This is a genomic window from Marinobacter sp. P4B1 (genome assembly GCF_001447135.1).
Classification (GTDB): Bacteria; Pseudomonadota; Gammaproteobacteria; order Pseudomonadales; family Oleiphilaceae; genus Marinobacter; species Marinobacter vinifirmus.
In genome coordinates, this window is sequence record NZ_LLXM01000002.1 from 114162 (window position 1) to 169901 (window position 55740).

Annotated in this window: 58 protein-coding genes and 1 tRNA gene (2 of these 59 running past the window's edge); 26 read left to right on the plus strand and 33 right to left on the minus strand. The window is 60.7% G+C overall.

The features are described from left to right. Positions 1 to 716, minus strand: partial view of an ATP-binding protein gene (locus tag AQ621_RS01370; RefSeq protein ID WP_058339951.1) — the 5' portion only. 2047 nt of this gene lie to the left of the window's left edge; the window shows 716 of its 2763 coding nt (coding positions 1-716); its start codon is at positions 714 to 716; its stop codon lies beyond the left edge, outside the window. Between the two features lie 93 nt (positions 717 to 809). Here AQ621_RS01370 and AQ621_RS01375 point away from each other — a divergent pair, with 93 nt between their 5' ends. Continuing rightward, on the plus strand, positions 810 to 1043 hold the full coding sequence (locus AQ621_RS01375; protein WP_022987559.1) for a DUF2789 domain-containing protein: 234 nt from the start codon (positions 810 to 812) through the stop codon (positions 1041 to 1043). Positions 1044 to 1052: 9 nt separating this feature from the next. Here the strand turns inward: AQ621_RS01375 and xerC are convergent, their stop codons facing one another. Genes xerC through lptM form a run of 5 tightly spaced genes read right to left on the minus strand, consistent with a single transcriptional unit; the run spans position 1053 to position 5173 of the window. Continuing rightward, complete coding sequence (gene xerC, locus AQ621_RS01380; protein ID WP_173637023.1) at positions 1053 to 2018, minus strand: tyrosine recombinase XerC; 966 nt, start codon at positions 2016 to 2018, stop codon at positions 1053 to 1055. Positions 2019 to 2020: 2 nt separating this feature from the next. Then, positions 2021 to 2773, minus strand: coding sequence for a DUF484 family protein (locus AQ621_RS01385; protein WP_058339952.1), 753 nt, complete (start codon positions 2771 to 2773; stop codon positions 2021 to 2023). Between the two features lie 17 nt (positions 2774 to 2790). Then, positions 2791 to 3705 carry a diaminopimelate epimerase gene (dapF, locus tag AQ621_RS01390; protein ID WP_058340016.1) on the minus strand — a complete coding sequence of 305 codons (915 nt, stop codon included), beginning with the start codon at positions 3703 to 3705 and terminating at the stop codon, positions 2791 to 2793. A gap of 14 nt (positions 3706 to 3719) precedes the next feature. Next, a complete protein-coding gene (gene lysA, locus AQ621_RS01395) occupies positions 3720 to 4970 on the minus strand; it encodes a diaminopimelate decarboxylase (RefSeq protein ID WP_058339953.1) in 1251 nt (416 codons plus the stop codon). A 38-nt stretch (positions 4971 to 5008) separates the two neighbouring features. Beyond that, positions 5009 to 5173 (minus strand): LPS translocon maturation chaperone LptM, encoded by a 165-nt coding sequence (gene lptM, locus AQ621_RS01400; RefSeq protein ID WP_145840232.1) that lies wholly within the window; start codon positions 5171 to 5173, stop codon positions 5009 to 5011. A 197-nt stretch (positions 5174 to 5370) separates the two neighbouring features. Here lptM and AQ621_RS01405 point away from each other — a divergent pair, with 197 nt between their 5' ends. After that, entirely contained in the window at positions 5371 to 7815 is a 2445-nt protein-coding gene (locus AQ621_RS01405) for an EAL domain-containing protein (RefSeq protein ID WP_058339955.1), read from the plus strand. Positions 7816 to 7866: 51 nt separating this feature from the next. Here AQ621_RS01405 and argH read toward each other — a convergent pair whose 3' ends face one another. Continuing rightward, positions 7867 to 9276, minus strand: a complete 1410-nt coding sequence (gene argH, locus AQ621_RS01410; RefSeq protein WP_058339956.1) for an argininosuccinate lyase — start codon at positions 9274 to 9276, stop codon at positions 7867 to 7869. 59 nt (positions 9277 to 9335) lie between these two features. Between argH and AQ621_RS01415 the strand changes: the two genes are divergently transcribed. The 6 genes from AQ621_RS01415 to AQ621_RS01440 all read left to right on the plus strand — a co-directional run bounded on the left by AQ621_RS01415 (position 9336) and on the right by AQ621_RS01440 (position 15376). Then, on the plus strand, positions 9336 to 10448 hold the full coding sequence (locus AQ621_RS01415; protein WP_227508195.1) for a sensor histidine kinase: 1113 nt from the start codon (positions 9336 to 9338) through the stop codon (positions 10446 to 10448). Positions 10449 to 10452: 4 nt separating this feature from the next. After that, positions 10453 to 11211, plus strand: coding sequence for a LytR/AlgR family response regulator transcription factor (locus tag AQ621_RS01420; protein WP_058339957.1), 759 nt, complete (start codon positions 10453 to 10455; stop codon positions 11209 to 11211). An 84-nt stretch (positions 11212 to 11295) separates the two neighbouring features. Next, positions 11296 to 12237 carry a hydroxymethylbilane synthase gene (gene hemC / locus AQ621_RS01425; protein ID WP_022987544.1) on the plus strand — a complete coding sequence of 314 codons (942 nt, stop codon included), beginning with the start codon at positions 11296 to 11298 and terminating at the stop codon, positions 12235 to 12237. After that, a complete protein-coding gene (locus AQ621_RS01430; protein WP_058339958.1) occupies positions 12218 to 13033 on the plus strand; it encodes a uroporphyrinogen-III synthase in 816 nt (271 codons plus the stop codon). Before hemC ends, AQ621_RS01430 begins: the two co-directional genes overlap by 20 nt. A 10-nt stretch (positions 13034 to 13043) precedes the next feature. Continuing rightward, positions 13044 to 14138 carry a uroporphyrinogen-III C-methyltransferase gene (locus AQ621_RS01435; RefSeq protein WP_082640826.1) on the plus strand — a complete coding sequence of 365 codons (1095 nt, stop codon included), beginning with the start codon at positions 13044 to 13046 and terminating at the stop codon, positions 14136 to 14138. Then, positions 14135 to 15376, plus strand: coding sequence for a heme biosynthesis HemY N-terminal domain-containing protein (locus AQ621_RS01440; protein WP_058339959.1), 1242 nt, complete (start codon positions 14135 to 14137; stop codon positions 15374 to 15376). The genes AQ621_RS01435 and AQ621_RS01440 overlap by 4 nt, the downstream gene beginning before the upstream one ends. 80 nt (positions 15377 to 15456) lie before the next feature. On the opposite strand, the gene AQ621_RS01445 is transcribed toward AQ621_RS01440, so the two are convergent. From AQ621_RS01445 to rho, 3 genes are all read right to left on the minus strand, one after another. After that, positions 15457 to 16491, minus strand: coding sequence for a 2Fe-2S iron-sulfur cluster-binding protein (locus AQ621_RS01445; RefSeq protein WP_058339960.1), 1035 nt, complete (start codon positions 16489 to 16491; stop codon positions 15457 to 15459). Next, a complete protein-coding gene (ubiD, locus tag AQ621_RS01450; RefSeq protein ID WP_058339961.1) occupies positions 16463 to 17950 on the minus strand; it encodes a 4-hydroxy-3-polyprenylbenzoate decarboxylase in 1488 nt (495 codons plus the stop codon). Before ubiD ends, AQ621_RS01445 begins: the two co-directional genes overlap by 29 nt. A 223-nt stretch (positions 17951 to 18173) precedes the next feature. Continuing rightward, on the minus strand, positions 18174 to 19436 hold the full coding sequence (rho, locus tag AQ621_RS01455) for a transcription termination factor Rho (RefSeq protein ID WP_022987538.1): 1263 nt from the start codon (positions 19434 to 19436) through the stop codon (positions 18174 to 18176). Between the two features lie 20 nt (positions 19437 to 19456). On the opposite strand from rho, the gene AQ621_RS17615 reads away from it, so the two are divergent. The 5 genes from AQ621_RS17615 (at position 19457) to AQ621_RS01475 (ending at position 22310) form a co-directional block, all read left to right on the plus strand. Next, positions 19457 to 19636, plus strand: a complete 180-nt coding sequence (locus AQ621_RS17615) for a hypothetical protein (protein ID WP_152521743.1) — start codon at positions 19457 to 19459, stop codon at positions 19634 to 19636. A 160-nt stretch (positions 19637 to 19796) separates the two neighbouring features. Beyond that, entirely contained in the window at positions 19797 to 20369 is a 573-nt protein-coding gene (moaB, locus tag AQ621_RS01460) for a molybdenum cofactor biosynthesis protein B (RefSeq protein ID WP_058339962.1), read from the plus strand. A 9-nt stretch (positions 20370 to 20378) separates the two neighbouring features. Then, the gene (gene glp / locus AQ621_RS01465) at positions 20379 to 21593 is read left to right on the plus strand and encodes a molybdopterin molybdotransferase MoeA (RefSeq protein ID WP_058339963.1); all 1215 of its coding nucleotides are present in this window, start codon (positions 20379 to 20381) and stop codon (positions 21591 to 21593) included. Positions 21594 to 21595: 2 nt separating this feature from the next. Next, a complete protein-coding gene (gene moaD / locus AQ621_RS01470) occupies positions 21596 to 21856 on the plus strand; it encodes a molybdopterin converting factor subunit 1 (RefSeq protein ID WP_058340019.1) in 261 nt (86 codons plus the stop codon). Position 21857: 1 nt separating this feature from the next. After that, positions 21858 to 22310: a molybdenum cofactor biosynthesis protein MoaE gene (locus AQ621_RS01475; RefSeq protein WP_022987534.1), complete on the plus strand. Its 453-nt coding sequence runs from the start codon at positions 21858 to 21860 to the stop codon at positions 22308 to 22310. A 68-nt stretch (positions 22311 to 22378) separates the two neighbouring features. Here AQ621_RS01475 and trxA read toward each other — a convergent pair whose 3' ends face one another. Continuing rightward, the gene (gene trxA, locus AQ621_RS01480) at positions 22379 to 22705 is read right to left on the minus strand and encodes a thioredoxin TrxA (RefSeq protein WP_014420340.1); all 327 of its coding nucleotides are present in this window, start codon (positions 22703 to 22705) and stop codon (positions 22379 to 22381) included. Between the two features lie 321 nt (positions 22706 to 23026). Between trxA and ppx the strand changes: the two genes are divergently transcribed. After that, positions 23027 to 24508, plus strand: a complete 1482-nt coding sequence (ppx, locus tag AQ621_RS01485; RefSeq protein WP_227508200.1) for an exopolyphosphatase — start codon at positions 23027 to 23029, stop codon at positions 24506 to 24508. A 9-nt stretch (positions 24509 to 24517) separates the two neighbouring features. Here the strand turns inward: ppx and AQ621_RS01490 are convergent, their stop codons facing one another. Then, entirely contained in the window at positions 24518 to 26464 is a 1947-nt protein-coding gene (locus tag AQ621_RS01490; RefSeq protein WP_058339965.1) for an ATP-binding cassette domain-containing protein, read from the minus strand. Positions 26465 to 26507: 43 nt separating this feature from the next. On the opposite strand from AQ621_RS01490, the gene AQ621_RS01495 reads away from it, so the two are divergent. The 3 genes from AQ621_RS01495 (at position 26508) to AQ621_RS01505 (ending at position 28257) form a co-directional block, all read left to right on the plus strand. Further along, positions 26508 to 27050: a TIGR02444 family protein gene (locus AQ621_RS01495; protein ID WP_058339966.1), complete on the plus strand. Its 543-nt coding sequence runs from the start codon at positions 26508 to 26510 to the stop codon at positions 27048 to 27050. After that, the gene (locus AQ621_RS01500) at positions 27041 to 27421 is read left to right on the plus strand and encodes a hypothetical protein (RefSeq protein ID WP_058339967.1); all 381 of its coding nucleotides are present in this window, start codon (positions 27041 to 27043) and stop codon (positions 27419 to 27421) included. The genes AQ621_RS01495 and AQ621_RS01500 overlap by 10 nt, the downstream gene beginning before the upstream one ends. Positions 27422 to 27543: 122 nt before the next feature. After that, positions 27544 to 28257, plus strand: a complete 714-nt coding sequence (locus AQ621_RS01505) for a BamJ family beta-barrel-assembly machinery protein (RefSeq protein WP_058339968.1) — start codon at positions 27544 to 27546, stop codon at positions 28255 to 28257. 81 nt (positions 28258 to 28338) lie between these two features. On the opposite strand, the gene AQ621_RS01510 is transcribed toward AQ621_RS01505, so the two are convergent. The 5 genes from AQ621_RS01510 to AQ621_RS01530 all read right to left on the minus strand — a co-directional run bounded on the left by AQ621_RS01510 (position 28339) and on the right by AQ621_RS01530 (position 33782). Then, a complete protein-coding gene (locus tag AQ621_RS01510; protein ID WP_058339969.1) occupies positions 28339 to 28818 on the minus strand; it encodes an Rsd/AlgQ family anti-sigma factor in 480 nt (159 codons plus the stop codon). 72 nt (positions 28819 to 28890) lie between these two features. Beyond that, positions 28891 to 29397 (minus strand): disulfide bond formation protein B, encoded by a 507-nt coding sequence (locus tag AQ621_RS01515; RefSeq protein ID WP_199456867.1) that lies wholly within the window; start codon positions 29395 to 29397, stop codon positions 28891 to 28893. 113 nt (positions 29398 to 29510) lie between these two features. Continuing rightward, positions 29511 to 29729, minus strand: a complete 219-nt coding sequence (gene rmf, locus AQ621_RS01520; protein ID WP_022989524.1) for a ribosome modulation factor — start codon at positions 29727 to 29729, stop codon at positions 29511 to 29513. A 92-nt stretch (positions 29730 to 29821) separates the two neighbouring features. Continuing rightward, positions 29822 to 31381, minus strand: a complete 1560-nt coding sequence (gene gshA, locus AQ621_RS01525) for a glutamate--cysteine ligase (RefSeq protein WP_058339971.1) — start codon at positions 31379 to 31381, stop codon at positions 29822 to 29824. 64 nt (positions 31382 to 31445) lie between these two features. Then, positions 31446 to 33782, minus strand: a complete 2337-nt coding sequence (locus tag AQ621_RS01530; protein ID WP_058339972.1) for a Tex family protein — start codon at positions 33780 to 33782, stop codon at positions 31446 to 31448. A gap of 139 nt (positions 33783 to 33921) precedes the next feature. Here AQ621_RS01530 and rep point away from each other — a divergent pair, with 139 nt between their 5' ends. Next, entirely contained in the window at positions 33922 to 35940 is a 2019-nt protein-coding gene (gene rep, locus AQ621_RS01535; RefSeq protein ID WP_058339973.1) for a DNA helicase Rep, read from the plus strand. Positions 35941 to 35988: 48 nt separating this feature from the next. Here rep and AQ621_RS01540 read toward each other — a convergent pair whose 3' ends face one another. Further along, positions 35989 to 36411 (minus strand): c-type cytochrome, encoded by a 423-nt coding sequence (locus AQ621_RS01540; protein WP_058339974.1) that lies wholly within the window; start codon positions 36409 to 36411, stop codon positions 35989 to 35991. A gap of 206 nt (positions 36412 to 36617) precedes the next feature. Between AQ621_RS01540 and AQ621_RS01545 the strand changes: the two genes are divergently transcribed. Further along, positions 36618 to 36959 (plus strand): hypothetical protein, encoded by a 342-nt coding sequence (locus AQ621_RS01545; RefSeq protein ID WP_058339975.1) that lies wholly within the window; start codon positions 36618 to 36620, stop codon positions 36957 to 36959. A gap of 9 nt (positions 36960 to 36968) precedes the next feature. Next, on the plus strand, positions 36969 to 38072 hold the full coding sequence (locus tag AQ621_RS01550; RefSeq protein WP_058339976.1) for a phospholipase A: 1104 nt from the start codon (positions 36969 to 36971) through the stop codon (positions 38070 to 38072). Positions 38073 to 38291: 219 nt separating this feature from the next. Here AQ621_RS01550 and AQ621_RS01555 read toward each other — a convergent pair whose 3' ends face one another. From AQ621_RS01555 to AQ621_RS01610, 12 genes are all read right to left on the minus strand, one after another. Next, positions 38292 to 39647 (minus strand): phosphohexomutase domain-containing protein, encoded by a 1356-nt coding sequence (locus AQ621_RS01555; protein WP_058339977.1) that lies wholly within the window; start codon positions 39645 to 39647, stop codon positions 38292 to 38294. 9 nt (positions 39648 to 39656) lie between these two features. Beyond that, positions 39657 to 40133, minus strand: coding sequence for a bacterioferritin (bfr, locus tag AQ621_RS01560; protein ID WP_029654367.1), 477 nt, complete (start codon positions 40131 to 40133; stop codon positions 39657 to 39659). Positions 40134 to 40248: 115 nt separating this feature from the next. Beyond that, positions 40249 to 40455: a bacterioferritin-associated ferredoxin gene (locus AQ621_RS01565; protein WP_058339978.1), complete on the minus strand. Its 207-nt coding sequence runs from the start codon at positions 40453 to 40455 to the stop codon at positions 40249 to 40251. Positions 40456 to 40551: 96 nt separating this feature from the next. Beyond that, the gene (gene pepQ, locus AQ621_RS01570; RefSeq protein ID WP_058339979.1) at positions 40552 to 41844 is read right to left on the minus strand and encodes a Xaa-Pro dipeptidase; all 1293 of its coding nucleotides are present in this window, start codon (positions 41842 to 41844) and stop codon (positions 40552 to 40554) included. A 1-nt stretch (position 41845) separates the two neighbouring features. Then, positions 41846 to 42751 (minus strand): LysR family transcriptional regulator, encoded by a 906-nt coding sequence (locus AQ621_RS01575; protein WP_058339980.1) that lies wholly within the window; start codon positions 42749 to 42751, stop codon positions 41846 to 41848. A gap of 75 nt (positions 42752 to 42826) precedes the next feature. Further along, positions 42827 to 43837 carry an ABC transporter ATP-binding protein gene (locus AQ621_RS01580; protein WP_058339981.1) on the minus strand — a complete coding sequence of 337 codons (1011 nt, stop codon included), beginning with the start codon at positions 43835 to 43837 and terminating at the stop codon, positions 42827 to 42829. Continuing rightward, entirely contained in the window at positions 43834 to 44832 is a 999-nt protein-coding gene (locus AQ621_RS01585; RefSeq protein ID WP_058339982.1) for an ABC transporter ATP-binding protein, read from the minus strand. Before AQ621_RS01585 ends, AQ621_RS01580 begins: the two co-directional genes overlap by 4 nt. A 4-nt stretch (positions 44833 to 44836) precedes the next feature. Further along, on the minus strand, positions 44837 to 45769 hold the full coding sequence (locus AQ621_RS01590; protein ID WP_058339983.1) for an ABC transporter permease: 933 nt from the start codon (positions 45767 to 45769) through the stop codon (positions 44837 to 44839). After that, complete coding sequence (locus AQ621_RS01595) at positions 45766 to 46815, minus strand: ABC transporter permease (RefSeq protein ID WP_058340020.1); 1050 nt, start codon at positions 46813 to 46815, stop codon at positions 45766 to 45768. Before AQ621_RS01595 ends, AQ621_RS01590 begins: the two co-directional genes overlap by 4 nt. Positions 46816 to 46896: 81 nt before the next feature. Next, a complete protein-coding gene (locus AQ621_RS01600; RefSeq protein ID WP_058339984.1) occupies positions 46897 to 48459 on the minus strand; it encodes an ABC transporter substrate-binding protein in 1563 nt (520 codons plus the stop codon). Positions 48460 to 48615: 156 nt separating this feature from the next. Then, positions 48616 to 49329, minus strand: a complete 714-nt coding sequence (locus AQ621_RS01605) for an LrgB family protein (RefSeq protein WP_058339985.1) — start codon at positions 49327 to 49329, stop codon at positions 48616 to 48618. After that, positions 49322 to 49687, minus strand: a complete 366-nt coding sequence (locus AQ621_RS01610) for a CidA/LrgA family protein (protein WP_058339986.1) — start codon at positions 49685 to 49687, stop codon at positions 49322 to 49324. Before AQ621_RS01610 ends, AQ621_RS01605 begins: the two co-directional genes overlap by 8 nt. Before the next feature lie 70 nt (positions 49688 to 49757). On the opposite strand from AQ621_RS01610, the gene AQ621_RS01615 reads away from it, so the two are divergent. Then, complete coding sequence (locus AQ621_RS01615) at positions 49758 to 50303, plus strand: YaeQ family protein (RefSeq protein WP_058339987.1); 546 nt, start codon at positions 49758 to 49760, stop codon at positions 50301 to 50303. Between the two features lie 90 nt (positions 50304 to 50393). Beyond that, a tRNA-Arg gene (locus tag AQ621_RS01620) sits at positions 50394 to 50470 on the plus strand. 116 nt (positions 50471 to 50586) lie between these two features. On the opposite strand, the gene gcvA is transcribed toward AQ621_RS01620, so the two are convergent. After that, a complete protein-coding gene (gene gcvA, locus AQ621_RS01625; protein ID WP_058339988.1) occupies positions 50587 to 51471 on the minus strand; it encodes a transcriptional regulator GcvA in 885 nt (294 codons plus the stop codon). A gap of 125 nt (positions 51472 to 51596) precedes the next feature. On the opposite strand from gcvA, the gene AQ621_RS17620 reads away from it, so the two are divergent. After that, a complete protein-coding gene (locus AQ621_RS17620) occupies positions 51597 to 51764 on the plus strand; it encodes an RSP_7527 family protein (RefSeq protein ID WP_158499519.1) in 168 nt (55 codons plus the stop codon). Between the two features lie 59 nt (positions 51765 to 51823). Here AQ621_RS17620 and AQ621_RS01630 read toward each other — a convergent pair whose 3' ends face one another. Continuing rightward, positions 51824 to 52948 carry a molybdate transporter family protein gene (locus AQ621_RS01630; RefSeq protein WP_058339989.1) on the minus strand — a complete coding sequence of 375 codons (1125 nt, stop codon included), beginning with the start codon at positions 52946 to 52948 and terminating at the stop codon, positions 51824 to 51826. A gap of 41 nt (positions 52949 to 52989) precedes the next feature. Further along, a complete protein-coding gene (locus AQ621_RS01635) occupies positions 52990 to 53874 on the minus strand; it encodes a helix-turn-helix transcriptional regulator (protein WP_022989805.1) in 885 nt (294 codons plus the stop codon). Positions 53875 to 53991: 117 nt separating this feature from the next. On the opposite strand from AQ621_RS01635, the gene AQ621_RS01640 reads away from it, so the two are divergent. The 3 genes in view from AQ621_RS01640 to AQ621_RS01650 are tightly spaced (at most 42 nt apart) and all read left to right on the plus strand, a layout consistent with a single transcriptional unit that may run on beyond the window. Continuing rightward, positions 53992 to 54690 (plus strand): ABC transporter permease, encoded by a 699-nt coding sequence (locus AQ621_RS01640; protein ID WP_058339990.1) that lies wholly within the window; start codon positions 53992 to 53994, stop codon positions 54688 to 54690. After that, positions 54687 to 55430: an ATP-binding cassette domain-containing protein gene (locus tag AQ621_RS01645; RefSeq protein ID WP_058339991.1), complete on the plus strand. Its 744-nt coding sequence runs from the start codon at positions 54687 to 54689 to the stop codon at positions 55428 to 55430. Before AQ621_RS01640 ends, AQ621_RS01645 begins: the two co-directional genes overlap by 4 nt. 42 nt (positions 55431 to 55472) lie before the next feature. After that, on the plus strand, positions 55473 to 55740 hold the 5' portion of the coding sequence (locus AQ621_RS01650; protein ID WP_058339992.1) for an ABC transporter substrate-binding protein. 539 nt of this gene lie beyond the right edge of the window; only the first 268 of its 807 coding nucleotides appear in the window; the start codon lies at positions 55473 to 55475; the stop codon falls past the right edge of the window.

Consider the following 55740-nt stretch of genomic DNA (forward strand, 5'->3'; position numbering starts at 1 on the left):
AACACCCGGAACAGGTTGGCTTCTTCGATGGGCACCTGCAACACGACATCCACCTCCCGGTGGTCGAGCAGCAAGGACAGGCCAACGCCGTTGATCATTGCCGATTCCAGGTAGTCAGACACCACCGGTACCGGCCCCAGAAACGCATCCGCCTTGCCCGACAACAGCAGGCTGACAGCTTCGCCAAGATTGGCCGCCGGCACCGGGGTAAAGTTGTTCACCGGGTCCAGCAGCGGGTACTGGTTGGGGTCGTCACCGACAATGGCCACCCGGCTGCCTTCAAGGTCTGACGGGCCGCGGATTGCCGCCGCTCCGGCGTTCACAAAGACCCCATAGGTGAGCGACATCAGCGGCGCCGTATGGCGCACGCCCGGAATCACCGGGGCATCGGGAATGCGGGTCGTCAGGATGATATCCGGCTCGGGCTGGTTACCGGAGCCATCCAGGAGTTCCGGCTCTACCAGCACCCCCAGCTTGTTTTCAATCCGCTGCAGGTAATCGATCCAGATACCCGCCAGGGGGCCATCGCCGGTATCGAACACCAGGGGTACCTGGCTGTGGCGGATGCCCACCCGGAAGCTGTCCTGCTGCTCCAGCCACTCCAGGTCTTCCACGCCCAGCACCGGGTCCGGCGCAGCCAGTGGCGGATCTGCCAGCGCGGCCCCTTGAAATACCAGAAACAGCAGGCAGAACAATAACTGTGAAACAGACTTCACTGGATATCCTCGGCGGGTCCACTACATTTCAGGAAACCATACCCGTAAACGGGGTACATTGCATTTTGCCAACCCATCACAGAGGGCACTTCCATGGACACCAGCAAACATAGCCTGAGCACCCTGTTCGAACAACTTGGCATGCCGGCAGACAAAGCCAGCATCGAAGACTTCATTGGCCGTCACTCGCCACTGCCCTCGGAAATCGCACTGCAGGATGCCCCGTTCTGGTCCGAGGCCCAGTCCCACTTCCTGGAGGAAGGCCTGGAAGAAGACAGTGACTGGGCAGAAATCATTGACGAGCTCGATGCCATGCTGAGGCACTGACGCCCGGTTTCAACTCTCGCCGGAACCCGACCCCCCGCGCCGGCGCCTGGCCCGGGGATGGCTCTGGTCATAGACCCTGGCCAGGTGCTGAAAATCCAGGTGGGTATACACCTGGGTGGTTGCGATATCGGCATGGCCGAGCAATTCCTGCACGGCCCGCAAGTCACCACTGGATTCCAGCATGTGGCTGGCAAAGGAGTGCCGGAGCAGGTGCGGGTGCAGGCGCTGGTCGGCCCCCTGCAACACACCCCAGCGGGCCAGCCGGGCCTGGATGCTGCGCCGGCTCAGGCGGTCACCCCGCTGGCTGACAAACACTGCGGGCTCGCCTTCCGGCGCCAGGGACGACCGCATTGCCAGCCAGTTGTTCAGGGCCGTTACCGCCTTGCCGCCTACCGGCAGAATCCGCTCCTTGTTCCCCTTACCCAGCACCCTCACCTCCCGGCCTTTGAGGTCCAGGGAGAGCAGGTCAAGCCCGGCCAATTCTGCCAGCCGCAGGCCAGAGGAATACATCAGTTCGAACATGGCCAGGTCCCGGACTTCCAGCGGATCGTCCGGGTTTACTTCCAGCAACTGGTTGATCTGGTCGACATCGGCCACTTTCGGCAACCGGCGACCGGTTTTCGGAGCCCGGATATCCAGCGCCGGGTTATCCCGGGCCAGGCCTTCCCTGAGCAGATACTGGTAGAAGCGACGAATAGAAGATAGATGGCGGGCAATGCTGCGGCCGCCAAGGCCGCCTTTACTGAGGTGGGCGACATACCGGCGGACGTCGTGGCCGGACAGGTCCGCCCAGCAATCGCAACCGACTCCTGTCAGCCAGAGCGCCAGGCGCTGCAGGTCACGCTGGTAATTATCGCAGGTGCGCGCGGAGTGCCGCTTTTCTGATTGCAGGTGGCGGATAAAGCCCGACAGCGGCGCCGCCAGGGCCTCGGGCGGCGTGCCGGGGGTGTCGAGGGCGCCGGGGTCAACCTCCAAGGTCACCCCTGACCGCTTTCCACCGCCAGGTCAGACACCGATGCGCCGGAGCCATGGCGTTTGAGCATGGGCGGCAGCAGGCGGCTCAGGGTATCGCTGATATAACTCAGGAACAGCGATCCCATGCTCTGGTCAAAATAACCCGGCTCACAGCTACCCACCGCAAACACCCCGACCAGGCCTTCATGGCGCAGTGGCATCAGGGCGACCGAGGCGATCGGTTCGTCCCGGTCCGGGAACAGGAATTCCCGCTCATTCTCCCGGAACTGTCCGCACACCGCCCGCTCACCATCCAGCAGGCTACCCAGTCGTTTCTGGGCCAGGTCGGCATTGACAACATGCAGGGCACCCTGGCCGGAGCCGGGCAGTTCATCATTGCTGAACAGCAAGACGGACGCGGCATCCAGCCCGAAATCACTGCGGATACTGTCATCGATAGCCGCCGCCATGTCGTTCAGGTTTCGGGCTTCGATCACCTGCAGCAGCAGGCGTTTGCTCTTCTCGAACAGGCGGTCGTTGTGGCGGGCAATCGAGACCAGCTCGACCAGCTCCCGGCGCAGGGTATCCCGCTGCTCTCGGAACAGATGAACCTGGCGTTCCACCAGGGAAATCGCACGTCCACTGTCGTGAGGCAGGGTCAGGGTGCGCAGCAGTTCATCCTGGTCGACAAAGAAATCAGGGTTGTCGCGCAGATAATCCGCTACCTGCTCACGGGTGAGTTCTGCGACCTTCTGGCGGGCCGTTTGTTCTGTCATCGTGTTCTCCTGAGCTGTCAGGACCTTGTTTTAGGGCTGCGAGGGCCTTTGCGCCGGCGCGGCGGAGCCTCGCCCGGCAGTCGTAACTGGCCTTCAAATACTGTTGTCGCAGGGCCTTCCATCATAACAGGGGTACCCTCACCCTGCCATTCGATCACCAGGCGCCCGCCACGCAGTTCCACATCTACCCGGGCATCCAGCAAGCCACGCAACTGGCCGGCAACCACGGCGGCACAGGCACCGCTGCCGCAGGCCAGGGTTTCACCGGAGCCCCGCTCGAACACCCTAAGCCGGGCATGGCTACGATCCACAATTTGCAGGAAACCGATATTGGCCCGGGCCGGGAACCGCGGATGTTTCTCCAGCGCAGGCCCCAGGCTGGCGACCGGCGCGGTATCCACGTCGTCCACCACCAGCACACCATGGGGGTTGCCCATAGACACCGCCGACAATTCAATCTGCTGGCCGTCCACTTCCACCGTGTACACGGTTTTCTGGCGGTCGGCGGCAAAGGGAATGGCGGGCGGGTTCAGTTCCGGCACACCCATGTTCACCATCACCATGCCGTCTTTGCCAATTTTCAGTTCAATCACGCCCTTGGCGGTCTGTACCCGCACCACCCGCTTGTTGGTCAGGCGCTGATCCCGCACAAAGCGGGCAAAACAGCGGGCGCCGTTGCCACACTGTTCCACTTCCGAGCCGTCGGCATTGAAAATCCGGTAGCGGAAGTCGACATCCGGTAATCCGGGCGGCTCCACCACCAGCAGCTGGTCAAAGCCAATGCCAAAGTTACGGTCGGCCAGCTCCCGGATCATTTCCGGGCGCAGGCGAAACGGCTGGCTGATGGCATCCACCACCATGAAATCGTTGCCCAGGCCGTGCATCTTGGTGAACCTCAGCAGCGGCCCCTGATTCCGTCTTTGCTGGTTCATCTCCGGTTCCCCGCTCATTCCGGCAGACAACTTTCAGGAGCCAGCTGGTCTTCCAGGGTTTCCCGGCGCCGGACCACGTGCACCTTGTCACCATCCACCATCAGTTCCGGCGGGCGGTTTCGGGTGTTGTAGTTGGAGGCCATCACAAAGCCGTAAGCACCGGCAGAGCGCACGGCCAGAAGGTCACCGGCCTGCAGGCGCAGCTTGCGATCCTTGCCCAGGAAGTCGCCGGTTTCACACACCGGGCCCACCAGGTCCCAGGCTTGTTCTTCGCCCTCCCGGTGCGGCTGGACCGGAATGATCGCCTGCCAGGCGCTGTACAGGGCCGGGCGGATCAGGTCGTTCATGGCCGCATCGATGATGGCAAAGTTCCGGTGTTCGGTGCACTTCAGGAATTCCACCCGGGTCACCAGGATGCCGGCATTGGCGGCAATGGAACGGCCCGGTTCCAGGATCAGCTCCAGCTGACGATCGCCCATACGCTCGGCCAGGGCTTTCACATAGTCCGCCGGCTGGGGCGGCTGTTCCTGGTCATAGGTAACGCCCAGGCCACCGCCCATATCCAGGTGGCGAATGCGGATGCCCTGCTCCGCCAGCGAATCAATCAACGCCAGCACCCGGTCCAGCGCATCCAGGAACGGCGACACAGAGGTCAGCTGGGAGCCGATGTGGCAGTCCACGCCGTGAATATCCAGGTTCGGCAGGCTGGCCGCCCGGGCATAGACCTGCGGAGCTTCGGCAATATCAATGCCGAACTTGTTCTCTTTCAGGCCGGTGGAAATATAGGGATGGGTGCCGGCATCAACATCCGGGTTCACCCGCAGGGAAACCGGTGCCTTCACTCCCAGCTCGCCGGCCACCTTGTTCAGGCGGTCCAGTTCGGTGTCGGATTCCACGTTGAAACAACGAACGCCGGCTTCCAGCGCCCGCTTCATTTCCCATTCCTGCTTGCCGACACCGGAAAACACCACTTTTCCGGCCTCGCCACCGGCCTTGAGCACCCGCTCCAGCTCACCGGCCGAGACAATGTCGAAACCGGCACCAAGCCGAGCCAGCACATTGAGTACAGCCAGGTTACTGTTGGCTTTCACGGCGTAGCACACCAGGTGCGGCCGGCCAGCCAGGGCGTTGTCGTAGGCCTTGTAATGGCGCTCCAGGGTAGCCCTGGAATAGACATAGGCGGGCGTACCGAAGCGCTCGGCAATCTGTGCTACGGGGACGTCTTCGGCGTAGAGTTCGCCGTCACGGTAATTGAAATGATCCATGGTGTACCTGACTGTTCGGGCAGAATCGGGTTAAGTGGTCAGCTTTCTGGCTTGTCATCGCTTTGCTGTGTTTCAGCACTGTTTTCAACCGCCGGCACCGGCGCTTCCCGGTACAGGGGGCCTTTCTGGCCACAACCGGAAACCATCAGCGAAACCAGCACCAGGGCCGCCAGCCCCGGCCAGCGCACCTGCTTGACCTGCATACCCAATCCCCTGAGTGAATAATGGGCGAAGTATACCCGACACCCGGCCATTACGGCGAGGGAACCGGCTCCGCCCGGGGCAATCCGATAGCCGGGACGTCATCCACTTCTTTTCGGGTGAAGAGCCAGTATCATGGGAGCCATTCTGTCATTTACAGCCATAACGACAACCCGGAGACCCGCAAGGGACAACCGCTGTGAAAGAATTCCTGATCCAACGCTATCGCCAGGACCCGCTGGGCCCCGCCATTCCGCCCACGCTGGTACAGATCGATGACACCGGCCGGGTCATCCGGGCCGATCGCCATACCGATACCATGTTCGGCTACGAACCGGCGGAACTGATCGGCAAGCCGGTGCAACAGATTCTCGCCTCGCGCCAGGACGACCCTTTTGCACCGGCTAACCGGCACCGACTGAATGACGGCCAGAAAGTCCTGGTGACCTTCCGCCACAAGGAGGGATTCTTCTTCACGGCCCGGCTGGGCCTGCACACCGAAATGCGGGATTCCGACCAGGCCGCCAGCGCCGCGATTACGCTGCGGGACAGCATCGCCATGGACAGCAGCCTGTTGACACTGGCGGAGCAGAGCGCCGGCTTCGGCCTGTGGGAACTGGATATCGCCAGCAACGAGATCGGCTGGACCGAAGGCGTTTACCGGTTACTGGAACTACAGCCCGGCACCGAGCTGACGCCCGAGCAGGCCCTGTTCTACTGCCAGGCCGGCCAGAACCGGGTCCGGGCCCTGTTCCGCCGCAGCATCCGCACCGGCAAGCCGTTCCGGATTGACCTGTCCATCCTCACCGGCAAACAGAACCCGCAAACCGTCACCCTCGCCGGCGGCCCTCTTGGCGACAGTCGGGAGCCGCAGCGGCTGGGGGGCGTCATCGTCAATCACAGCGAAGCCATGCGCCACGATGACGAAAAACAACGGGTACAGAGTATTCTGGAAGCCACCAGCAACGCCACCGAAGACCTGGTACTGGCAGTGAATACCCGGCTGGACCTGCTGCACTTCAACAAGCCCTGGGCCCGCCAGTTTTATAAAGCCTTCGGACTGGCCCCTTCTGTCGGCGACAACCTCAGCAAACTACTGGGCGACTTCCCGAATGAACGCCGGCTGATCGAACGCCTCTGGCAACGGGCACTGGAGCGGGACAGCTTTGTTGCCGAGATGCCGCTGAACCGTCAGGGCGAAGGCTTTCCGGTGTACGAATTCCACTTCCAGAGCCTGCGCGCCCCCCATAACGAAGTGGTTGGCGCAACCCATGTGGCGAGGGATATCAGTGACCGCCTGAAACGCAACCTGGACGATGACCGGCGCACCCGGTTTGACCCGGTCACCGGCCTGCTCAACCGGCGCGCCTTTCTCGAACACCTGGAACGGGCCCTTACCCACCAGCACCGGCGCCAGTTCACCGACAGCCTTCTGTTGCTGGACCTCGACAACTTCGAGCAATGCCAGGAAAACACCGGCAGCGGCGCCTGTGACCGTTATCTGAGGGAACTGGCGGCCACTCTGGGGTTGCGGGTCCGGCAACGGGATGCACTGGCCCGGCTGGCCGGCGATACCTTTGTGCTGTACATCGAGAACTGCCCGGAACCCAGGGTGCGCAAACTGGCGGATGAAATCCGCGAGCAGATAGCCCGCTTCCAGTTCGACTGGCAGGGCCAGCAACTGCAAACCACCGCCAGCGGCGGGCTGTTGATTCTGGGCGGCGAGCAGCCGGAACAACCGGAGCAGCTGCTGAGCCAGGCCGCCAACCTGTGCCACACCGCCAAGATCTCCGGCCGCAACCGGATTCACGCAGCCCACGCCAGGCATGGTGAACAACCGGCGGGCAGTTCCGACCAGCAACTGGAGCAGCTTCGCAACGCCCTGGACAACAACCACCTGCTGCTGGAATTCCAGTCCATGAAACCGGTGGCCAGCGTAACCTGGGGCGACCACATTGAAATCCTGTGCCGGATTCCGGGTGCCAACCCTGACGACACGCCACTGACACCGAACCAGTTCCTGCCCATCGCCGAACGCTTTGACCTGGTAAAACGGCTGGACCGGCAGGTCATCCGCCAGACCCTCGACTGGCTGGACCGGCATCCATTGCTGGAGCCGCGGCTGAAGTACTGCGGTTTCAACCTGTCGCTGGCCAGCATCCTGGATGACAGTTTTGCGGAATTCATGGAACAGACGGTGGCACCGCTGGCCTACAAACCGGAGTGTTTCTGCCTGGAAATCCGGGAGGCCCATGCCACCGAGTATCCGGATGAAGTGGCGGTGCAGTGCGATGCCCTGCACCGGGCCGGCTTCCGGGTCGCCCTGGAAGGAGCCGGTGCTTCGGTGGAAAGTTACAGCCTGGCCGCCAACCTGCCGGTCGACATCATCAAGCTGGATCAGCGGGTGATGAAGCACCTGGAAAAAGATCCGGTACAACAAATTATGGTGGATGCCCTGCACCGCATTGCCGAGGCTGCCGGAAAGGAAACCGTAGCCACCTTCATCGAAAACGATGAAACCTTGCGCAAGGTACGAACACTGGGAATTCACTTCGGCCAGGGCTTCCGGCTGGCAGAACCGCAACCACTGGAACAACTGAAACCGGCGGTGGTGGAGCTGAGTACCGGGCGGATCGGGGGCTGAGTTCCGCCGGCACAGAGGTTACCCCAGTGCCGGCGGATGATCAGGGCAGGATTACTTCAGGGCGGCGCGGGCCCGGGCTACGGCGGCACGCACCTGGTTCGGCGCGGTGCCACCCAGATGATCACGGGCCTGCACGGAACCTTCCAGGGTCAGCACGTCAAACACGTCCTCGCCAATCACGTCAGAGAACTGCTGCAGCTCTTCCAGGGTCATCTCAGACAGGTCACGGCTTTCGGCCACGCCAAAGGCGACAGACTTGCCGACAATCTCGTGGGCATCCCGGAAGGGGACACCTTTCTTGACCAGGTAATCCGCCAGGTCGGTGGCAGTGGAGAAGCCCCGCTTGGCCGCCACCCGCATGTTGTCCGCCTTGGCCTTGATGGCCGGGATCATGTCGGCGTAGGCCTTCAGGCAGCCCTTGATGGTATCGACGGTGTCGAACAGCGGCTCTTTGTCTTCCTGGTTGTCCTTGTTGTAGGCCAGCGGCTGGCTCTTCATCAGGGTCAGCAGACTGATCAGGTGGCCGTTCACCCGGCCGGTCTTACCACGCACCAGTTCCGGTACGTCCGGGTTTTTCTTCTGGGGCATGATGGAAGAACCGGTGCAGAAACGATCCGGCAGGTCGATGAAATCGAACTGGGCGGAAGTCCAAAGCACAAGCTCTTCACTGAACCGGGACAGATGAGTCATCAGCAGCGCAGCGAAACTGCAGAATTCGATGGCGAAGTCCCGGTCAGAGACGGAATCCAGGCTGTTTTCCGTCGGCCGGTCAAAGCCCAGCAGCTCGGCGGTCAGGTTACGGTCGATCGGGTAGGTGGTACCAGCCAGGGCAGCGGCGCCCAGGGGCATCACATTCACCCGCTTGCGACAATCCTGCAGGCGATCGGCATCGCGTACCAGCATTTCGTACCAGGCCAGCAAATGGTGGCCGAAGGTGACCGGCTGGGCAGTTTGCAGGTGGGTAAAGCCGGGCATGATGGTATCGGCTTCGCGCTCGGCCAGGTCCAGCAGGCCGGCCTGCAGGCGAGCCAACTCTTCGGCGATCACGTCGATTTCATCGCGCAGGTACAGGCGAATGTCGGTAGCGACCTGGTCGTTACGGCTGCGACCGGTGTGCAGCTTCTTGCCGGTGATGCCGATGCGGTCGGTCAGCCGGGCTTCGATGTTCATGTGCACGTCTTCCAGGCTGACGGACCACTCGAAGCGACCGGCTTCGATGTCTTCCTTCACGCCTTTCAGGCCTTCGATGATCTGGTCCCGCTCGGCGTCGGTGAGCACACCCACCTTGGCCAGCATGGTGGCATGGGCGATAGAGCCGGTAATATCATGGTGGTACAGGCGCTGATCAAAACCGACTGACGCGGTAAAGCGCTCGACAAAGGCATCGGTAGGCTCGCTGAAACGGCCACCCCAGGGTTTTTCGGAGGATGTGGCCTGGTCAGATTTCTTCTGATCCGTCATGGTCTATCTTTCCTGCTGACAGCCCGGCATCATCATGCCGGCAGTGAATCGGTAAAAAGTTGCCGCAGTATAGCATTCTGACCCCGGTTAAGGAGACACCCCTGAAACCAGACCATGGCATAGGCAAGCAACAGCCTGGCAGCTTTTACGTTCCCGATCTGTGCCGGGTGCGGGCGGTGTTCCTGATGCTGGTCACCAGCGAACTGTTCGTGCTGGTGTTATCCATTGTCCAGGCGGAACAGGGCTGGATTGACTGGAACTACTTCGGGCTGCTGTCGCTGTTTGTGCAATGGACCACCCTCACCAGCGCAGCGCTGATCTGCCTGCTGCGGCCCCGGCTGGCGCACATGGGCATAGCCGGCGCCACCCTGGCCATCGTCACCATCGTCCTGCTCGATGTACTGGCGTTCAGCCTGTTTGCCGACAAGGTTCTCAACCCGCAACCCGGCGGCATCCTGTGGCAAAGCATCGCCAAGAAACTGCTGCTGGCACTGCTGATCTCCCTGATGGTGCTGCGCTACTTCTATCTGCAACACCAGTGGCAACAACAGCAGGAAGCCGAAATGCAGGCCCGGCTCACCTCCCTGCAGGCCCGTATCCAGCCCCACTTCCTGTTCAACAGCATGAACACCATCGCCAGCCTGATCGACAGCCACCCCGAACTGGCCGAAGAAGCCGTGCTGGACTTGTCCGAACTGTTCCGGGCCAGCCTGAGAACCACCGAACAGCTGGTCCCCCTGAGCCGTGAACTGGAACTGTGCCAGCGTTACCTTGCCATTGAAGGGCTCAGGCTGGGCGAACGGCTGGCACTGGACTGGGCCATCGAACCCGGGCTGGAGCAACAGGCAATCCCGCCGCTGACCCTGCAACCCCTGGTGGAAAACGCCATTTACCACGGCATACAACCCAGGGCGGAGGGCGGCACCGTGCGGATTGAAGTTTCCGCCAAGGATCGGTTTGTCTATCTGCTGGTACAGAACCCGGCCCCGGAGGCTGGCGAAAGCCGGCACAGCGGCAACCACATCGCCCTGGACAACACCCTGGCCCGGCTCCGGGCCCTGTTCGGGGAGTCCGCCGTGCTCAAGCGCAGCCGGCAAAATGACATTTATACCGTTACACTGAGGCTGCCCAGGCAGACGGTAAACCAGTACAAACGCCTTGTTTCACGGTGAGACGATGGATTCACAACCGCAGCAAACCATATTGATTGCCGACGACGAGCCCCTGGCCAGGCAACGGATCCGCAGGCTGCTGGAAGACCTCCCCGGTTACCGGGTGTGTGGCGAGGCCACAGACGGCCACGACACCCTGCACAAAATTGCCGCACTGGAACCGGACATCCTGCTGCTGGATATCCGCATGCCCGGCATGGACGGCATGCAGGCGGCCGGCCAAATCAGCCAGCTGGATAATCCGCCTGCAGTGATTTTCTGCACCGCCTACGACCACTTTGCCATCCAGGCCTTTGATGTGCAGGCCTCCGGCTACCTGCTCAAACCCGTACGTAAGGAAGCCCTGGCCCAGACCCTCGCCCGGGCCGGACGCACCAACCGGGTGCAGCGCCGCAGCCTGGCCGGACAGACCGGCCAGGACTCCAGCCAGCTGGCGGTTCGCACCCACCGGGGTACCGAGCTGATCGACCTCGACACCATCCTGTACTGCGAAGCCGACCAGAAGTACGTCACCCTGCACCATACCCGGGGTGAAACCCTGTGCGATTACACCCTGAAGGAACTGGAGCAGGCCTATCCGCAGCTATTGCTGCGCATTCACCGCAATACGCTGGTGGGCGTGCGCTTTATTCGTGGGCTGCAACGCAGCAGCGACGGCCACCATAGCCTTGCGCTGAAAGGGCTGCCTGCGGAACTGCCGGTGAGCCGGCGCCATGCCGGCCACGTGCGCCAGTGGTTACAGGAACACCAGCCCTCCCCCTGACGGGGTATGCCGGGGCAACCACGGGACTTTTTTACTGCCACAAGGTAACCTTGGGGCACATTTTCCCGAACGACAGTGAGTGCCATGTCCAAACGAACCCTTCGCATCGCAACCCGTAGCAGCGCACTGGCGCTGTGGCAGGCAGAATTCATCAAATCCGAGCTGGAGCGGCTGCACGACAACGTCACCGTGGAGCTGGTCAAGATCAAGACCCAGGGCGACAAGATCCTTGACGTTCCCCTGGCCAAGATCGGCGGCAAGGGCCTGTTTGTGAAGGAACTGGAAGAAGCCATGCTGGACGGCCGCGCCGACCTTGCCGTGCACTCTATGAAAGACGTACCCATGGAGTTCCCGGAAGGCTTGGGGCTGGTCGCCATCTGTGAGCGCGAAGATCCCACCGATGCCTTTGTCAGCAACCACTACGACAACCTGGACCAGCTGCCCCAGGGCGCCGTGGTTGGCACCTCGAGCCTGCGCCGTGAAACCCAGCTCAGGGCCAACCGCCCGGACCTGGAAATCAAGATGCTGCGAGGCAACGTGAACACCCGGCTGGCCAAGCTGGATGCCGGAGAATACGACGCCATCGTGCTGGCCAGCTCCGGCCTGAAGCGGCTGGGTTTCCACGATCGCATCCGCTACTGCATGCCGGATACCGTCTCGCTGCCGGCCGTCGGCCAGGGCGCACTGGGCATCGAATGCCGCCTGAGCGATGACGAACTGCTGGGCCTGCTGGAGCCACTGAACCATACCGACACCGCAGACCGGGTAAAGGCCGAGCGCGCCCTGAACCGCCGGCTGGAAGGTGGCTGCCAGGTCCCCATTGCGGCCTATGCCCTGCTGGAAGACGACAACACCCTTTGGCTGCGAGGCCTCGTGGGTGCAGTAGACGGCACCCGGATTTTCCGGGTGGAAGGCCGTGCGCCCCGCGCTGAAGGTGAACGCCTGGGCCGGGAACTGGCAGAACAGCTGCTGGCCATGGGTGCCGACAAGGTTCTGGCTGAAGTCTATGGTCACACCCCGAGCTGAAGCCCACCAGGCGCAACCGGAACTTGCTGGCCGGCGGATACTGATCTGCCGGCCGGAGCCGGAAGCCGACAGGCTGGCCGAAGCTTTCCGGGCGGCCGGCGCGCGGGTTCGGGTATTGCCCACCGTGGTTCGCGAATCCTTGCCGGAAACCCCGGAACGCCGCAGCCTGCTGCAGGAACTCGATAATTTCCACCATATCATTGCCGTCAGCCCCTATGCCGCACGGCTGCTGCTGGATGAGGTCGATCAGTGGTGGCCGCAGCCACCGGTTGGCGTGCACTGGTATGGCGTCGGCGCCGGCACTGCGGCGGCGTTTGCCGAAGCAGGGCTGCCGGCCGAGAAGCCGGATGACGGCTGGACCAGCGAAGCCTTGCTGGCGCACCCGTCGCTGCAGCACCTGGAACACGAAAAGGTTTTGCTGGCCCGGGGCGAGCAGGGTCGGGAGCTGATTCGCCAGACCCTGGAGCAACGGGGAGCCCGGGTAACGGTTCTGCCACTGTACCGACGCCTCCAGCCGTACTATCCTGCAGATAAGCTAAGCGAGATTTTTACCGGGTTCCGGCCCGAAGCGGTGATCGCCCTGTCCGGCGAAACCCTGAATAATCTCAAAGACATGGCCCGGGAATACCCGCATGCCCTGGACACTGCCCTGGTGGTTGTCCCGGCAGACCGGGTGGCCGAGCAGGCCAGGGCGGCCGGATTCAGCAACCCGGTGGTTCCGGATGGCCTGTCCGACCGGGAACTGGTGAATTGCGTGGCTGTGCGGCTCGGGCCGCAGGCCGGTAACAACGGATAACCAAGTAAGGATGCCCGTGACTGAAACAACAGAACAACTACCCGCCACCATCGAGCCCGACAACAACGCAGAAAAACCGCGCCTTTGGCCCATCTGGGTGGTCGCCGGTATTGCCCTGCTCATTACGCTGATACTGGCCCTGTGGAGCTGGCAGCAGTGGAACAACCACCAGGCCACCCTGCAGGTGATTACCGACCTGCGCCAGGATACCGCCCAGCTGGAAGACCTCTACGGCAGCCGGGGCAGCGAGCAGAGCCAGCGCATGCAGACCATGGAGCAGAAGCTGGCCGAACAGCGTGAACTGATTGCCACCCAGCAGCGCCAGATTGACCACAACGCCCGGGAACTGCTGGAAGCCGGAAACCGCACCCGCACCGACTGGCTGCTGGCCGAGGCCGAATACCTGCTGCGCATTGCCAACCAGCGCCTGCTGATTGAAAAAGACATCAAGGGTGCCTTGTCGGCCCTGGAGTCTGCCGACGAAGTGCTGGCAGAGTCTGACGACATCGGCGTGTTCCCGGTACGCCAGCAGCTGGCTAAGGAAGTGCTGTCCCTGAAGGGTATCGAAGGGGTCGACCGCACCGGCCTGTACCTGAAACTGGAAGCCGCCATTGCCAGCCTCCATGACCTGACCGACCAGGCCCTGATCCACGACCGTGCGCCCGGGTTCAGCATGGTCGGAGACGACCAGGCCCCGGAAGACGGCAGCAACATGCTCACCCGCGGCTGGAACCGGTTCGCCGATACCATGAAACAGGTGGTTGTGGTGCGCCGGCTGGACGAACCGGTCAAACCGCTGTTGTCTCCTGACCAGAGCGCCTGGGCCCGGCTGAACCTGCAACTGATGCTGGAAGAAGCCGAAATGGCGGTCTTGCGGGGCAACCAACCGCTGTACGAACGGGCGCTGAACAAAGCTATCAGCACCGTCAAAGACTGGTATGACAACACCAACCCGGCTATCCAGGGCATCAGCGGCACGTTGACCGAACTGGCTGACCGGAATGTGGATCCCCGGTTGCCCGATATCAGCAAGTCCCTGGACCTGCTGAAAGAGCGCCTGGCCGGACGCACCGCTGCCGGCAGCAACGGAGGCGATGAATCATGATCCGCCTGCTGCTGATCCTGCTGATTGCCCTGCTGGTGGGCACCGGGCTGTCTCTGGGGCTGGCCTATGATCTCGGCTATATCCGTGTCAGCCTCGGCAACTATCTGATCGAAACCAATTTCTGGGTTGGCCTCGGGCTGATCGTTGTCCTGGTGATGCTGAGCCTGTTCCTGATCGGCCTGCTGAGGCGGTTCCGCCAGGGCACCGGCCTGATGGCCACCTGGGTCAGCCGCGGCAACGAACGCCGTGCCCGCCGGCGCACCACAAAGGGCCTTCTGGCACTGGCCGAAGGCAACTGGCCACGAGCCAGGAAACTGCTGGTGAGCTCCGCCAACCACGCCGACACACCGCTGATCAACTACCTGGCGGCAGCCCAGGCCTCGTTCGAATCCGGTGACCACGACTCGGTCGACCAATTACTGCGCCAGGCCTTTGAAAGCACCCCTGGCTCCAGCCTGGCGGTCGGCCTGACCCAGGCCCAGCTGCAGCTGGCGGGCAACCGGCTGGAGCAGGCCCTGGCCACCCTGCTGCGCCTGCGTAAAGAAGCACCGCACCATCCGTTCGTGCTCAAGCTGCTAAAGAACACCTACCTGCGGCTGGAAGACTGGCGGGAATTGTCAAAGCTCCTGCCGGAATTGCGCAAGCGCAGCGTGCTGACTGAAAAAGAACTGGATGACCTGGAACGACAGGTATGGCACAACCTGCTGGAACAAGCCGCCGCCGACTGCGAACGCCGGCGCAAGGAAGATCCGGAAGCGACCCTGGAACCGCTGACCCGGCTATGGGACGAACTGCCACGCTTTGTACGCCGCGACGAGTACACCATCCGGGACTACGCGGGGTTACTGGCCCGTCTGGGCGATGAGGGGCAGGCCGAAACCCTGCTGAGAAAAGTGCTGCGTAACCACTGGAGCGACGAGTTGATCAACCTCTACGGGCGGCTTGAAGGCCACCAGCCGGATGAGCAGTTAATCATTGCCGAACAGTGGCTGAAAGACCGCCCCAACAATCCGGAACTGCTGCTGGCACTGGGCCGCCTGAGCCTGCGCAATGAACTGTGGGGCAAGGCCCGGGAATATTTCGAAACCAGCCTGCGCCTGAAACGCAGCCGTGAAACCCTGGCGGAACTGAGCCGCCTGAATGCCCATATGGGCCATGAAGAAGCCAGCATCAAGCTGCTGATGCAGGGGCTGGAGACCGACAACGGCCTGCCCGAGCTGCCGATGCCCCGGGCCTGAGCCCTCAGCGCACAACATGAGCCTTCAGCGCCACAACATAAGCCATCAGCGCCACACTCTAAGAGAGTCAGGCTAAGCAATCAGGCCCTGGGGGCATACTCCAGCACATCCGAGAAAAACGCCTGCTCAGGCAGGCCTTTTTCCAGCAGTGCATCCATCAGGGTATACACCATGGTGGGCGAGCCACTGGCATGCACTTCCACGTTCTGCCAGTCGGCCCCGGACGCCAGCACAGCCCGCACCAACTGGTCATGGTGACCACCCCAGTCATTATCCTCGTCATCCCCGACGACAGGCACAAAGCTGAAATTGCTCCGGTCTTCATGCCACTGTTGCGCCAGCGACCTCAGGTACATGTCCTCGTGCTTGCGCACGCCCCAGAACAGGGTCACGGGGTGGCTGTACCGGGTTTCCTGAAGGAATTCCACCAGGCTTTTCATCTGGGCAAAGCCGGTTCCGGCCGCTACCAGCAGTAAAGGCTTGTCCGGCGCCGCAGCCAGGCAGGCTTTGCCATTGGGCAGTTCCACCGTCACATCCTGGCCGGAGGTGAGCGCATCAATCACCTTGCGGGCTGAAACCCAGTCCGGGGAAGCCTGGATGTGCAATTCGATATGCTCGGCGGCGGGGCTGCTGGCGATGGAGAAATAACAGGGGTCTTCCCCCGGCAGGATGACCGAAAGATACTGACCGGCATGGAAGGCCACATCGCGGCGCCTCGGCAGCTTCAGCTCAACCCGGAACACATCGTGACTGATCGAGCGCACATCAACTACTTTGGCTGCATACTGACGGGGCAGATGGTTCGCAGTTGCCATAATGGCAGGTATCTCCAGTTTCAGGTCGGTCAGGGCAAGCGTCCGGCACATCATCAGCCGATCACCCACCGATAAGGTTTGTTGGTTCCGGGTATTCAGGGCCTGCCCCGTTATCAGGGTTGCCTCACAGATCTCGCAGACACCGTTGCGGCAGGCTGCCGGCGCCTGGATACCCGCAGCCGCGGCAGCGGACAGCAAATCCTCATTGCCCGCTACGCCGTAGCCCAACCCGGCCGGCTGCAACTCAACCCGGTATGCAGCCTGTGCCTTGTCAGTCGGGGCGGGTGTCACGATTTTCAATACCGAGACTGTCCCAGATCTCATCCACCCGCTGTTTGACCTCATCGGTCATGGTAATGGCAGTGCCCCACTCCCGGTCGGTCTCGCCGGGCCATTTATTGGTGGCATCCATCCCCATTTTCGAGCCAAGGCCAGACACCGGCGACGCGAAGTCCAGGTAATCGATGGGGGTGTTCTCCACCAGCGTGGTGTCCCGGGCCGGGTCCATACGGGTGGTGATAGCCCAGATGACATCTTCCCAGCTGCGGGCGTTCACATCGTCGTCGGTCACAATCACGAACTTGGTGTACATGAACTGACGCAGGAACGACCAAACGCCCATCATCACCCGCTTGGCGTGGCCCGGGTACTGCTTCTTCATGGTGACCACCGCCAGCCGGTAGGAGCAACCTTCCGGGGGCAGGTAGAAATCCACAATCTCCGGGAACTGCTTCTGCAGGATGGGAATGAACACTTCGTTCAGCGCCACACCCAGCACCGCCGGCTCATCGGGCGGGCGGCCGGTGTAGGTACTGTGGTAGATCGGGTCTTTGCGGTGAGTAATGCGCTCCACGGTAAACACCGGGAACTGGTCCACCTCGTTGTAATAACCGGTATGGTCGCCAAACGGGCCTTCAGGCGCCATATCATCCGGATAAATAAAACCTTCCAGCACAATCTCGGCACTGGCCGGAACCTGCAGGTCGCTCAGGCCGGCTTTCACCAGCTCGGTACGGCTGCCCCGCAGTAACCCGGCAAAGGCGTATTCAGACAGGGTATCCGGCACCGGCGTAACAGCGCCCAGAATGGTGGCCGGATCAGCCCCCAGGGCAACCGCAACCGGATAAGGCTTGTCCGGATTGGCCCGGCGAAACTCCTGGTAATCCAGCGCGCCACCGCGATGGCTGAGCCAGCGCATGATCAACCGGTTACGGCCGATCAGCTGCTGCCGGTAAATACCCAGGTTCTGCCGCTCCTTGTTCGGGCCGCGGGTAATCACCAGCGGCCAGGTCACCAGTGGGCCAGCATCCCCGGGCCAGCAGTGCTGCACCGGAATCTGGTACAGGTCGACCTTGTCTTTCTCGATCACCACGTCCTGGCAGGGCGCGGAACGGAGCACCTTCGGGCTCATGCGCATCACCTGCTTGAACAGCGGCAACTTCTCAATCGCATCCTTGAAGCCCTTGGGGGGATCCGGCTCCTTCAGAAACGCCAGCAGCTTGCCGATCTCCCGCAATGCCGAAACATCCTGCTGGCCCATGCCCATAGCCACCCGCTTTGGCGTGCCGAACAGGTTGGCCAGCACCGGCATGTCGTAGCCCTTGGGATTTTCAAACAACAACGCCGGCCCACCGGCCCGCAGCGTGCGGTCGCAGATTTCGGTCATTTCCAGGTGGGGGTCGACTTCAGCGCTGATGCGCTTGAGCTCGCCCTGCTTTTCCAGCTGGGCAATGAAGTCTCTCAGGTCGTTGTATTTCATGCTGTGCTCCGCTTCTGATCTACGGTACTACGGAGTTCGGGCTTCTCCGGACTGCCCTTGTAGTTGGTCTTGATACTTTTCTGTTCGATGTTGGAACAAGGCCGGGAGGGGGTGTCAAAACGGAAAACAGTGGTTTTCCTGATGGTTTTGACACCCCCTCCCGGCCTTGTTCTTCCGACTTCTTTACTCGCGCCCCAAAATCAGGCGCGCAGAGAAATCAGTATCAACGACGCTTCATAGACTGGAAGAATTCGTCATTGGTCTTGGTATCCCGCAGCTTGTCGAGCAGGAATTCCAGAGACGCAGTGTCGTCGTCCATGGAGTGCAGCAGCTTGCGCAGGATCCACACGCGCTGGATTTCCGCTTCGCTCATCAGCAGGTCTTCGCGGCGGGTGCCGGAACGACGGATGTTGATGGCCGGGTAAACCCGCTTCTCGGCAATCTTGCGGTCCAGGTGCACTTCCATGTTACCGGTGCCCTTGAACTCCTCGTAGATAACCTCGTCCATCTTGGAACCGGTATCCACAAGCGCTGTGGCCAGGATAGTCAGGCTGCCGCCCTCTTCCACATTACGCGCCGCACCGAAGAAGCGCTTGGGCTTTTCCAGCGCATGGGCATCCACACCACCGGTCAGTACCTTGCCGGAAGACGGAATCACGGTGTTGTAGGCGCGGGCCAGGCGGGTGATGGAGTCCAGCAGGATGATCACATCCTTCTTGTGCTCCACCAGGCGCTTGGCCTTTTCGATCACCATCTCGGCTACCTGGACGTGGCGGGCCGGCGGCTCGTCAAACGTAGATGCCACAACCTCGCCGCGCACGGTGCGCTGCATTTCCGTCACTTCTTCCGGGCGCTCGTCAATCAGCAGCACCATCAGGTGACATTCCGGGTTGTTGCGGGTGATGGACTGGGCAATGCCCTGCATCAGCAGCGTTTTACCGGCCTTGGGCGGAGATACGATCAGGCCACGCTGGCCTTTACCGATCGGAGCCACCAGGTCCAGTACCCGGGAAGAGAGATCCTCTGTACTGCCGTTACCCAGTTCCAGGGTCAGACGCTCCTGGGGGAACAGCGGGGTGAGGTTCTCGAACAGAATCTTGTTACGGGCGTTGTCCGGCTTGTCGAAGTTAATCTCGTTAACTTTCAGCAGGGCAAAATAACGCTCGCCATCTTTCGGCGGGCGGATCTTGCCGGAAACGGTATCGCCGGTACGCAGGTTGAAACGGCGGATCTGACTGGGAGAGACGTAGATATCGTCCGGACCGGCCAGGTAAGAGGCATCGCCGGAACGAAGGAAGCCGAAACCGTCCTGCAGAATTTCCAGTACACCATCACCGTAAATGTCTTCGCCGCTTTTGGCGTGTTTCTTCAGGATGGTGAAGATCACGTCTTGCTTGCGCGAGCGAGCCAGGTTATCCAGACCCATTTCTTGCGCAATATCGAGCAATTCGGGCACGGATTTCTGCTTGAGTTCAGTAAGATTCATAGTTTGTTGGATTTTCAGGAATGGAAGTAAACGACAGTTGGAATGACAGGGGTGCCCCTGAACGCATTGATCTGATTAAGCTGAAACAAGGTGCTGGCTCGATGGAGCTACCGGTGCAGATGAAATCCGGATTAAGTATGCTGAAGCCAGAGAGTGGGAACAATCGTTCGCCGGGCAAGCGGCATAATCGACCACCTTGAAGCCTGATGTCAAGACCTGTGACCAAAATTAAACCAGCGGCTTGCCCTGCATCAGACCAATGTCGACACCCAAAATCTCTCTGGCGGCCACCCTCTTCCATTTACCAGCGCCAATCCGGATACTGACTCTATTATTGATACAGCCTTCCGGAGCCTTTCCATGAGCAGTGACCTTACCAGCGAACTCAAACCCCTGAACGTCGCCCTGTTAACCGTATCAGACACCCGCGGCCCCGCCGAAGACACCTCCGGCCAGTACCTGGAGGACCAGATTATCGAAGCCGGCCACCGGCTCCTGGCCCGCCGTATCCTGCCGGACGACGTCTACCTGATCCGTGCGCTGATGTCCCTGTGGATTGCCGATCCGGAAGTTCATTCAGTCATTATCACGGGCGGCACCGGCTTTATGGAGCGGGACAGCACTCCGGAAGCCGTTGGTGCGCTGCTCGACAAGGAAATTGTCGGCTTCGGCGAAGAGTTCCGCCGTTTGTCCGCCGCCGAGATTGCCAGTTCCACCATTCAGTCCCGGGCCTTCGGCGGCATGGCCAATAACACGGTCATTTTCTGCCTGCCCGGCTCCACCGGTGCCTGCCGCACCGGGTGGGAAGGCATTCTGAAAAGCCAGCTCGACAGCCGCCATGGCCCCTGCAATTTCTCAGGGCTGACCTTGCGCAAGCCGGATCGTGCCTGCCAGCGGCTGTATGAAGTAATCGGCTCCCGGGCCGAGCGATAAGGAGACGTTATGGCTGGCCAGAACCTGATCTCCCTGGACGATGCCCTGAACCACCTGCTTGACCGGGCCACTCCGGTTACCCGTGCCGAGGCCGTCAACCTGACAGAATGTCTGGGCCGGATCCTGGCGGAAAACCATTATGTACCGGCCGATGTGCCGCCGGCCGACAACAGCGCAGTGGATGGCTACGCGGTTTACCACAGTGATGTACGTGATGGCGAAGCGCTGACCGTGTCTGACCGGGTTCCCGCCGGCACCGCCCCGGCGCCGCTGCAGCCGGGCACGGCAGTGCGCATCTTCACCGGCTCGGAGATCCCCGAAGGCGCCGATGCAGTGGTGATGCAGGAGCGGGTAGAGCGTACCGGCGACAGCATCGTGATCAACGCTACGGTCAGCTCTGGCCAGAACATCCGGCAGCGCGGGCAGGACCTTACCAAGGGGGCCCTGGCCCTGGCCCGGGGTACACGAATCCGGCCACAGGAAATGGGCCTGCTGGCGTCCACCGGTATCAACCGGGTGCCGGTACTGGCGAAGCTGAAAGTGGCCATCCTGACCACCGGCGATGAGCTGGTGGACCCGGGCCAGCCGCTGGCACCGGGGCAGATCTACAACACCAACCGGTATACCCTGCTGGGCCTGCTGGCCGAGGCTGGCTGCGACGTAACCCTGTGTGAAAGCCTGGAAGACACCCGCGATGCCACCCGCCAGACCCTGACAAGGGCTGCGGCAGAGGCCGACCTGATCATCACCAGTGGCGGGGTATCGGTGGGCGAGGAAGACCATGTGCGGGCCGTGCTCGAGGAATCCGGCAAGCTGTCACTCTGGCGCCTGGCAATCAAACCGGGCAAGCCGCTGGCATTTGGCGAAGTGGCGGGCACGCCGGTTATCGGACTGCCCGGCAACCCGGCGTCGGTACTGGTTACCTTTATGGTCGTGGCCCTGCCCTACATCCGCAAGCGCCAGGGCCGCTCCGATATTGTACTGACCGGTGAGCGGTTGCCTGCCGCGTTCGAGATTACCGAGACATCGGTGCGCCGCGAGTTTGTCAGGGCCCGCAAGGAGAATGCCGGCTCCGAAGTGCAGGTTGCGGCCTTCCCCAACCAGAGTTCCGGGGTAATGAGTTCCGCCTGCTGGGCTTCGGGATTGGCAATAGTGCCCGAGAATACCCGGGTGGCCCGGGGCGACCTGGTTACGTTCTATTCCTTTAACGAATTGCTGAGCTGATGATGACCGAGCCTACCCTGACCGTTCGCTTCTTCGCCCGCCTGCGGGAAGAGCTGGATACCGATTCCCTGAGCCTGCCCGCCAATGACGGGCAAACCGTCGACGACCTCCTGACCCAACTGGCCAGCCGCGGCGGCCGGTGGGCCCAGCTTAAGGGCGACCAGCCGGTTATGGTGGCGGTCAACCAGGCCATGGCAAAACCCGCCACGGCGGTGAAGGCCGGTGATGAGGTCGCGTTTTTCCCGCCGGTAACCGGAGGTTGAGATGATTTCTGTGCAGACCGGGGATTTTGATACAGGCGCGGAATATGCCGCGCTGAGAGCAAGCGGTTCAGGCACCGGTGCCATTGCCACCTTCACCGGACTGGTCCGGGATTCCGGAGACCTGTCCGGCGTAACGGGGCTGTTCCTGGAACATTATCCGGGGATGACGGAGGCGGTTATTCAGGGGCTGATTGACGAGGCTTCCCGCCGCTGGGATGTCCGTGATGCCCGGGTGATTCACCGGGTCGGGCGACTAGCGCTTTCCGACCAGATCGTATTTGTTGGCGTGTGCAGCGCCCACCGGGGCGATGCCTTCGCCGCCTGCTCGTTCATCATGGACGCCCTGAAAACTTCCGCCCCGTTCTGGAAGAAAGAGATGACCTCTGACGGCGAGCACTGGGTGGAACAGAAGGCGTCTGATCGTGAACGGACCCAGGCCTGGTCTTCAGACTGACAGGCTCAAGGCACAAAAAAACCGCCCGTGAAGCGTTGTTCAGGGGCGGTTTTTTTTTCAACAGCAGATCAGAGGTTGCTGTCGAGGAAGGCGGCCAGCTGTGACTTGGACAGGGCACCTACCTTGGTGGCGTCGACATTGCCGTTCTTGAACAGCATAAGGGTCGGAATGCCACGAATGTTGAACTTGGGCGGGGTCTGCTCGTTTTCGTCGATGTTCAGCTTGCAGACTTTGAGCTTGCCTTCGTATTCGTCGGCGATCTCTTCCAGAACCGGTGCGATCATCTTGCACGGGCCACACCACTCGGCCCAGTAATCTACCAGTACCGGAACGTCGGATTTCAGTACGTCCTGTTCAAAGGAAGCGTCGGTGACATTAACGATATTTCCGCTCATTACCTTTTCCTGATTCAGGCGCTCCCGGGCCGTTCTTGCCGGCCCCGGCGGAGTCGCTGTTGACTGTAGCAAACGGACTTTTCCGAAAGGGAAAATCCCGCCTGCCCGGATTTCGTTAGACGGATACTTTACGCGATTGGCCGCCTGAATGTGAAGCGGGAAGTATCCCGCGCACGGTTGATTCGTGTCAGTAATGACCGCAGTCCGTTACTGACACACCCCTGTTTCTTCACTTATAGTACGACCAAGTTCACACCACACAGGATTCCTACCAACGTGACGGCCACCCCCAACGCCGAGAACGCAACACCCGCACCGGACATGCTGGCAGCCATTGATATGGGCTCCAACAGTTTTCACATGGTCGTGGCCCGCCTCGTGCACGGCGAGATCCGCACGGTGGAAAAAATGGGCGAGAAGGTTCAGCTCGGCGCCGGCCTGGACCAGTACAACCGCCTGACCGAGGCCGCCCAGCAACGGGCGCTGGAGTGCCTGAGCCGGTTTGCCCAGCGGCTTCAGGGCATGCCTGCGGCGGGGGTGCAGATTGTCGGCACCAACGCCTTGCGGGTGGCACGCAACGCCCACGAGTTTATTGCCCGGGCGGAGGACGTCCTGGGTTATCCGGTGGAAGTAATTGCCGGCCGGGAAGAAGCCCGCCTGATCTATCTGGGGGTATCCCACACCCTGGCGGACGATTCCGGTAAACGGCTGGTGATTGATATCGGCGGCGGCAGCACCGAGTTTATTATCGGCCAGCGCTTCGAGCCCCAGGAACTGGAAAGCCTGCACATGGGCTGCGTATCGTTCCGCAACCGCTATTTCCCGGACGGCAAGATCAGCCGCCGGCAAATGGACAAGGCCATCATCCACGCCGAGCAGGAACTGCAGAATATCCGCCAGCACTACCGGCAGGTGGGCTGGCAAAGTTCCGTGGGCTCTTCCGGGTCGATCAAGGCCATCGCCAATGTGCTGGCCGCCCTGAAGATCACCGATGGCACCATTACCCGCACCGCCATGGAAGAGCTGCGCAAGCGGCTGGTGGATATGGGCAAGGTGGAAAAACTGGCCGAACTGGGTGTCCGGCAGGATCGCCAGAGCATTTTCCCGGCCGGCTTTGCCATTCTGCTGGCCGCCTTCCGGTCACTGGACATCGACGCCATGACCTTCGCAGACGGCGCCCTGCGTGAAGGCCTGCTGTACGACATCGTCGGGCGTATCCAGCATGAAGATGTGCGGGAGCGGACCATTTCCGCACTGCAGGAACGCTACCATGTCGACCAGGCCCACGGTGCCGCCGTTGAGCAGACCGCCATGGCTGCCTGGGAGCAGGTCGCCGACCAGTGGGGCCTGCGCACCGATGCCGACGAAGATGTGTTGCGCTGGGCCTGCCGGCTGCACGAAATCGGCCTGACCATTTCCCACAGCCAGTACCACAAACACGGCGCCTACCTGCTGCGTTACTCTGACCTGCCGGGCTTTACCCAGCAGTTCCAGAAAGACCTGGCCACCCTGGTGCGCGGCCACCGGCGTAAATTTTCAGCGGCGGTATTTGAAGGCATCGAGCCGGAAGACAAGCCCCGGCTGCGCTACCTGTGTGTGCTGGTCCGGCTTGCGGTGCTGATCCAGCACCCCCGCAACCTGGAACAACCGCCGGAATTTTCCCTGCACGGCCACGAGAACAAGCTGGTGGTGGAACTGCCCCAGGGCTGGCTGGACAACCGGCCGCTGACCCTGGCCGACCTGAAAAACGAGCGGGATTACCTGGCCCGGCAGGATTTCGTGCTGGAGATCAGCGCCCGCTGAGGCCGGCACTCAGCCGGCCAGTTCTGCCTCCAGGTTTTCCACGGTTTCACTGACCTCCAACCACTCGGCTTCCACATCGTCCAGTTCCCGCTTCAGGCCGGTCTGCTGTGCCAGCAGCTCCTTCAGCTTCACCTTGGCGCTGTCGTCGTAGATGGCCGGATCGGACAACTGCTGTTCGACCCCAGCCAGCTCCTGCTGAAGCTGCTCCATCCGGGCTTCCAGGTTTCCCTGCTTCTTGCGCCAGGGGCTCAGTTTCTGGCGCAGCTCAGCTTCCTGACGCTTGCGGGCCTTGCGCTCATCGGCGGTCAGGGCGGTAGCCCCGGCGGCAACCTTGTTTTCTGCCGCCTGTTCGACCACCTCACGTTTCGGAGGCTCGTCGTCATCCTTGCGGCGCTCCGCCAGCCAACGCTCGTAGTCTTCCAGGTCGCCGTCGTATTCCTGCACCGCGCCGTCTGACACCAGCCAGAACTGGTCCACGGTGTTGCGCAGCAGATGCCGGTCGTGGGACACCACCACAATGGCACCGTCGAAGTTCTGCAGGGCCATGGTCAGGGCCTGGCGCATTTCCAGGTCCAGGTGGTTGGTGGGCTCATCCAGCAGCAACAGGTTGGGTTTCTGCCAGGCAATGATCGCCAGCGCCACCCGGGCCTTCTCGCCACCGGAGAAAGATCGGATCGGGCTCAGGGCCTCGTCACCGTGGAAATCAAAGCCGCCCAGGAAGTTTCTTACCTGCTGTTCGGAGGCCCTTGGTGCCTGGCGCTGCAGGTGCAGGAACGGGCTGGCGTCCAGGTCCAGCGATTCCAGCTGGTGCTGGGCGAAGTAACCGATGGCCAGGTGTTCGCCACAGGTTCGCTCACCGGCAAGCAGCGTACCAGTGCCACGCAGTGCATCCATAAAGGTGGACTTGCCGGCGCCGTTCGGGCCCAGCAGGCCGATCCGGGACCCCGGCAACAGGGTGACGTTAATGTTCCGCAGAATGGCGGTATCGCCATGGCCCGCTACGCCGTGTCGAATCGACAGCAAGGGGTTCGATACCTTGTCGGCCATGGGGAATTCGAAGCTGAACGGCGAATCTACATGAGCCGGGGCAATCCGTTCCATGCGCTCCAGTGCCTTGACCCGGCTCTGGGCCTGCTTGGCCTTGGTGGCCTTAGCCTTGAACCGGTCAATAAAGCGCTGGATTTCGGCAATCCGGGCCTGCTGGCGCTCGAAGCCCGCCTGCTGCTGGGCCAGCCGCTCGCTGCGCTGAACCTCAAAGGCGGAATAGTTGCCGGTGTAGAGCACCAGTTTTTTCTGGTCGAAATGCACCAGGTGGGTGGCCACCCGATCCATGAAATCCCGGTCGTGGGAGATAAACAGCAGGGTGCCGGAGTAGCGACGCAGCCAGTTCTCCAGCCACAGGCAGGCGTCCAGGTCCAGGTGGTTGGTGGGCTCATCCAGCAGCAACAGGTCTGACGGACGCATCAACGCCTGGGCCAGGTTGAGCCGGATGCGCCAGCCCCCGGAAAACGCCGACACCGGCCGTTCCGCATCGCTGTCCGCAAAGCCCAGGCCCCGCAACAGGGCTTCTGCCCGCCGAGGAGCAGACCAGGCTTCATGCAGGTCCAGCTCGCCGTGAGCGTGGGCGATGGCGTGGTCATCGCCCCGGGCTTCTGCCTCGGCCAGTTCCCGTTCCAGCCGGCGCAGTTCGAAATCACCATCCAGGATAAAATCCCGGGCCGAGCGTGCCGAGGCTTCGACTTCCTGCGCCATATGGGCAATCCGGCAACCGCCGGGCAAGGATACACCACCCTGCTCCGCCGCCAGCTGCCCCAGTAACAGCTTGAATAAACTGGACTTACCGGCGCCGTTGGCGCCCACAATGGCCACCCGCTGGCCGGGTTGAACTGTCAGGTTGACGTTTTCTAGCAACCAGACGCCGCCTCGTTGTAAACTGAGATCGGTTATCGTTAACATAGATTTACTTTATCCATGGAATTCTGCCGGAACGCGCCCTGCCATGACCGCTTGCCAGCCTGAACCGCTGAATCTGCCGGTAATAATGGAACCGGATAACCCACTCTGGCGTTATGCACTGGCCTGTTGGCGCAACCCCGGGCTGGCACAGGGCTGCCTGGAGCTTCAGAAGCAGGGCTGGAGTGTTACCCGAATTTTATGCGCCGCGTGGCTGGGCGTGAACGGGCGCGTGTTCACTGGTATCGAGGACGCTAAGGTAACAGAGTGGCGCGACCGTGTAACCGGTAGCATCCGGTCGGCGCGAAAATCCATTCCCCGGCACCATCAAGATTGCCGGCAACTGCGGGAAGCCCTGGCCAGCGCCGAATTACAGGCGGAACAAACGGAACTGGCCCTGGCCTGGCAATCCATCATGACCTTGAATCCGGAGACCGGCACCATGCAAGACACCACCGTTGCCATCCTGCAAAACCTGGATGCGGCAGCCCCGGCCCGGACACCGGAGCCCGATCAGATGAATCAATTACACACACTGGCTGCACATCTGGCCGATACTGCCCGGGGAGACAGTCAGCCATGTTCATGAAATGGCTGATTCGCCTGGCGTTTCCGGCACTGGGCCTGCTCTTGCTGCTGATGTTTTTCGGCCTGGGCGACCCGGAGACGGTATCCAAACCCACGGCAGAGAAAAAGCCTGAAGAGGTACCCCGCTTCGAGGGCCTGCTGCCCTCGCCCATTCCGGTAGAGGGCCCCGACATTGTATTCAAGTGGCAAGATACCGAAGGCAACTGGCACTACGCCGACCAGCCTCCGGAGCAGGGCTCCTGGAACGCCCTGGCCATCGACCGGCCTAGCCAGACACCCCAGGCCACAGGCGCCGATTCCGCCAACGACTGGCAGGCACCCTACCGCGCGCCGTTCAGCCTCAATGGCTCCACCGGCAGCAACGGTTCCTGACCTCCCCGGACAACTCCCTTACCACATGTTCAGTGGCATACTGGCGACGAACCCGTTACCTTGTCTTTCTTAACAAATCCAATAGGGCCCGGCGCCCTGATACACGTGTAAAGGACGGAAATATGAAGAAAACCCTGTTAGCTGTTGCCATGACCGGCCTGGTTGCCGGTTGCTCCACTTCCCAGGAACCGGCCAAGGACCCTGCCCTGGAGTCCACTCCGGAAAAGGTCAGCTACGGCATGGGCCTGGTACTGGGCGAGCGCATGGGCAACGACCTGCCAGACCTGCAGATGGAGCAGTTTCTTCAGGGCATCCAGCACGGCCACGCCGGCGATGAAGATGCCAAGCGCCTGAGCCGCGAGGAAATCCAGGAAGCCCTGATGGCGTACCAGCAGGACATGCAGGCCCAGCAGGAGCAGCAGGTCGAGGAACTGGCCCGGAAGAACCAGGCAGCCGGTGAGGCGTTCCTGGCTGAAAACGGCGAGCGTGACGGCGTAGAGACCACCGAGTCCGGCCTGCAGTACGAAGTCATTGAAGAAGGCAATGGCAGCCAGCCGACCGCCGAAGACCAGGTGCAGGTGCACTACACCGGCGAGCTGATCAATGGTGAGGTTTTCGACAGCTCCCGTGAGCGCGGCCAGCCTGTCACCTTCGGCCTGAATCAGGTTATTCCGGGCTGGACAGAGGGCCTGCAGCTGATGAGCGAAGGTGCCCGTTACAAGCTCTACATCCCGTCAGACCTGGCCTATGGCCCGGGTGGCAACCAGGCGATCGGCCCCAACGAGGTGCTGGTGTTTGATGTGGAACTGCTGGCAGTGAATCCGGGCCAGGAATAAACAAAGGCCCTGAACAGCAAAAAACCGGCCTGATTGCCCAGGCCGGTTTTTTTTATGATTCGGTTGTTGACCCTGCCCGGATCAGGCGGATGCCATTTTGCCGGCGTGGGCGTTGTGCAGGTGTTCGATCAGGAAGTCTTCCAGCTCGAACCGGCTCTCAAGTACTTCGCCAAGCTTCGAGACTTCTTCAAACAGGAAGCTCACATCCTGTTCGGTCAGGATGCGGCCATCCACGTTGTCATTGAAGTTCAGCGCCACTTCCGTGGTTTCCTGGATGCGGGGATACACCTTGGCCGCCAGTTCTTCGCCACCGTCGTTGAATTCCCGGGCTTCGCGGATCAGCTGCTCGTAGATTTCAAAATGGCCGGTCGATACATAGTCCACCAGCACTTCGCACAGGCGAATAAACTTTTCCCGGAGCATGTCGGTTTGCGAGTAATCCGTCAGCGCTGACAGCTCACAGTAATGAACCAGCAGTTCCTGGCGCTCTTTCAGCCAACGGTCGATCAGCTCGCTGACGCCACCCCAACGCTCCCTGGCATTCCGGCAATTCTCCAACATGACGCCTGTCTCCCCTCGGTCTTTCCGTCAGGCAACCAAGTTACCCCATGGCTGCAGCCTGCCGCAACTGTTTCAGCTATTCACCCAGTTTTTGGGTTGGTAGCTCCGGAACATGACAAACAAGCCAACCAGAATGACCAGGCTGAAGAACACAGCGGTCCAGCCCGGAATACTCAGACCCAGAAAACGCCAGACCACGGCTGCACAGTCTCCGGTGCCTTTGAGGGCGGTCTGCAGCACTTCAAACCAGGGCAGGACTTCGAGCATGTAATCCACTGAGGGGCCGCAGGCTGGCACCTGGTCTTCCGGCAGGCTTTGCAGCCATAACTGCCGTCCGGCTACGCCAAGCCCGGCACCGGCACTGAGCACCATCAGGAAGCCGTAAACCCGGTTACCGAAACCTTTGGGACCATGCAGGAATGCCAGCAAGCTGACCAGCCCGGCACCCATAAAGCCGAAGCGCTGCAACCAGCACAAGGGACAGGGTTCAAGCCCCATCACGTGCTCCATGTAGAAGGCCACCGCAAGCAGCCCGGCGCACACCAGAAATACAAGACCGAAAATCCATCTGCTCGTCAAAACACTACCCCGCATCACAGTTAGGGACTGCACGAAAACTCAGTGAGCAATCCTACCCCATGACGCGGGCAGAGCATAAGCGGTTAAAGCAAAAGGGGAAGAAAAATCGGGGATCAGGCGATGCGGGCAAACAGATCGTCGTCGCCCTGCTGGCCACCGGCCTGCACGGCTTCACCGGCGTCGTCCCAGCCGGCCTCCCAGGCCGCAATCACAACGTCACCGCGATAGGGGCAGCGGGTTTTGTCCATACCCATGGAACCGGCCATGTAACCCTGCCGATACGCCTTGTTCAAGGCTTCCACGTCCCATCCGAGTTTGATGTCTCTTGCCACGGTACAGCCTCCCTTACCTGATGTTAATAAACGTAACAACAGGTAAGGGAGGCGGCAAGCGGCAAAAGCACTTTCTGTGAGTCAGGTCGCTTTCAGGCTTTCAGATAGTCTTCCAGGAATTCGGAGAACGGCTGGGTATCGGCCGCTTCCATCGCCTGCTGCTCCGCCAGCGATTCCCGGGTCATGGCCTGGTAGGCCGACAGCACATCCGGCGCCAGAGTCTCATTACGGAGGGTTTGCTGATGCTGGCGGGACATTTCCAGGGTCCAGTCCCGGTGGCCAAGGCCGGACGCACTCATAGCATCGAGCACCCGGGCAGAAGGTACCGCCCAGTCTGAGCCCTGCAGCTTGTCGCGCTGTGCAGCCAGGGCGTTGCGGTAGGTCTCACCCTGCTCCCAGCCGTCCAGTTGTTCCGCCAGCGGCTGCAGCCGGTCCAGCAGTTCCCGGGCGGCGTTGCCGACAGGCACCCGTTCGCCGTTTGCCCGGCACAGGGCCAGTTCCTGCCAGCGGCCGGAAGCCACGACATCCTTGTAGTTGTCATCCAGCCGCTCGCATTCTTCGTCGCCAATACGCGGCGAGTCGGTCAGCAGGCAATCGAGCAGGAACAGGTCCAGGAAATCAACCTGCGCCTGGTTCACGCCGACCGGCGAGAAAGGATCGAGGTCCAGGCAACGCACTTCGATGTACTCCACGCCCCGGGCATCCAGCGCCTGTATCGGCTTTTCGCCCCGTTCGGTGGTGCGTTTCGGGCGCACCGCGCTGTAATACTCGTTCTCAATCTGCAGCACGCTGGTGTTGATCTGGATGAACTCGCCATCGCGCTGGGTGCCGATGGCCTCATAGGCCGGCCAGTTGGTGTGGATGGCGCGGTCCAGGGTGCGGGTGTAGGTGGCCAGTTCGTTGAAACAGATATTCAGGGAGGCCTGGGCATTGTTGTGGTAGCCCAGATCGCCCATGCGCAGGGAGGTCGCATACTGGCCGTGCCAGGTGCGGTCGTCGAAGCGGCTGAGATCGTGCTTCATGTTGGCAACGAAGCTGGAATCCAGCGCCGGAGACGCCCCGAACAGCAACATCAGCAGCCAGCTGCGGCGGCGGAAGTTGCGGATCAGCCAGAAGTACTGGTCGGATTTGAAATCCTGCAGGGAATCGCTGTTGCCCGTGACTTCCTGCCACTTCTGCCAGAAGCTGTCGGGCAGCGACAGGTTGTAGTGGGCACCGGCAATGCTCTGCATCACCCGGCCATAGCGCACCGCCAGCCCCTGACGATAAACATGCTTGAGCTGGCCGATGTTGGAACGGCCATACTCGGCGATGGGAATGCTCTGGTCGCCATCGATTTCGCAGGGCATGCTGGCGGCCCAGAACACTTCGTCACCCAGGTTCTGCTGCACATAACGGTGGGTGTCCCGCAGGGATTCCAGCATGGCACCGGTGCTGTTGAACACCGGGGTAATCAGCTCCAGCAGGGCTTCGGAGTAGTCGGTGGTAATCCGCCCGTGGGTCAGGGCAGAGCCCAGAGCCTCCGGATGGGGCGTCTGGGCGATGAAGCCGTTGGCATCCACCCTCAGACCTTCTTTCTCGACACCTTTCAGAAAACCGCTCCAGTCACTGGCGGCAAACTGCTGAAGCAGGGAGTGGCGGGAATCTGCCATGATTGGCTCCTGTTGAAGCGGCTACCCTTTTATGGGATAGCCGCCATTGATTCAAGGAAGTGGTTTAACGGCCGCCTTTACGGGCAGAGGCCAGTGCCTGTGCCAGCGCGCCAGCCATGGCACCCTGCGCGGGCTGGGAACCCTGGCCGCCACGGGGCTTGCGGTCGTTACCGCGGCCACCACTGCGATCGGCGCCACGGGCCGGCTTGGACGACGCCTCGGCACCGGGCTGGTCATCCATACGCATGGACAGGGCAATCCGTTTACGGGGAATGTCCACTTCCATCACTTTAACCTTAACGATATCACCCGCCTTCACCACTTCGCGCGGATCTTTGACGAAAGTATGGGACAAGGCAGAGATATGTACCAGACCGTCCTGGTGCACGCCGATGTCCACGAACGCGCCGAAGTTGGTCACGTTGGTGACGGAGCCTTCCAGCACCATGCCCGGCTTCAGGTCGTTCAGGGTTTCCACCCCTTCCTCGAAGTGGGCGAAACGGAATTCCGGACGTGGGTCCCGGCCCGGCTTTTCCAGCTCGGAGATGATATCTTTCACTGTGGGCAGGCCGAACTGCTCGGTCACGTAATCCTGCGGGTTGAGGCTGCGCAGGAACGCAGAGTCGCCAATAATGTCGTCCACTTTCTTGCCGTTGCGCTGGGCAATGGCTTCCACCACGCCATAGGCTTCCGGGTGCACAGACGAACGATCCAGCGGGTTATCGCCACCGGCAATGCGCAGGAAGCCGGCGGCCTGTTCGAAGGTGCGCTCGCCCAGACGGGAGACTTTCATCAACTGCTTGCGGCTGACGAACTTGCCGTTCTGGTTGCGGAAATCGACGATGTTCTGGGCAATGCTCTGATTCAGGCCGGACACCCGGGTGAGCAGTGGTACAGACGCGGTGTTCAGGTCGACCCCCACCCCGTTTACACAGTCTTCCACCACGGCATCCAGGCTGCGGGACAACTGCACCTGGGACACATCGTGCTGGTACTGCCCTACACCAATGGACTTGGGTTCGATCTTCACCAGCTCTGCCAGCGGGTCCTGCAAACGGCGGGCAATGGACACTGCACCCCGGATGGTGACGTCCAGGTCCGGCAGCTCCCTGGAGGCAAATTCGGAAGCCGAGTAAATCGACGCACCGGATTCATTCACCACAATACGGGCCAGCTTCAGTTCCGGATAACGCTTGCACAGGTCGCCCACCAGCTTCTCGGTTTCCCGGGACGCGGTGCCGTTACCGATGGCTACCAGCTCAATTTTGTACTTCTGGCACCAGGCCGCCAGCTGAGCAATGGAGGGCTCCCACTGATTTTTGGGCGCATGGGGGTAAATCGCGCCGTGGTCGACCACCTGGCCGGTGCCGTCAATCACCGCCACTTTCACACCGGTCCGCAGGCCAGGGTCCAGGCCCAGGGTCGCGCGCGGGCCGGCGGGAGCCAGCAACAGCAGGTCTTTCAGATTGGCGGCAAACACGTTGATGGCTTCAGCTTCAGCGGCTTCGCGTACCTGGGACATCAGGTCAGTTTCAATCTGGGTAGAGAGCTTCACCCGCCAGGTCCAGCGCACCACCTCGCCCAGCCATTTGTCGGCAGCACGGCCGTTGTCGCGAATGTGCCAGTGGGCCGCAATGCGCTGCTCCGCCGGATGGGGCTGGCGGCGGTCATCTTCGGCATCACCCATCACAAGGCTGTAGGCCAGGATACCTTCATTGCGGCCACGTAGAATAGCCAGGGCCCGGTGCGAGGGAACCTTCTTCAACGGCTCGATGTGGTCGAAGTAATCGCGGAATTTCGCACCTTCGTTTTCCTTGCCTTCCACCACGCTGACTTTCAGCTGGCCTTCCTGCCACACGAAATCCCGCAGCGCGCCCAGCAGCTCGGCATCTTCGGCAAAGCGCTCCATCAGGATGTAGCGGGCGCCATCAAGCGCGGCCTTGGTGTCGTCAATGCCCGCTTCGGCATTCAGGTAGCCGGCAGCGGTGGTTTCCGGGTCCAGGGTGGGGTCATCAAACAAGGCATCAGCCAGCGGCTCCAGCCCCGCCTCCTTGGCAATCTGGGCCTTGGTGCGGCGCTTTGGCTTGTAGGGCAGGTACAGGTCTTCCAGGCGGTTCTTGGTATCTGCCGCTTCGATGGCCGTGCGCAGCTCGTCGGTCAGCTTGCCCTGCTCCTCGATGCTGTTGAGGATAGTGCCCCGGCGGTCTTCCAGCTCCCGCAGGTAACGCAGCCGCTCTTCCAGGGTACGCAGCTGGCTGTCGTCCAGGGAGCCGGTGATTTCTTTCCTGTAACGGGCAATAAACGGAACGGTGGCACCTTCATCTAGCAGGGCGACGGTGGCGTTTACCTGCTGCTCACGTACGCCGAGTTCATCAGCAATGCGCCGGGAGATACTGTTCATGCGACCTCTGTTATCTTGCTTACAAAATTAATGGGCAAAGGTACAGCGGCTTGATGTTGCAGGCAAGCTGGATGCGGCGCGGTGGTGTAGAATAGCCGGACGCAACACTCACCCCGGTTTATTCTCTGGCGTCTTTATCGTGAACAAGCTCAACCCCAGACAGCGCGAAGCGGTTCGCTACGCCGACGGCCCCCTGCTGGTGCTGGCGGGCGCCGGCAGTGGCAAGACCAGCGTGATCACCCGCAAGATCGCCTACCTGATTGAAGAACTGGGCATCCCGGGCCGGCACATTGCCGCCGTCACCTTTACCAACAAGGCCGCCCGGGAGATGAAAGAGCGGGTCGGGCGCATTGTTGACCGGGGCAAGACCCGGGGGCTGATTGTCTCTACCTTCCACAACCTGGGCCTGAACATGATCCGGGAGGAGCATGCCCACCTGGGTTATCACCCCGGCTTTTCCATCTTCGATGCCGAAGATGCCAAGGCCCTGCTGCAAGACCTGATGCTGCGCGAAGCCAGTGCCGAGGCCGGTGACGAGCTGAACGATGTGCAGATGACCATCTCGTCCTGGAAGAATGCCATGCGCAGCCCCTCCGAGGCCTACAGCAAGGCGGCAGACGAGCGTGAGCAGCGCATTGCCATCGTTTACAGGCACTACAACGAATACCTGAAAGCCTACAACGCGGTAGATTTTGACGACCTGATCCTGCTGCCGGTGCAGCTGTTCCGGGACAACCCGGAGGTGCTGGCCAAGTGGCGCCGGAAAATCCGCTACATGCTGGTGGATGAGTACCAGGACACCAACGTGTGCCAGTACGAACTGGTGAAACAGCTGGTGGCCGAGCGGGCCGCGTTTACCGTGGTGGGCGATGATGACCAGTCCATCTACGCCTGGCGCGGCGCCCGGCCGGAAAACCTGGCCCAGCTGAAGGAAGACTTCCCGAGCCTGAAAATCGTCAAGCTGGAACAGAACTACCGTTCCACCAGCCGGATCCTGCGCTGCGCCAACACGGTGATTGCCAACAACCCCCACGTGTTCGAGAAAGCCCTGTGGAGTGACCACACCGTGGGTGACGAAATCCGCATCATACGTTGCCGCAACGAAGATGCCGAAACCGAGCGGGTGGCCACCGAGATTCTCGACCAGAAGCTGAAGAACGGCCTGGATTTCAAGGATTTCGCCGTTCTTTACCGGGGCAATCACCAGGCCCGGCTGCTGGAGATGAAGCTGCAGGCCTACCAGATTCCCTACCGCATCTCCGGCGGCCAGTCGTTCTTCTCCAAGAACGAGATCAAGGATGCGATGTCGTACTTGCGGCTGATGATCAACCCGGACGACGATGCCGCCTTCCTGCGGGTGGTGAACGTGCCGCGCCGGGAAATCGGCCCGCGCACCCTGGAGCAACTCAGCCACTATGCCCGCTCCCGCAACGTCAGCCTGTTCAAGGCGCTAGGGGATATGGGTGCGGAAACCCATGTCACCGAAAAAGGCCTGGACCGGCTGCGCCGGTTCGCCCACTGGGTAGACAAGACCTGCGAGCGGCTGTTTTCGGAGAACCCGATTCCGGTGATCAAGCAGCTGTTCACCGACATCGAATACGAGGAGTGGCTGCACCAGCATTCCGGCAGTCCGAAGCAGGCCGAACGGCGGATGGAGAACATCTGGTACCTGGTGGAGTCCATCCAGCGCATGCTGGACGACGGCAAGGGCACGGCCGACGAGATCGGCATCGAGGATGCCATCGCCAAGCTGGTGCTGCGCGACATGATGGAGCAGCGGGAAGAGGAAGACGACAGCGACAAGGTTCAGCTGCTGACCCTGCATGCTTCCAAGGGCCTGGAGTTCCCCCACGTATTCATTATGGGCCTGGAGGAAGAGATCCTGCCGCACCGGAGCAGCATCGAGGAAGGCAATGTGGAGGAAGAACGGCGCCTGATGTATGTGGGCATCACCCGGGCCCGGGAAACCCTGGCGCTGACCTATGCTGCCTCACGCAAGCAATACGGGGAAAAACTGGAGACCATTCCCAGCCGGTTCCTGGATGAACTGCCGGAAGACGATGTGAAATGGGAGGGGCTGGGCGAATCAGACCAGCAGGCCAACCAGAAAAAGGGCAAGGCCACTCTCAGCGCCCTGATTGGCGACCTGGGCCTGTAAAACGACAAAACCCCGCACAGGGCGGGGTTTTGCGTCACAAGCCGGGTGTTACTGGCTTGATTCCACCATGTGTTCAACGGCGGCAACGATTTCTTCATCAGAACAGCTGGCACAGGCACCTTTCGGCGGCATGGCGTTAAAGCCGTTGATGGCATGGCTGATCAGGGTTTCCAGGCCCTGCTCGATGCGGGGCGCCCACTGGTCGGCATTGCCCACAATCGGCGCACCAGCTGCACCGGTGGCGTGGCACGCAGTACAGGCTGCGTTGTACACGTCGCTGCCGGAACGGGCAGCAGCACCGGCGCTGGCTTCCTGGGCAGGCGCAGCTGCGGCTTCGCCACACTCTTCACCCTGCAGGCACACTTCGCCAACCGGCTTGATGCGGTCGCGGATTTCGTCTTCAACACTTGCTACTGCGGCGCCGGCGGCCAGGCCAAAACCAAGCAGAACTACAGCCAGGACTCTCTTCATCTTCACAATGCACCTCGCATTTGAGCGTTATAATCTTTCGGTCGCCGCATTATAGCGACTGTGCCCCGGCAAAAAAACCAAATGGCAGAATCAGAAATTGATTTCAACCATTTTAGTGACAGTTTCGTAGGGTGTATCTGAACTGTTACCGTTTCCGGTTACCATAGCCATCCGACATTCCTCCACCAGGTACCTAGAGCCCGACCATGCCACAGACGCCCGCCCCACGCCCGGATAAACGACGCAAATCCCTGCTGATCCTGGAATTCTCCAGCCTGGCTGTCCTGTTGGTGTCCATGGGCTGGTTCAGCAACCTGTCCAGCGCCGGCAACCCGGTGCATCCGGTCTGGCTGCTGGTTCCTGCGGTGGCCAGTCTGGGTGTTTTTCTCAGCTTTATCGGCCTGATGTACCTGCGCTGGGTAGCCTCGGTCAGCGATGACCGCCGCACCCGGCACCGGATTATTTTTACACTTCTGACCTTAACCCTGCTGGGCGTCTGGGTGTATGGCATTGCCAACACCTGGCTCAGCCTGACCGCCAGCCAGTAAGGACACACCATGCACCTGACCGCCCGTTTTCCCCTTGCCTTGATTGTATTGGCGCTGACGGCAAGCCCGGCGATTTTCGCACAGGATACCGGCGACAGCTCCGTAAACTGCGCCCTGATCCGGGACGGCGTGCAACGGCTGGCCTGCTACGACGCCCGGAATGATCCCCAGACAGCCCGGGATAACGCCAGCGAAGAGGCACTGAAAACCTCTGAAGCACAGGCGGAACAACTGGCTGCCGACAAGGAGACCCGCGCGGAGATTGTCGGCAACGCCCTGGAGGATGACCCGGACGAAGGGGTCATGAAGTCACTGGTGAATAATTACCTGGCGGCCGAGCAGGCGGTGTTTTCCTTTGCCGGTAGCCTGGTAACCCACAAGCCCAACTACATCCTTCCGCTGACCTGGGTAGACCACCCCAACCCGAACCCGGTCAGCCCGCGGCTGGGCACCACTGGCTACGACTACTTCCTGGAGAACGAGGAAGCGAAGTACCAGATCAGTTTCAAGGTACCGTTGCTGACCGGCTTCTTTGATAAGCGGACCACGTTCTGGTTCGGCTATACCCAGAAGTCGTTCTGGCAGGTGTACAACCAGGACGAATCAGCCCCCTTCCGGGAGACCAACTACGAGCCTGAGCTGTTTTTCCGGCACCAGCTGGACTGGGATATCGGGCCGGGGACCCTGAGCGGTGTCACCATCGGCTTCAACCACCAGTCCAACGGCCAGGCGGACCCCCGGTCCCGGAGCTGGAACCGGATCAAGGCGTCCGCCGCGTATAGCTATGACCGATGGTTGTTCCAGGTGGAGCCGTGGTACCGGCTGCCGGAGAGTTCCAGCGAGAATGATAATGCGGATATCGAACGGTATCTGGGGCACGCCAGTTATAACGCGGTGTACAAGCTGACGGAGGATCGGACGTTTTCGCTGAAGTTGCTAAATAATTTGCGGTCGGATAACCGGACGTCGGTGGAGTTTGGGTACAGTTTTCCTGTTGGGGATACGTTGAAGGGGTTTTTCCAGTATTACAACGGGTATGGGGAGAGTTTGATTGACTACAATGAGCGGATTGAGCGGTTTGGTATCGGCATCATGCTGAATGACTGGCTTTGACTCGGGTGCAAAGCCTTTGTCACGCTAGGCTTGGGTGCAAGGTCTGGGTGAGGGTACCCCTTTCTGAAACACGCTCCTTGCGGCACGTCCTTGTGACGCTTGAGCTCCGCCATCCATGGCTCCGCACAGTTTCATAAAGGGGTACCCTCACCCAGCCCCCGAACAATACACTAGGCCTTCCTGCGGCCGCATGCCTTCCGAAGTGACAGAGGCCTAGCGTCAGGCCCTGTTTAACCTTTCCATTTCCGCCAGTAGTTCTTCCGTTTTCTTTTCCATCAAGGCCTTGTCAGCCCGTGCTTCCACGTTCAGGCGAACCACCGGTTCGGTGTTGGACATGCGCAGGTTGAAGCGCCAGTTTTCGAATTCCACGCTCAGGCCGTCTACGTAGCTGACGTTTTTGGCGCCGGGGCTGTAGAGGGCTTCTATGGCGGCGAGGACTTTGGCGGGGTCGGCTATGGTGCGGTTGATTTCGCCGCTGGCCGGGTAGGTTTCTATTCTGGCGTCGATGAGGGACGACAGGGTTTGGCCGCTCTGGCACAGGCGTTCGGCGATGAGTAGCCAGGGGATCATGCCGCTGTCGCAGTAGGCGAAATCGCGGAAGTAGTGGTGGGCACTCATTTCGCCACCGTAGACGGCATCTTCGTCGCGCATTCTTTGTTTGATAAAGGCGTGGCCGGTTTTGCTTTCGATGGCTTCGCCGCCGGCGGCTTCTACCAGGTCCTGGGTGTTCCAGGTGAGGCGGGGGTCGTGGATGACTTTTCCGCCGCCGGTTTTTCTGAGGAACTGGTCCGCCAGCAGGCCGACGATGTAGTAGCCTTCGATGAAGCGGCCGGTTTCGTCGAAGAAGAAGCAGCGGTCGTAGTCGCCGTCCCAGGCGATACCCATGGCGGCGCCGTGTTCGATGACGGCATCTGCCGTGGCGGTGCGGTTTTCCGGCAGGATGGGGTTGGGTACGCCGTTGGGGAAGTGTCCGTCCGGCTGGTGGTGCACTTTGATGAATTCGAACGGCAGGTGTTGTTCCAGTTCATCAATCACCAGACCAGCGCCGCCGTTGCCGGCGTTGCAGACGATGGTCATGGGCTTGAGGGAGCTGGCGTCGATGTAGCCCAACAGGTGGTCTGTGTAGGCGGCCATCACTTCCAGGGTTTCGTACCTGCCCTGCTCCGGCGCATCAAAGAAGGGTTCGCGCACGCGGTCCCGGATGTCGTTCAGGCCGTTATCGGAGCTGATGGGCCGGGACTGGGGGCCGACCATTTTCATGCCGTTGTGGTCTTTCGGGTTGTGGCTGGCGGTGACCATGATGCCGCCGTCCATGCCGTAGTGGCTGGTGGCAAAGTACACCTGTTCGGTGCCACACAGGCCGATGTCGTAAACGTCGGCACCGGCCGCCATCAGGCCGGAGCTGAGCGCCTCGGAGATTTCCGGGCTGGACAGGCGGATGTCGTAGCCGACGATGACTTTTTTTGCACCGGTAATTTCCACATAGGCCCGGCCGATTTTTTCTGCCAGGGGCGGGTTCAGCTGGTCCGGAACCCGGCCCCGGAGGTCATAGGCTTTGAAGCAGGACAGATCCATTGTCGGTGATTACTCCGCTGCCGAGGACTGCAGCTGGATGTAGTTCTGGATACCCATCTGGGAAATCATCTCCAGCTGGGTTTCGAGCCAGTCGATGTGTTCTTCTTCGCTGTCGAGGATGCTCCGGAACAGTTCGCGGCTGGTAAAGTCCTGAACCTGTTCGCAGTAGATGATAGCTTCTTTCAGGTCGGTGTGTGCGGTGTGCTCAAGCTTTAGGTCGCACTCGATCATTTCCTGAACATTTTCGCCAATCAGCAATTTGTTCAGATCCTGCAGGTTGGGCAGTCCCTCCAGGAACAGAATGCGCTCGATCAGCTGATCGGCGTGCTTCATTTCGTCAATGGATTCTTCGTATTCCTTGGCTGCCAGCTTGGTAATGCCCCAGTCCTTGTACATTCTGGAATGCAAAAAATACTGGTTAATGGCGGTCAGCTCGTTGGCAAGAACCTTGTTCAGATACTGGATGACTTTCTTATCGCCTTTCATAACCAAATTCCTTATGTCGCAGTTGCTTTAATTCACAAGGATAGTCGGTTTACCGGCAATAAAAAATCACGGATGTGAAAGAGGTGCAATTGCAGTATCGGGACAGGTCAGCCCGTCAGGCGGGCTGGGCCAGCATGTTGGCAAGCGCCAGATAATCCGGTGACCGGGCTTCCTTAAGGATCTCCCGCGCGGTGCAGGCGCAGCGACCACACTGGCGGCCGACACCCAGCTCTTTACCCAGCTGGCGCATGGAGCTGACACCATTTTCGGCGGCTTCGCGGATTTCTCTGTCTGTTACCCCGTAACACAGGCAAACGTACATAGGGCGCTCTCACTAACAGCACTAAAGTTAGTGATAATTATTGTCATTAACAAACAGGAATGCAACCCTTTTAACCGCGGAATTTGTTGAGAAAGGTTACCGTTCTGTTTCCCGGGTCAGGTTGCGGGCACCGGAGGCTGTTACCGCTACGTTGTCCTCAATACGAATGCCCCCACAGCCTTGCAGCTCATCAAGCAGGCCCCGGTTCAGGTACTTTGCCTGCGGCCCGTTCAGCACAGGCTCCAGCAGTGACGGAATAAAATAGAGGCCGGGTTCGATGGTGACCACCATGCCCTCTTCCAGGGTGCGGGTCAGGCGCAGGAACGGCGCATCTTCCGGGGGCGGCGTCGGCTTGCCGGCCACATCGTGCACCTGGATGCCCAGAAAATGGCCGATGCCGTGGGGGAAGAAGGCCCGGCTGATGCCCTGCTCTACGATCGCCTCGTCACTCAACCCGGAAACAAGCCCGGACGCAGACAGCAAGGCCGCGATGCCCTGATGGGCCTTGCGGTGAATATCCACGTAATCCACGCCGGGAGCCACCATCTCGCAAAGCCGCAGCTGCAGTTTTTCCAGGCCGTGCACCAGTGCCGCAAACCTCGGCTCCCCGGGGCCGGCCGTAGTGCGGGTAATGTCGGAGCAGTAGCCCCGATAACGCACACCGGCGTCGATCAGAAGGCTGCGGGGCCGGCGCGGCGGCTGAACGTCGTAATACTGGTAATGCAGGGTGCCCGCGTGTTCGTTCAGGCCGATGATGCTGTGGTAAGGCGCTTCGGCTTCACGCTGGCCGGTGGCCTGCTGGTAGGCGAGGTTGATCCCGAATTCGCTGTCGCCGGCCAGGAAGGCATCCCGAGCGGCATTATGGCCAGCCAGGGCAATCCGGTTGGCATGGGCCAGGCATTCGATTTCGTAGGGTGTCTTGCGCACCCGGGTTTCTTCCACAGCCGCCACCAGTGCTGCCGGGTTATGCTCTCCCGGCACGCCGTCCAGCACCAGCGGATCGCCGATCACCGCCAGCCGGCCCGGGTTGTCCAGCCCCGGGGCGCCGGGCTGCTGCCGGCTGCGCACTTCAACAACCTCTTGCCAGGATTCTTCAGGCATCGCCGGGTTGGCATGCCAGAAATCCACCGGCTGGTATAGCCAGAGCACCGGTTTGTGGCCGGGGCGAATCAGCAGCCAGCTGTGCTCCTGGCCGGCCAGGCCGGTCCAGTGCAGAAACGGCCCGAAGCCCTGAAACACATAGGTTTGATCATCCCGGTACCGGTAGGGAGCGGCACCGGAGGCAATCAGCAGGCTGTCATATCCGTGCTCAGCCAGTGCCTGTTCGTACCGGTTCTGCAGCTCCTGGATGTGGGTGGGCTGCAGGTCGAGGATGTCTTGGTTTGGCATATCAGGTTTCCAGTTGTTTCCAGAGATTCAGTATGTCGTCAGAGCGGGCGTCCCGCAGGCGGATCAGGCGGATTTCCAGCGGCACGTCCCAGTACTCATCGCCGGCCCGCACCAGGCGGCCGAACTGCTCGCTTTTCTCGGTCATCCGCCGGGGCAACCAGCCCATGCCAAAGCCCTGTTTTACCAGGGCCTTTATGCTGGCCGACTGGGTGTTTTCGTTCAGGGGCAGCAGGTTGGCCGCCAGTTTATGGCGCTGTATGTGGCCTTCGATGGCCGACTGCAGGAATCCGCGGCTGTGATAGGCAATCAGCGGCACAGGCTGTTCCGCACTGCCGGGCAACTGGTAACGGGGTTCGCCCTGCTCGTTCGCGATACTTACCGGTACCAGTGCCTCTTTACCAATGGTCTGCCAGTGGAACTTGTCACCGGCCAGGCGATCGCCCCAGGCAAGGTCCGGGTGCCAGTAGCACAGCACCAGGTCACACTCGCCACTTTCAAGGGCATCCAGGAACTGCTCACCTACCCAGTTGGTGGCGGTCAGGTTCAGCTGCAGGCGTTCAGCAATGCCCATTTCCATCGCCCAGCCCTGATAGAAGTGGGAGAACAGTCCCTGGGTGGAGCCCACGCTGATGCGGGCAGACGCTTCCGCATCCAGGGCGGCGATCCGGTCGCGGGTGTCCCGCACATCCCGGGTGATGCGTTCGCACAGTTCCTGGAACACTTCCCCGGCCGGGGTCAGTGACAGTGGCAGGGTCTGCCGGTTAATCAGGGTGGTGCCCATGGACTCTTCCAGCAGCCTGATGCGCCGGCTGAACGTAGGCTGGCTCACGTGCTGCTGTTCGGCAGCACGCGAGAAGTGGCGCGTGCGGGCAAGCGCCAGGAAGTCTTCCAGCCAGCGTATTTCCATGAAATCCCCTGAGGTTCGGCAAAGGTGACAACCCGTGCAGTTCAGCAGGCATGATAGCCCAACCGTACCCGGCTGTTACAAACGCCCTTCCTCTACAGCATGGCAGGCCACCTGGGCACCACCGTCGGTGGCAATCAGCTGCGGGATCTCCTGCCGGCAACGCTCGTTGGCATACGGGCAGCGGCCATGGAACACGCACCCCGAAGGCAGGTTCACCGGTGTGGGCACCTCACCCTGCAGGCGAATGTGGTTGGGCCGGTCGTCTTCCAGCTTCGGGATGGCCGACAGCAAGGCCTGGGTGTAAGGGTGCCGGGGCGTAGCAAACAGGGTTTTGGTGTCCGCCAGCTCACACACCCGGCCGAGATACATTACCGCTACCCGTGTGCCGAAATGCTCCACCACCGCCAGGTCGTGGGTGATGAACAGGTAAGTCAGCCCCCGGCTTTCCTGGGCGTCCATCAACAGGTTCAGCACCTGGGCCTGGATGGACACGTCCAGGGCGGAGATCGGCTCATCCGCGACGATGAACTCCGGGTCTACCGCCAGTGCCCGGGCAATGGCGATGCGCTGGCGCTGACCGCCGGAGAACTCGTGGCCGAAGCGGCTGCCCCAGTCCGGATCGATCCCCACCGAGTGCATGACCTCGTGGATCTTGTCCCGCACCTGAGTTTGTGACCAGTCCGGATGGTGGAAGCGGATCGGTTCTTCCAGGGTCTGCTGGATGGTCATGCGCGGGTTCAGAGACGCATAGGGATTCTGGAAAATCATCTGCATCTTGCGCCGGTATGGCAGTGCCGCCTTGCCGTCCAGGTTATCGATGCGTTGACCGTCGTAGTGGATCTCCCCGGCGCTGGGGGAAATCAGCCCCATCACCGTGCGGGCCACGGTGGACTTGCCACAGCCGGATTCGCCCACCACGCACAGGGCCTCACCCTTCTGCACTTCCAGATCGACGCCATTGATGGCGTGCACGGCTTCCTGTTTGCGGCGGAAGCGGCCGCCCTCAAAGGTGATCTGCTCCAGCAGGCTGCCGGACAGATCAAAGCGCTTCTCCAGGGCGCGAATACTTACCAGGGGGGAGGTCATGATTCGGCCTCCTGCATGCGTTTCTCCTGCTCAATCAGGTTGGCGACTTCGTAACAGGCCACATCCACATTGCCCGAGCGCACATACTCCGGCATCGCCTGCTTGCACTGCTCGGTGGCGAAGTTGCAACGGGGATGGAACGGGCAACCAGTGGGCACATTCTTAAGGGACGGCATGGAGCCGGGAATCTGGAACAGCCGTGACCCGGGCTCACCCATCTGGGGCAGCGCGTTGATCAGCCCCTGGGTGTAGGGGTGCTGGGCATCGTTGATGATTTCCCGGGTCGGCCCCTGTTCGATGATGCGCCCCGAGTACATGACCAGCATGCGCTGGGTCACCTGGGAGACCACGCCGAGGTCATGGGTGATCAGCATCAGCGCCACGTTCTCCTGCTCGCACAGGTTCAGCAGCAGATCCATGATCTCCGCCTGGATGGTCACATCCAGGGCGGTGGTGGGCTCATCGGCAATGATGATCTCCGGGTCCAGCAGCAGGGCGATGGCAATGATCACCCGCTGGCGCATGCCACCGGACAGCTCATGGGGATACTGGTCCAGGCGCTTCTCGGGCGACGGAATCTGCACCTTCTGCAGCCGGTCCAGGGCAATCGCCCGAGCTTCCTTCTTACTGATGTTCCGATGCGCCAGGATGGCCTCCACCATCTGGGTACCGATGGTCAGTACCGGATTGAGGGTCATCATCGGGTCCTGAAAGATCATGGCGATACGGTTGCCACGGATCTTGCGCAACTCGCGCTCGCTCATGGCCGCCAGATCTTTGCCTTCGAACAGGATCTGCCCGCCGGCGATATAGCCAGGCTTGGCAATCAGGTTGAGGATGGAGAAGGCCGCCACCGATTTACCGGCGCCGGACTCCCCGACCAGGCCCAGCCGCTCGCCCTTGTCCAGGCTGAAGCTGATGCCCCGCAGGGCGGTCAGGTCACCGCCGCGCACCGCGAAGCGCACATCCAGATTCTGTACTTCCAACAGTGCCATGGTGTTACCCCTTGTACAGCCGTGGGTTCATTACATCCCGCAACCAGTCACCCAACAGGTTGATGACCAGCACGAGCACCACCAGCACCAGGCCCGGGATCAGGGTGATCCACCAGGAGCCGCTCTGGATGTAATCGAAGCCGGATTTGATCAGCGAGCCGAGGGAGGGCTGGGTTTCCGGCATGCCCAGACCGAGGAACGACAGCGCCGCCTCGGAAATAATGGCATTGGCAATCTGCACCGTGGCAATGACGAAGATCGGCGACAGGGTATTGGGCAGGATGTGCCGGAACATGATCCGGCGGGTGCCGAAGCCCATCACCTTGGCCGCGTCCACATACTCTTTCTTCTTTTCCGCCAGCACCGAGGCTCGCACGGTACGGGCGATCTGGGGCCACTCGGCGACACCGATGATGAAAATCAGCATGTAGATGGCGATCTCACCGAACATCAGGTTGCCGAAGCTGGCCTTGAACACGGCACCGACAATGATCGCCACCATCAGGGTGGAGAACGACAGCTGCACGTCGGCGATGCGCATCAGGATGGCATCCACCTTGCCGCCCAGGTAGCCGGCCAGCAGGCCGAACAGGATGCCCAGGAACGCCTGCAGAATCACGGCGCCAAAGCCGATCATCAGGGATACCCGGGTGCCATAGAGGATGGTCGAGAGCAGATCCCGGCCCTGGGCGTCGGTGCCCAGGGGGAATGCCGGATCAGCACCGCTCATGCCCACCGGGGGCAGCTCGGAGTTCATGATGTTGATCTGCGCCAGATCGTAGGGATCGGCGGGCGCCAGCAGCGGCGCAAACACCGCCGCCAGCACCATCAGCAGCAGCACGGCAAAGCTGACAATGGCCACCTTGTCGCGCTTGAAGCTGTACCAGAAGAAGGACTCGCGGAAGCGGTCCCAGCGGGAAACCGTTGCCGTTGTCATGCTTTCTTACCTGTCAGTTTGACGGTGGGATTCACCAGGCCGTAGATCAGATCCACGAGGGTATTGGTCACCACGAAAATCAGGCCCACCACCATCAGGTAAGCCACAATCAGGGGAATATCGCTGCGAGTGATGGCCTCCAGGAACATCAGACCCAGGCCCGGCCACTGAAACACCGTCTCGGTCAGGATGGTGTAGGCCACCATAATGCCGATCTGTACGCCACCCACAGTAATCACCGGCAGCATGGTGTTCTTCAGGGCATGCAGGAAATTGATACGGCCCGCACTCAAACCCTTGGCCCGGGCATAGCGGATGTAATCGCTTTGCAGAACCTCCATCATCTCGGCCCGGATCAGGCGGATAAACAGCGGCAACATAATGGACGCCAGCGACACGCAGGGCAGCACCAGATGGGCCAGGCCTTCGCTGGTAAACAGGCCGGATTCCCAGGTACCGAACAGGTGCACCAGGTCATCACCCCGGCCATAGGACGGCAGCCCACCCTCGGTGGTAAAGAAATCGTTGAGCCACTGGCCCCAACCGGTATCGGCCGGAAACCAGTTGACCGTCACACCAATGGAGAACAACTGAATCAGAACAATGGCCGTGAGAAACACCGGTATGGAAATACCGACCGTACTCACGCCCATGAAGAATTTGGACAGCCAGGCCTGGGGCCGGATGGCGGCATACACGCCAATGGGTACCGACAGAAAGATGATGATCAGACTGGCGCCGATCACCAGCTCCAGGGTGGCGGGAAGATGTTCGGCAATCACTTCCAGCGCCGGCTTGCTGTAAAAATAGGAATTGCCCAGGTCGCCCTGTATGGCATTACCCGCAAACCGCAGGTACTGGACCAGGAAGGGGTCGTTCAGCCCCAACTCCTCACGAATGGCTTCCCGCTCCTCGGCAGAGACGGACATGCCCACCATTTCCTGAAGCGGGTCCCCGAGGCCATCCTGAATGGCAAAGGCGATGATGCTGATCACAAACATAACCAGCAGCGCCTGGGATGTCCGCTGAACCAAAAACGCTAGCATGAAGGATTTACCGTTGATGAATACTTGAAAGCCTCTCTCCCGCATGGGGAGAGAGGTTGGGTATGAGGGAGCACACACCCCTTATTCGATAACCAGATCGCCCAGGTAGGGGAAGTTCATGACATTGAGCACCGGCTCGATGTTCACGCCCTTGCGGGAGGCCCAGGCCAGATCCTGCCAGTGCAGCGGAACGAATGCTGCGTCGTCATACAGACGCTGCTCCACTTCCTGCAGCATGGCGGCACGCTTGTCCAGGTCGGTCTCCACGTTGGCCTTCTCTACCAGCGCATCAATTTCCGGGTTGCAGTAGTTGCCGGCGTTGTACTGGCCAGAACCGCTGTCGGCATCCGGACAGAAGGTGAGGAATTCGTAGAAGTTGGCGGAATCCTCGGTGTCTGCGTGCCAGCCGATCAACATCATATCGGCGGCACGGTTGTCATACTCCGGCCAGTACTGCGCTTTCGGCAGGGTTTTCAGATCCACCTTGATGTTGATGCGCGCCAGCATGGCAGCCGCGGCCTGCGCGATCTTGTCGTCGTTCACGTAGCGGTTGTTGGGCGACATCATGGTGATGGTGAAGCCGTCTTCATAGCCAGCTTCTTTCATCAGTTGCTTGGCTTTCTCAACATCGAAGCGAGGCTTCAGGTTCTCGTTGTGGCCCTGGTAACCCGCCGGGGACATCTGTGCAGCCGGGGTCGCAAAGCCTTTCATGATCTTGGCCGCGATGCCTTCCTGGTTGATGGCGTAGGCGATGGCCTGGCGCACTTTCGGGTTCTTGAAGGCTTCAACCCGCTCCTGGTTCATATGGAACAGGATGATACGGGTGCCGCTCATGGTCACCAGTTCGCTGTTGCGGTCGCGCTTGATGCGGTCCAGGTCATTGGGCGGAACCGGAGCGATGAAGTCGACACCGCCAGACAGCAGGGCGGATACCCGGGTGGCGTTTTCCTTGATCGGAGTCAGCACGATCTTGCCCACGTTGCCCGGAGATTCGGTATCCCAGTAGTCGTCAAAACGTTCGAACTCAACACGCACGCCCTGCTTGCGATCGGTCACCGTGTAAGGTCCGGTGCCGGACAGGTTCTCGGAAGCGAAGGAGTTGCCGTGCTTGAGGATGGCGCCTTTATCTTTGCCATCTTCGGTCTGGCCGGAATAGAACTCACTGTCCAGCGGGAAGATATAGGTGGCGGTGTTCAGCAGCAGGGGGTAAGGCTCGCTGGTGACCAGCTCGAAGGTGTAATCGTCGATCACCTTGATGGCGCTGAACGGCTTGAAAATGGCCTTGAAGTCCTGGCTTTCCTTCAGTCGCTCAAAGGTGAACTGCACATCGGCCGTGGTCAGTTCGTTACCGGAATGGAATTTCACACCTTCACGCAGTTTGAAGCGCATGGTCTTGTCGTCCACCCGCTCCCAGCTTTCTGCCAGGCGTGGTTCGAAACCCAGGTCTTTGGTCCAGCGCAGCAGCGGATCAAAGGTCATGTGGGACAACTGAAGAATGCCGCCAGACAACTGCTCATGAATATCGAGGGTGACCGGGTCGGCGTCGTACGCCATTTTCAGTTCTTTGGTTGCATCGGCTGCCAGGGCCAGGGGCGCAGACGCCAGGGCCATGGAGCCCACAAAAGCTGCCAGTAATTTTTTCATCGCGTTTTCCGTCGCTGTTTTAGGAATTTTCACGGAACATCGACGCAGGACGGCGCCGATTGCCTGCACAACAAGCTAGTCTCGGAAAACCCGTACGGCAATCGAAATTGCGACATGGGCCTATTCGTATGGTGAATGACCCAAAAAGCAGCAGCCTTAGAACGGAAAGGTAAACGGCAGGAACAAAGCCGTAAACACCCCCGTCAGCCCCATACCGAGAGACGAAAAAGCACCGGCTGTAGGGCTGATTTCAAACGCCCGGGCGGTACCAATGGCATGGCCATTCAGGCCCAGTGCGAAACCGATAATCCGGTCGTCCTTGATGTTGAGCCAGCGGGCACACCAGTCTACAAACACCGAGGCCAGTACGCCGGTAATCAGCAAGCCGCCCAGGGTGAGCGACACAGAGCCACCCAGCTGCTCGGCAATACCCATGGCTATGGGTGCCGTCACCGACTTCGGCGCCAGGGAAGACAACACCAGGGGTGATGCCCCCATCAACCAGGCGATCCCCAGGGCATAGACCGCCGCCAGGGTGGCCGCCAGGGGCAAGGTGACCAGGATGGGTTTCCAGAGCGCACGAATATGGTGCATTTGCTGATACAGGGGCACCCCAAGCGCCACGGTGGCCGGGCCCAGCAACACCGTGAGCCAGCGGGCGCCCTGTTCGTACTCTTCAAAGCCGATGCCGCTGAGGGCCACCACGGCCGCCAGCAACAGCGCAGCAATCAGCACTGGCGGCATCCACAACGGGCGACGGAAGCGGGCAAACAGCCAGTTCGCCGCCAGGAACGCCGCCAGCGTTAGCGCAATGGAAAGCATAGGGCCTGCTGTCCAGACCGTGAGCAGTTCAGCAAAGGCATTATTCATGGCTATTCTCCCCTGCACTGCTCTCCGACACCTTCTTCATCAGCCACAAGGTGGTCAGTACACTCAGCAGCGTACCGGCAATCAGGGCGACAATAACTGTTGTCCAGTGGCCGTAAAACTGGTCGACAATAAAAAATACGCCCACCACCCCCGGTGTAATGAGCAGTACCAGCACCGAAATCAGGCCACGACTGGCCTCTGCCAGCTCATCACTGACCCGGCCACGCACCATCAGGGTAAAGGTGGCCATCACCATCCCCAGCACCCCGCCACTGACCGGCAAACCCGCCAGCACCCGCAGCGCCTCACCCAGCAGGAAGAACACCACCAGAACCAGAAAACCCCGCAACAACACCATGCCGCTATGCACCGCCTCGCTGAAATTGCTTTACACTAATGCCCTGCCCACCAAAACCACAGGACGCTCAATGGCACTGAAAGCCACCATCTTCAAAGCCACGCTCCATATTGCCAATATGGACAGGCACTATTATGCCGACCACCACCTGACCGTGGCACGCCACCCGTCAGAGACCGATGAACGCATGATGATACGCCTGTTGGCCTTCGCGCTGAACGCCAGCGACACCCTGGAGCTTACCAAAGGCCTGAGCACCGACGACGAACCGGAGCTGTGGCAGAAATCCCTGAGCGATGAAATCGAGCTCTGGATTGATCTGGGGCTCCCGGAAGAAGACCGCATTCGCAAAGCCTGCAACCGCTCACAAAGGGTGATCCTGTACACCTACGGCGGGCGCGGCGTGCCTGTGTGGTGGGACAAGCACCATAACAAGCTGGAGCGATTTGGCAACCTGACCATTGTCGACCTGGCCGCCGAACAGACCAGCCAACTGGCCGCCCTGGCAGAGCGCTCCATGACCTTTCAGGTATCCGTACAGGACGGCGAAGTGACCTTCAGCAACGACAGCAATCTGGTGAGCATTACTCCCGAACAGAAAATGCCGAAAATCTGAGGGATGAGTTGAGCTCTGGGGCTGGACAGACGCCCCCTGCGCACGTAAGATTGCGCACTCGAAATTGAAGAGTAATTCGCGGTTTCGAATGCGCCCGTAGCTCAGCTGGATAGAGCGCTGCCCTCCGGAGGCAGAGGTCAGAGGTTCGAATCCTCTCGGGCGCGCCATGAATATCAAGGACTTGCGTGAAAGCGCAGGTCCTTTTTTTTGGCTTGTGCCCAAATGGTGCCCTGACAGTGCCCTGATATTCAGGCACCCTTACGATCCTTACTGCAATAACCAACTACTCCTGCAACTCATCCATCAACCAGTTCCTGAATGCCTCCATGCCTTTGGTGAGCGGCCGGTGTTTGCGGTAAACCAGGTAGAACGCTTTTTTGGTATCGAGCGGGATATCAAAAGGCACCACCAGTTTGCCGGATTCGATTTCCCGGGAGATCAGGGTCTGGTCTGCCAGGGCCACGCCGAGATTCTCCTGGGCTGCGGCAGTAGTCAGCTGGCTGCTGGACAACTGCATGGAGCCTTTGGGGGTAATAAATTCAACCCCGGCCTTCTTCAGCCAGTTATCCCACTCCCAGGTTCGCTTGCTCACGTAGATTAACGTGTGATTGGCCAGGTCTGCGGGCTTCTCAAGCGGTGGCCCGGTCTGCAAGAGGCCAGGGCCGCACACGGGCACCAGCATCACTTTGCGCAGAAACTCCACTTCAATGTCGTCCCACTCGCCATTCCCGTAGTAGACCGCCATGTCTGTGCTGGTTCGATTGAAATCCAGCAACCCCATAGACGCATTGATCTGCAATTCGACATCCGGAAATAACGCACGAAACCGGGACATCCGCGGCATCAACCACCGGATGAGGAAATTGGGGGCTACGCTGATCTGAACCACGCTGGCACCCTGGGTCACAGAGAGCCGTTGCGTCGCCATTTCGATCTCATCGAATGCGTGCTTTACAGACGTCAGGTACTGCTCCCCCTGAGGGGTCAGAGTCACTTTTCGGTTGCTCCGATGGAACAGCTCTACGCCTAAAAAATTCTCAAGCGTTTTAACCTGGTGACTGACCGCTGAAGGGGTAACGAACAATTCCTCCGAAGCCCCTGAAAAACTTAGGTTTCTTGCTGACGCCTCGAACATCTTCAAGGCATTTAAAGGTGGAAGTCGACGCATAGGGGCAAACCCTTATCGTGAATTTTTCTCAGCATTGCGCTTAGAATTTATCGCTTTTTGATCGGCCTGGAAGCTCGTAGCATAAGCACCATACAAATTGCCAGTTGCCCTCAGGAGGCACCATTATGAAACAGCAAGACAGCAACATCGTTACCCAGGCAGAAGTCGACCACTATATCGCCCTGGCGACCGAATACCGCAACCAGTACATCAAAGAGCAGTTCAGCCAACTGGTAAAAAACATTAAAGCGCGTTTCCATGGCATGACGGCTCGGGTATCTACCAGCCACTGATATCCTGGGCACATCCGAGCAGCCTCCCGGTATGTCCTGTGCAGCGGGTGGCCAGTACGCTAGGCAATCTTATGCCGGCGCACCCAGGCCGCCCGAAGCACTTCCGCGATCATCCCCGCAAGAAGCCCGAACACCGGGTCAGCCCATACTGTGACCAGCGCGGTTACGCCTATCACGGGCCAGCATGACGGCCTGGCTGTCCACAGACGTTTGGACGACGCCAGCTCTACAGCAGCAACCAGCAACAAGGCTCCAAGGCCCGCCGCTGGAATGGCAGCAATCACCGAAAGGCCCCCCGGCAACAAAGCCACCAGCAACAGCCCTGCTCCCAGCAAGACGGGCGCCATACCGGTTCTGGCACCGAAACGATAGTGTGCCGCCAGCCCCCCGGCTCCGTGGCACATAGGCAAGGCACCGAAGGGCACCAGGCAGAGGTTGGCCAGGCCGGTGCTTATCGACAGGCGCGCCGGCGAAGCCCGATGAGCCTGTTCTCCAAAATAGTCTCCCGCCAGTAATGCGGTTAGCAGGATGGCGTTGGTTAATGTCAGGGCCAACTGCGGCAACGCCAATACCGAAAACCCTTGCTGCCAGTCACTCAGGCCCGGCAGCTCGGGCCAGTGGAATGCAACTGACTCCGGCATCGCCAGCGAAAGCCCCGGCGACCCTGTTACTGCGCCAACGGCCAAAGACACCGCCAACCCGATCAGCGTTGCCGGCCAGGCAGGTAACCGCCACAGAATAAAGACCAGCACCAGCAACGTGGCCAGACCCGCCAGCCAGGACGTCGCCATCAAACCCAGGCTCATGCCAGCCAGCAAGAGCCCCAGCCCCAGCTGAAGGCCGCTCAGTATCGATCCCGGAACCCGCCGAGCCACCCGGTTGATCCATCCGCTCACCCCTAACAGCAACATGATGGCACCGATCAGAATACCACTGGCCACCAGGCTTTCGTGGCTTACCTGGGTGGTCAGCAGTAATGCGGCAACCGCTTTCATCGGCTGTACCGGGATCGGCAGGCGATAATATAACCCGGTCGCAATGTAAAACACCGCAAAACCCAGCAGCACAGGCACCGGCGCAAGCCCGGCAACCGCAATCGCGCCAAGGCTCAGGGGCAACAGCGTGCCGATATCGCCCAGCGCGCCGCTGACCTCTCTTACCCAATCTTTTCGGGTTGTAAGCATGCTGGCTCCTGTTCCACCCGTCTCTCTAACCTGGCAACTCGTCAGGCGTTATAAACCACTCGCCCCAATTCACGGATATCATAGCCACCCAGTGCATCAGCCCGTTGTGCAAAACGCTCACTGCCGGCAAAGGCGAGCAACTGCTGCATGGCCGGCTCAAAATAGTGGCGACGGCGCATGGCCAGGTCGAAATGTTCCTGTTGCAGCGGAATAAACGCCAGCCCCTGCCGGCGTGCCGCCGCTTCAATGCCAATGCCGATATCCGCCTCACCCTGCCGGATGGCTAACGCAAGATCATCCTCACTGAGTGACGGGTGCGAGGCCCAGCCAAGTTGCTCTGCATCGATTCGATGGCGGGCAAGCAGGCTCTGCAACAAATGGCTGACACCGGCATCGGGCTGGCGGTGGGCAACCCGAATACCGGGGCGGGCGATATCTTCCAACCGTGCAAGTTTATGGGGATTATCGGCAGCAAGGAGAAGGCCCTGCTGGCGTTTCGCCCACCGGATCAGCACCAGGTCACGCATCCCGCCCAGCCCCAGTGTAGCCGGGTCGTTGTACCGCTGGCTTTCGGCATGCCAGATATGCATACCAGCAAGCAGCGCCCGCCCGTTAATCAACCGCTGCACACCATCACCACTGCCCTGGCACAACAACGCCAGTTCCGCTCCGCTTTCCTTCACGGCCCACTCCAGCAGCGGATCCTGACTACCGGCCAGAACCGGCGGCGTGGGCGCGCTGACAGCGTCGTCCCCCTCCAGGTGGTTCATTAACCACAGATCAATACGCTGGCGCGGAAACAGCAGTTTTCCGGTCACCCGCACACAGGGAATAACGCCCTGACTGACCAGGTCGTAGATTTTGCGCTCCTTCAGGCGCAGATACTCGGCCGCCTCTGCGGTGGTGAGGTAGGTGGGAAGGGACATTGCTTTCTCCTGCTGTCCGGCAAAGCATACTGCTGTTTTTGACTGCATATATTTCAGCAGGCTGTGCAAAGCGTAGTTAGAAACGCCACGATGCTCAAATAATAAGGAGACGCAGCTTTGGAAAACAATGCGTTCTATGTAGCACTCTCGCTACTGTTCAACCTGGATGCAGCACTGTTCCAGATTGTGATGCTGTCGCTACAGGTATCGCTACTGGCAGTCCTGATCGCCGCTGTGCTGGGCTTTCCCCTTGGCGCAGCGGTCGCGCTTTGGCGCTTCCCCGGGCGTGGCGGGGTCATTGTCATGCTCAACGCCCTGATGGGGTTACCACCGGTGGTTGCAGGGCTGATGGTTTATTTACTGCTTTCCCGCGCCGGCCCGCTGGGCGAACTGGGGTTTCTGTTTACGCCGGGGGCCATGGTCATTGCCCAGGTAGTGCTGGTGTTACCCATCCTGGCCGCCCTTTCGCGCCAGAAGGTCGAAGAGATGCTGGGCGAGTACCGGGAGCAGTTTGTTTCTCTGGGCATGTCACGGGCTCGCATGATGCCCACGTTATTGTGGGATGCCCGGTTTGCCCTGCTAACCGTGCTGCTGGCCGGCTTTGGCCGGGCCAGTGCGGAAGTCGGCGCGGTAATGATGGTGGGCGGCAACATTGATGGGGTTACCCGGGTAATGACCACCGCTATCGTACTGGAAACCGGCAAGGGCAACCTGCCGCTGGCACTTGGACTTGGCATTGTGCTGCTGACGCTGGTGATGCTGATTAACGCCGGCGCCTACATGGTCGGTGAACTGACCCGGAGGCGGACAGGATGACCTCATTGAGCGCCTCACATCGGGTTTCCTTAACCATTGCCCCTCCGCCGGCACTGCGGTTTGAGGGCGTGGCCTTCAGCCATGAAGACAAGGTGCTGCTGGGGCCCTGCTCCTTCACCCTGGACGGCATTGGCCCCACCCTGGTGATGGGGCCTAACGGAGCCGGAAAAAGCCTGCTCCTGCGGTTGGCCCACGGATTGCTTTCGCCCAGTCAGGGGAAGGTCTCGTGGTCCGGCGGAACACCCCCGCGCCAGGCCATGGTATTCCAGCAACCGGTGCTGTTGCGCCGCTCCGCAGTGGCAAACCTCATCCACGCTCTGGCCGTGAATAATGTTCCCCGGCGGGAACGCGGCAAGCTCGCGCTTGGCGCCCTCGAACGCTTTGGCCTGGCCTCCTGCGCAAAGACACCGGCCCGGTTGCTCTCCGGCGGCCAGCAGCAGCGCCTGACGCTGGCCCGAGCCTGGGCACTTTCGCCCCAGGTTCTGTTTCTGGATGAACCCACTTCTGCGCTTGATCCGGCAGCCATCAAGGCGGTAGAGACCGCCGTCCGTGATTTTCACCAGCGGGGAACCCGCATCGTGATGACCACCCACGATATCCACCAGGCCCGGCGCCTTGCCGGCGATGTGTTGTTTTTATCGGGCGGAAAGCTGCGCGAGCACACTCCTGCCGAAACCTTTTTCAACCAGCCCGCTTCCCCGCAGGCTCAGGCATTTGTGGCCGGCGAACTGGTCGAATAGTTGTTCCGAAAGATGCCCTTACCCACGAACGGAGAAAACAAAATGAAAAAAACCCTGAACCTGGTACTTGCCGGTGTGACGGCCATGGGCCTGGCACTCAGCGCCCATGCCGAGGATTACATTACCCTGGCCTCGACAACTTCCACCGAGAATTCGGGGCTGTTCGACTCCATTTTGCCCAAGTTTGAAGAAGCCTCCGGTATTGCGGTACGGGTGGTGGCCGTGGGCACCGGCCAGGCGTTTGAACTTGCCCGCCGGGGCGATGCCGACAGCCTTCTGGTGCATGACACGGCCGGCGAGAAGCGGTTTG

Bases quoted from the DNA above. Each gene is read 5' to 3' on its own strand.
- AQ621_RS01375 (WP_022987559.1), top strand. From the start codon at position 810: ATGGACACCAGCAAACATAGCCTGAGCACCCTGTTCGAACAACTTGGC.
- AQ621_RS01385 (WP_058339952.1), bottom strand. From the start codon at position 2,773: ATGACAGAACAAACGGCCCGCCAGAAGGTCGCAGAACTCACCCGTGAG.
- dapF (WP_058340016.1), bottom strand. From the start codon at position 3,705: ATGAACCAGCAAAGACGGAATCAGGGGCCGCTGCTGAGGTTCACCAAG.
- lysA (WP_058339953.1), bottom strand. From the start codon at position 4,970: ATGGATCATTTCAATTACCGTGACGGCGAACTCTACGCCGAAGACGTC.
- lptM (WP_145840232.1), bottom strand. From the start codon at position 5,173: ATGCAGGTCAAGCAGGTGCGCTGGCCGGGGCTGGCGGCCCTGGTGCTG.
- argH (WP_058339956.1), bottom strand. From the start codon at position 9,276: ATGACGGATCAGAAGAAATCTGACCAGGCCACATCCTCCGAAAAACCC.
- AQ621_RS01420 (WP_058339957.1), top strand. From the start codon at position 10,453: ATGGATTCACAACCGCAGCAAACCATATTGATTGCCGACGACGAGCCC.
- hemC (WP_022987544.1), top strand. From the start codon at position 11,296: ATGTCCAAACGAACCCTTCGCATCGCAACCCGTAGCAGCGCACTGGCG.
- AQ621_RS01430 (WP_058339958.1), top strand. From the start codon at position 12,218: ATGGTCACACCCCGAGCTGAAGCCCACCAGGCGCAACCGGAACTTGCT.
- AQ621_RS01435 (WP_082640826.1), top strand. From the start codon at position 13,044: ATGCCCGTGACTGAAACAACAGAACAACTACCCGCCACCATCGAGCCC.
- AQ621_RS01440 (WP_058339959.1), top strand. From the start codon at position 14,135: ATGATCCGCCTGCTGCTGATCCTGCTGATTGCCCTGCTGGTGGGCACC.
- ubiD (WP_058339961.1), bottom strand. From the start codon at position 17,950: ATGAAATACAACGACCTGAGAGACTTCATTGCCCAGCTGGAAAAGCAG.
- rho (WP_022987538.1), bottom strand. From the start codon at position 19,436: ATGAATCTTACTGAACTCAAGCAGAAATCCGTGCCCGAATTGCTCGAT.
- AQ621_RS17615 (WP_152521743.1), top strand. From the start codon at position 19,457: ATGGAAGTAAACGACAGTTGGAATGACAGGGGTGCCCCTGAACGCATT.
- moaB (WP_058339962.1), top strand. From the start codon at position 19,797: ATGAGCAGTGACCTTACCAGCGAACTCAAACCCCTGAACGTCGCCCTG.
- glp (WP_058339963.1), top strand. From the start codon at position 20,379: ATGGCTGGCCAGAACCTGATCTCCCTGGACGATGCCCTGAACCACCTG.
- moaD (WP_058340019.1), top strand. From the start codon at position 21,596: ATGACCGAGCCTACCCTGACCGTTCGCTTCTTCGCCCGCCTGCGGGAA.
- AQ621_RS01475 (WP_022987534.1), top strand. From the start codon at position 21,858: ATGATTTCTGTGCAGACCGGGGATTTTGATACAGGCGCGGAATATGCC.
- trxA (WP_014420340.1), bottom strand. From the start codon at position 22,705: ATGAGCGGAAATATCGTTAATGTCACCGACGCTTCCTTTGAACAGGAC.
- ppx (WP_227508200.1), top strand. From the start codon at position 23,027: ATGCTGGCAGCCATTGATATGGGCTCCAACAGTTTTCACATGGTCGTG.
- AQ621_RS01490 (WP_058339965.1), bottom strand. From the start codon at position 26,464: ATGTTAACGATAACCGATCTCAGTTTACAACGAGGCGGCGTCTGGTTG.
- AQ621_RS01495 (WP_058339966.1), top strand. From the start codon at position 26,508: ATGACCGCTTGCCAGCCTGAACCGCTGAATCTGCCGGTAATAATGGAA.
- AQ621_RS01500 (WP_058339967.1), top strand. From the start codon at position 27,041: ATGTTCATGAAATGGCTGATTCGCCTGGCGTTTCCGGCACTGGGCCTG.
- AQ621_RS01505 (WP_058339968.1), top strand. From the start codon at position 27,544: ATGAAGAAAACCCTGTTAGCTGTTGCCATGACCGGCCTGGTTGCCGGT.
- AQ621_RS01510 (WP_058339969.1), bottom strand. From the start codon at position 28,818: ATGTTGGAGAATTGCCGGAATGCCAGGGAGCGTTGGGGTGGCGTCAGC.
- gshA (WP_058339971.1), bottom strand. From the start codon at position 31,381: ATGGCAGATTCCCGCCACTCCCTGCTTCAGCAGTTTGCCGCCAGTGAC.
- AQ621_RS01530 (WP_058339972.1), bottom strand. From the start codon at position 33,782: ATGAACAGTATCTCCCGGCGCATTGCTGATGAACTCGGCGTACGTGAG.
- AQ621_RS01540 (WP_058339974.1), bottom strand. From the start codon at position 36,411: ATGAAGAGAGTCCTGGCTGTAGTTCTGCTTGGTTTTGGCCTGGCCGCC.
- AQ621_RS01545 (WP_058339975.1), top strand. From the start codon at position 36,618: ATGCCACAGACGCCCGCCCCACGCCCGGATAAACGACGCAAATCCCTG.
- AQ621_RS01550 (WP_058339976.1), top strand. From the start codon at position 36,969: ATGCACCTGACCGCCCGTTTTCCCCTTGCCTTGATTGTATTGGCGCTG.
- AQ621_RS01555 (WP_058339977.1), bottom strand. From the start codon at position 39,647: ATGGATCTGTCCTGCTTCAAAGCCTATGACCTCCGGGGCCGGGTTCCG.
- bfr (WP_029654367.1), bottom strand. From the start codon at position 40,133: ATGAAAGGCGATAAGAAAGTCATCCAGTATCTGAACAAGGTTCTTGCC.
- AQ621_RS01565 (WP_058339978.1), bottom strand. From the start codon at position 40,455: ATGTACGTTTGCCTGTGTTACGGGGTAACAGACAGAGAAATCCGCGAA.
- pepQ (WP_058339979.1), bottom strand. From the start codon at position 41,844: ATGCCAAACCAAGACATCCTCGACCTGCAGCCCACCCACATCCAGGAG.
- AQ621_RS01575 (WP_058339980.1), bottom strand. From the start codon at position 42,751: ATGGAAATACGCTGGCTGGAAGACTTCCTGGCGCTTGCCCGCACGCGC.
- AQ621_RS01580 (WP_058339981.1), bottom strand. From the start codon at position 43,837: ATGACCTCCCCCCTGGTAAGTATTCGCGCCCTGGAGAAGCGCTTTGAT.
- AQ621_RS01585 (WP_058339982.1), bottom strand. From the start codon at position 44,832: ATGGCACTGTTGGAAGTACAGAATCTGGATGTGCGCTTCGCGGTGCGC.
- AQ621_RS01590 (WP_058339983.1), bottom strand. From the start codon at position 45,769: ATGACAACGGCAACGGTTTCCCGCTGGGACCGCTTCCGCGAGTCCTTC.
- AQ621_RS01595 (WP_058340020.1), bottom strand. From the start codon at position 46,815: ATGCTAGCGTTTTTGGTTCAGCGGACATCCCAGGCGCTGCTGGTTATG.
- AQ621_RS01600 (WP_058339984.1), bottom strand. From the start codon at position 48,459: ATGAAAAAATTACTGGCAGCTTTTGTGGGCTCCATGGCCCTGGCGTCT.
- AQ621_RS01605 (WP_058339985.1), bottom strand. From the start codon at position 49,329: ATGAATAATGCCTTTGCTGAACTGCTCACGGTCTGGACAGCAGGCCCT.
- AQ621_RS01610 (WP_058339986.1), bottom strand. From the start codon at position 49,687: ATGGTGTTGTTGCGGGGTTTTCTGGTTCTGGTGGTGTTCTTCCTGCTG.
- AQ621_RS01615 (WP_058339987.1), top strand. From the start codon at position 49,758: ATGGCACTGAAAGCCACCATCTTCAAAGCCACGCTCCATATTGCCAAT.
- gcvA (WP_058339988.1), bottom strand. From the start codon at position 51,471: ATGCGTCGACTTCCACCTTTAAATGCCTTGAAGATGTTCGAGGCGTCA.
- AQ621_RS17620 (WP_158499519.1), top strand. From the start codon at position 51,597: ATGAAACAGCAAGACAGCAACATCGTTACCCAGGCAGAAGTCGACCAC.
- AQ621_RS01630 (WP_058339989.1), bottom strand. From the start codon at position 52,948: ATGCTTACAACCCGAAAAGATTGGGTAAGAGAGGTCAGCGGCGCGCTG.
- AQ621_RS01635 (WP_022989805.1), bottom strand. From the start codon at position 53,874: ATGTCCCTTCCCACCTACCTCACCACCGCAGAGGCGGCCGAGTATCTG.
- AQ621_RS01645 (WP_058339991.1), top strand. From the start codon at position 54,687: ATGACCTCATTGAGCGCCTCACATCGGGTTTCCTTAACCATTGCCCCT.